This window comes from Anaerobacterium chartisolvens (genome assembly GCF_003337415.1).
Taxonomy (GTDB): Bacteria; Bacillota; Clostridia; order Acetivibrionales; family DSM-27016; genus Anaerobacterium; species Anaerobacterium chartisolvens.
The window spans coordinates 57,672-115,342 of record NZ_QPJT01000014.1 but is presented as its reverse complement, the minus strand read 5'-3'; the positions used below and the strand labels follow the sequence as shown (position 1 = coordinate 115,342).

34 protein-coding genes and 1 pseudogene (2 of these 35 cut by a window edge) are annotated in these 57,671 nt (G+C 44.4%); all 35 read right to left on the bottom strand.

What is annotated here, in order from left to right:
* Window positions 1–452, bottom strand: partial view of a response regulator gene (locus DFR58_RS12995; protein WP_114298282.1) — the beginning only. 1,147 nt of this gene lie to the left of the window's left edge; only the first 452 of its 1,599 coding nucleotides appear in the window; the start codon lies at window positions 450–452; its stop codon lies off the left edge, out of view.
* A gap of 184 nt (window positions 453–636) precedes the next feature.
* Window positions 637–1,638 (bottom strand): galactofuranose ABC transporter, permease protein YjfF, encoded by a 1,002-nt coding sequence (gene yjfF / locus DFR58_RS12990; protein ID WP_114298281.1) that lies wholly within the window; start codon window positions 1,636–1,638, stop codon window positions 637–639.
* Window positions 1,613–2,665 (bottom strand): ABC transporter permease, encoded by a 1,053-nt coding sequence (locus DFR58_RS12985; RefSeq protein ID WP_114298280.1) that lies wholly within the window; start codon window positions 2,663–2,665, stop codon window positions 1,613–1,615. Before DFR58_RS12985 ends, yjfF begins: the two co-directional genes overlap by 26 nt.
* On the bottom strand, window positions 2,658–4,199 hold the full coding sequence (locus DFR58_RS12980) for a sugar ABC transporter ATP-binding protein (protein WP_114298279.1): 1,542 nt from the start codon (window positions 4,197–4,199) through the stop codon (window positions 2,658–2,660). The genes DFR58_RS12985 and DFR58_RS12980 overlap by 8 nt, the downstream gene beginning before the upstream one ends.
* Before the next feature lie 128 nt (window positions 4,200–4,327).
* The gene (locus DFR58_RS12975) at window positions 4,328–5,374 is read right to left on the bottom strand and encodes an ABC transporter substrate-binding protein (RefSeq protein WP_114298278.1); all 1,047 of its coding nucleotides are present in this window, start codon (window positions 5,372–5,374) and stop codon (window positions 4,328–4,330) included.
* A 524-nt stretch (window positions 5,375–5,898) separates the two neighbouring features.
* A complete protein-coding gene (locus DFR58_RS12970; protein WP_114298277.1) occupies window positions 5,899–6,204 on the bottom strand; it encodes a hypothetical protein in 306 nt (101 codons plus the stop codon).
* A gap of 25 nt (window positions 6,205–6,229) precedes the next feature.
* Window positions 6,230–7,369 (bottom strand): thioredoxin domain-containing protein, encoded by a 1,140-nt coding sequence (locus tag DFR58_RS12965; protein ID WP_114298276.1) that lies wholly within the window; start codon window positions 7,367–7,369, stop codon window positions 6,230–6,232.
* A 274-nt stretch (window positions 7,370–7,643) separates the two neighbouring features.
* The gene (locus DFR58_RS12960) at window positions 7,644–10,268 is read right to left on the bottom strand and encodes a beta-L-arabinofuranosidase domain-containing protein (protein WP_114298275.1); all 2,625 of its coding nucleotides are present in this window, start codon (window positions 10,266–10,268) and stop codon (window positions 7,644–7,646) included.
* Window positions 10,269–10,386: 118 nt separating this feature from the next.
* Entirely contained in the window at window positions 10,387–12,426 is a 2,040-nt protein-coding gene (locus DFR58_RS12955; protein WP_114298274.1) for a carbohydrate-binding protein, read from the bottom strand.
* Between the two features lie 50 nt (window positions 12,427–12,476).
* Window positions 12,477–14,423 carry a carbohydrate-binding protein gene (locus tag DFR58_RS12950; protein ID WP_242987622.1) on the bottom strand — a complete coding sequence of 649 codons (1,947 nt, stop codon included), beginning with the start codon at window positions 14,421–14,423 and terminating at the stop codon, window positions 12,477–12,479.
* A gap of 79 nt (window positions 14,424–14,502) precedes the next feature.
* The gene (locus DFR58_RS12945) at window positions 14,503–17,856 is read right to left on the bottom strand and encodes a carbohydrate-binding protein (protein WP_114298273.1); all 3,354 of its coding nucleotides are present in this window, start codon (window positions 17,854–17,856) and stop codon (window positions 14,503–14,505) included.
* Between the two features lie 513 nt (window positions 17,857–18,369).
* Window positions 18,370–21,258: a carbohydrate-binding protein gene (locus DFR58_RS12935; RefSeq protein ID WP_114298271.1), complete on the bottom strand. Its 2,889-nt coding sequence runs from the start codon at window positions 21,256–21,258 to the stop codon at window positions 18,370–18,372.
* Window positions 21,259–21,565: 307 nt separating this feature from the next.
* Window positions 21,566–23,068, bottom strand: coding sequence for a carbohydrate-binding protein (locus DFR58_RS12930; RefSeq protein ID WP_114298270.1), 1,503 nt, complete (start codon window positions 23,066–23,068; stop codon window positions 21,566–21,568).
* 66 nt (window positions 23,069–23,134) lie between these two features.
* On the bottom strand, window positions 23,135–24,778 hold the full coding sequence (locus tag DFR58_RS12925; protein WP_114298269.1) for an endo-1,4-beta-xylanase: 1,644 nt from the start codon (window positions 24,776–24,778) through the stop codon (window positions 23,135–23,137).
* Window positions 24,779–24,897: 119 nt separating this feature from the next.
* Entirely contained in the window at window positions 24,898–27,603 is a 2,706-nt protein-coding gene (locus DFR58_RS22390) for a carbohydrate-binding protein (protein ID WP_242987619.1), read from the bottom strand.
* 79 nt (window positions 27,604–27,682) lie between these two features.
* Complete coding sequence (locus tag DFR58_RS12915; RefSeq protein WP_114298268.1) at window positions 27,683–29,860, bottom strand: family 43 glycosylhydrolase; 2,178 nt, start codon at window positions 29,858–29,860, stop codon at window positions 27,683–27,685.
* A gap of 84 nt (window positions 29,861–29,944) precedes the next feature.
* Entirely contained in the window at window positions 29,945–31,429 is a 1,485-nt protein-coding gene (locus DFR58_RS12910) for a carbohydrate-binding protein (protein ID WP_479722743.1), read from the bottom strand.
* A gap of 417 nt (window positions 31,430–31,846) precedes the next feature.
* Window positions 31,847–31,990, bottom strand: a complete 144-nt coding sequence (locus tag DFR58_RS22175) for a hypothetical protein (RefSeq protein WP_207659229.1) — start codon at window positions 31,988–31,990, stop codon at window positions 31,847–31,849.
* Between the two features lie 918 nt (window positions 31,991–32,908).
* Window positions 32,909–33,796, bottom strand: a complete 888-nt coding sequence (locus DFR58_RS12905; RefSeq protein WP_114298267.1) for a thioredoxin domain-containing protein — start codon at window positions 33,794–33,796, stop codon at window positions 32,909–32,911.
* Window positions 33,797–33,976: 180 nt separating this feature from the next.
* Window positions 33,977–34,411 carry an RbsD/FucU family protein gene (locus DFR58_RS12900; protein ID WP_114298266.1) on the bottom strand — a complete coding sequence of 145 codons (435 nt, stop codon included), beginning with the start codon at window positions 34,409–34,411 and terminating at the stop codon, window positions 33,977–33,979.
* A gap of 31 nt (window positions 34,412–34,442) precedes the next feature.
* Window positions 34,443–35,456, bottom strand: coding sequence for an aldo/keto reductase (locus DFR58_RS12895; RefSeq protein ID WP_114298265.1), 1,014 nt, complete (start codon window positions 35,454–35,456; stop codon window positions 34,443–34,445).
* 94 nt (window positions 35,457–35,550) lie between these two features.
* Window positions 35,551–36,873: a class II D-tagatose-bisphosphate aldolase, non-catalytic subunit gene (locus DFR58_RS12890; protein ID WP_114298264.1), complete on the bottom strand. Its 1,323-nt coding sequence runs from the start codon at window positions 36,871–36,873 to the stop codon at window positions 35,551–35,553.
* 60 nt (window positions 36,874–36,933) lie between these two features.
* Window positions 36,934–37,980, bottom strand: a complete 1,047-nt coding sequence (locus DFR58_RS12885; RefSeq protein ID WP_114298263.1) for a galactitol-1-phosphate 5-dehydrogenase — start codon at window positions 37,978–37,980, stop codon at window positions 36,934–36,936.
* A 54-nt stretch (window positions 37,981–38,034) separates the two neighbouring features.
* Entirely contained in the window at window positions 38,035–39,546 is a 1,512-nt protein-coding gene (locus DFR58_RS12880) for a xylulokinase (protein WP_114298262.1), read from the bottom strand.
* A 122-nt stretch (window positions 39,547–39,668) separates the two neighbouring features.
* Window positions 39,669–40,718, bottom strand: coding sequence for a LacI family DNA-binding transcriptional regulator (locus tag DFR58_RS12875; RefSeq protein WP_242987616.1), 1,050 nt, complete (start codon window positions 40,716–40,718; stop codon window positions 39,669–39,671).
* A gap of 209 nt (window positions 40,719–40,927) precedes the next feature.
* Window positions 40,928–41,119, bottom strand: coding sequence for a hypothetical protein (locus tag DFR58_RS12870; protein ID WP_114298261.1), 192 nt, complete (start codon window positions 41,117–41,119; stop codon window positions 40,928–40,930).
* A gap of 172 nt (window positions 41,120–41,291) precedes the next feature.
* Window positions 41,292–42,437 carry a substrate-binding domain-containing protein gene (locus DFR58_RS12865; RefSeq protein ID WP_114298260.1) on the bottom strand — a complete coding sequence of 382 codons (1,146 nt, stop codon included), beginning with the start codon at window positions 42,435–42,437 and terminating at the stop codon, window positions 41,292–41,294.
* Between the two features lie 71 nt (window positions 42,438–42,508).
* Window positions 42,509–43,507, bottom strand: a complete 999-nt coding sequence (locus DFR58_RS12860) for an ABC transporter permease (protein ID WP_114298259.1) — start codon at window positions 43,505–43,507, stop codon at window positions 42,509–42,511.
* A gap of 26 nt (window positions 43,508–43,533) precedes the next feature.
* Window positions 43,534–45,024: a sugar ABC transporter ATP-binding protein gene (locus DFR58_RS12855; protein ID WP_114298258.1), complete on the bottom strand. Its 1,491-nt coding sequence runs from the start codon at window positions 45,022–45,024 to the stop codon at window positions 43,534–43,536.
* A gap of 339 nt (window positions 45,025–45,363) precedes the next feature.
* A complete protein-coding gene (locus tag DFR58_RS12850) occupies window positions 45,364–46,344 on the bottom strand; it encodes a substrate-binding domain-containing protein (RefSeq protein ID WP_114298257.1) in 981 nt (326 codons plus the stop codon).
* Window positions 46,345–46,359: 15 nt separating this feature from the next.
* The gene (locus DFR58_RS12845; protein WP_114298256.1) at window positions 46,360–48,114 is read right to left on the bottom strand and encodes a cache domain-containing sensor histidine kinase; all 1,755 of its coding nucleotides are present in this window, start codon (window positions 48,112–48,114) and stop codon (window positions 46,360–46,362) included.
* Window positions 48,115–48,116: 2 nt separating this feature from the next.
* A complete protein-coding gene (locus tag DFR58_RS12840; RefSeq protein WP_114298255.1) occupies window positions 48,117–49,763 on the bottom strand; it encodes a response regulator in 1,647 nt (548 codons plus the stop codon).
* A gap of 213 nt (window positions 49,764–49,976) precedes the next feature.
* Window positions 49,977–51,884, bottom strand: a pseudogene (locus tag DFR58_RS12835) (carbohydrate-binding protein); the annotation flags it as partial.
* An 89-nt stretch (window positions 51,885–51,973) separates the two neighbouring features.
* Window positions 51,974–55,444, bottom strand: a complete 3,471-nt coding sequence (locus DFR58_RS12830; RefSeq protein WP_114298254.1) for a glycosyl hydrolase family 95 catalytic domain-containing protein — start codon at window positions 55,442–55,444, stop codon at window positions 51,974–51,976.
* Between the two features lie 42 nt (window positions 55,445–55,486).
* Window positions 55,487–57,671, bottom strand: the 3' portion of a protein-coding gene (locus DFR58_RS12825; RefSeq protein ID WP_114298253.1) for a carbohydrate-binding protein. The gene runs 8 nt beyond the window's last position; the window shows 2,185 of its 2,193 coding nt (coding positions 9–2,193); its start codon lies beyond the right edge, outside the window; it ends in the stop codon at window positions 55,487–55,489.

The following is a 57,671-nucleotide window of genomic DNA, read 5'->3' as shown; positions in this document are numbered from 1 at the left end:
AGCTCGTCCCGGAAAAGGGGGGCGTTCTGCTCAAGCTGCTTTTTTATTTTTTCTACATTCTCCCGTTCCTTTTTTTCATTTTGAATCTGACGCATAACCTTGTTCAGCGACTCAATCAGCTCTTCTGAGCCTATGGGCTTCAACAGGTATTCTGATGCTCCGATGCGCATAGCCTCTCTCGCAAAATCGAACTCATTATGCCCGCTGATAATTATGATTTTTATCCATGGCATATTTTTTTTTACAATGCGGCTCAACTGCAATCCATCCATAAATGGCATTTTAATATCCGTAATCAATATGTCCGGCTTCATTTCCTGAATCAGCGGCAGTGCACTCTCGCCATCGGCTGCTTCTCCGCATAAGGTAAAATCAGTATCCTCCCACTTGACGCTGCTGCGAATACCTTCACGGATTGTGATTTCATTATCAACAAGAAACACTTTATACACAGTTCCATCTCTCCCTCGGAATAAGAACAGACACCCCAGCGGCTTCACTGCCAGGCTCTGCCCGTATCTTTAGTAAGGCGGTCTTCATGCATTGCCGCACTGTTATCTTTAATTTAAAAGGTACTCCTGCCTCCATCTCCGATATAATTTTTATTTTCTCTTTACAGTGTACCTCACGTTTTTGCTACAAGGCTGTCTTGACATTGCCCTTTGCTTTTTGTGAGTCTCTTCTCGCCACCAGAAGCCTTTGAATGATAATGAAAACGCAAAGCAGCGCGGCTATTACAATTTTAGTCCACCAAGAATTCAGTGTACCGTCAAACATAATGAGATTTTGAATAATCCCCTGCGTCAATGCTCCAAACAGGCTTCCAATAACATAGCCCACTCCTCCTGTCAGCAATGTTCCTCCTATAACGGCGGAGGCAATAGCGTCAAGCTCCATGCCCTGGCCATGAAGTGAATACCCTGAAAGCATATAGAAGCTGAATACAATTCCCGCGAGTGCAGAGCAAACCCCGCTTAAGGTATAGACCAGCACCTTTGTTCTCGCCACAGGCAATCCCATAAGCATTGCAGAGCTTTCATTCCCTCCAATGGCATACGCCGAACGCCCGAATTTTGTATAATGGGCTATATAAATTGCCAATACAAGCACAACAAGTGCAATGACGGCACCAATTGATATAAAATTATCTCCCCAGAGGTGAACTCTGTAATGTGCAATGTCATTATAGGTTTTATTTGTTATATTAATTGTTTCAATACTAATCCAAGCCGCCGCACCTCTGCCAAAAAATAGACCTGCAAGCGTTACAATGAAAGGCTGCATTTTAAAAAATTGTATAAGGCTTCCCTGTATAAGTCCGTATACCGCTCCTATTAAAACCATAAGCACCATTACGGCATAAGGATTCATTCCCTTGTTTTCTACAAGATGTGCCGATGCCATACACACCAGGCAAAGCACCGAGCCTACCGACAAATCAATGCCGCCTATAACCAGAACAAACGTCATTCCGATAGCCAATATTATAAGGTACGCATTATCTATAAAAAGGTTGAAAAATACTTGCATTGAAAGAAAGGCGGGATATTTTACAGCTCCCGCTGTAAACAGCACAACAAACAATAAAACAGTAATAGCAAGAGGTACATGCTTAGAGCTTAACTGTGGCTTTTTCATTCCTTGCCCCTCCTATTTTTGAAAATATTCCAGATAACTTGTGCCGCAGCTCTTCCGACTGAACAAAGCATATAGCAATTACCACTATAGCCTTGATTAATGGCAGTACCTGTGCCGAAACACCTACAGCATACAAGGTAGTTGTAATGCTCTGAACAATAAGCGCCCCAATCATGCTGGCACCAAGAGAAAATCTTCCCCCAGCCATGGAGGTTCCTCCAATTGCGACGGCAAGGATGGCATCCATTTCTGACATTAAGCCGGCATTATTTGCGTCTGCCGCCCTTATCATTGAGCTGATGATTAAGCCTGCAATACCCGCGCACAGCCCGCTGAAGGCGTATACTAAAAACTTTATTTTTACTACACTGATGCCGGTAAACCTGCTTGCAACGGAGTTTACGCCCACCGATTCAATAAACAGTCCCAATGCCGTTTTCTTTAAGGCAAGTAAAACAATTACCAGCACAACGGCAGCAATAATAATTGAGAAGGGTATGGGTATGCCCGGAGCAAATCCTCCTAAGTATGCATACGGCTTATAATAAACAGTAATAATCTGCCCTCCCGTTATAAGCTGTGCTATTCCTCTTCCCGCAACATACAGTATCAGCGTCGCCACAACAGGCTGTATCCCCAGCTTTCCTACCAAAAAGCCGTTCCATGCACCTGCTAATATGGATACAAATAACGCCGCAATAATTGCAATAATAAACGGATTCTGGACTGTTCCGTCAAAATTCCCTCCAATAAGAGAGCAAACAAGAGCGCCGGATATTGCAGCAGTTGATCCCACCGAAAGATCCACTCCTCCTGTGGCAATTACCAGAGTCATGCCCATTGCTAAAAGCATGAGAGGCGCGGCGCGGTTAATTATATCAATAATCCTTCCGAACAGGTGCCCGTCTTTAAATTCTATACTTAAAAAATCATCTACGAATATAATATTAAAAATTATCATTAACACCAGTATCATCAACGGCCAGAACAGCTTTGATTTTGTTATTAGCTTCAATCTATCATGCATGCTTTTGCCCTCCTGCTATTGTCTGCATTATACAGTTCTGGTTTAAGTCCTCCCCGGATATCTCGGCTATTTTCTGCCTGTCTCTGAATACCGCAATCCTGTCACAGGTCCGAAGCTCTTCATCCAGCTCAGAGGATATAAAAATCACTGCCATTTCCTCTTCTGCCAGCCGTACTACCAGCTTTTGTATTTCTGTTTTTGTTCCGACATCAATTCCCCTTGTCGGCTCATCCAGAATCAGAAGCTCAGGGTCGGTGGCAAGCCATCTTGCCAGAATTACCTTTTGCTGGTTGCCTCCGCTTAAGTTTTTAACAAGCTGGTCGGGTCCGGAGGTCTTTATACTAAGCAGCTCTATGAACTTGTCTGCCAGCTTCTCCCTCTCTTTGGCGGAAATGCATCTTCCCATTCCTCTTTTTGCCTGTAGCGCGATTATTATGTTTTCCTTCACGGTAAGGTCTCCCATAATGCCCTCTCTCTTTCTGTCCTCAGGGCAGAATGCCATTCCATTCTTAATTGCATTCATTGGGGAAGCGACTGCAGACCTTTTGTTTTTGATGTATAGCTCACCCTTGTCTGCCTTATCAACACCAAAAAGAACTCTTGCCGTTTCTGTACGCCCTGAACCAAGAAGGCCTGCGAAGCCAAGAACCTCCCCCTTTCTGACGCTCAGATCAAAGGGACTTATGCCTCCTTGACGGCCTAAGCCTGCGGCCTTTATAAATGCCGCATCATTACATAAGGAGTCCTCTTCACAACCCTTTGCGGATGCCGCATTGCCTTTATTAAAGCTTGTAAGCACATCAAATTCCTTGCCTATCATCTTTGCTATGAGCTGAACCTTGGGCAATTCCGAGGTCTCATATTCTCCTACTAATTCCCCGTTTCTTAAAACGGTTATCCTGTCTGAAATTTCGTATACCTGATCTAAAAAATGCGTGATAAAGATAATTCCTATTCCATCTTCCTTCAGCCTTCTCAGCACTTCAAAAAGCTTATCAATTTCGTCTCTATCCAAGCTGGAAGTCGGCTCATCCAGTATCAGAATTTTTGATGAGACATCCAATGCTCTGGCAATGGCCACCATTTGCTGTATAGCTACCGAATAAGTGTCTAAGCTTTGGGTTACGTCAATTTTTACATTAAGCTTTGAAAGAGCGGCCTGTGCTCTTTTATTGATTTCCTTCCAGTTAATAACGCACCCGCTTACAGGCTCACGGCCGATGAACATATTCTCAGCCACAGAAAGATTTGGGCATAGGTTGATCTCCTGATATACCGTGCTGATTCCAAAAGCTTGTGCTTCTAAAGGTGTTTTGGGAAGTATGCTTTTCCCTTCAAGATAAATTTCTCCGTGATCTATTTTCTCAACCCCGGTTAAAACCTTAATAAGCGTAGACTTTCCCGCGCCGTTTTCTCCCATCAGGCAATGCACTTCCCCTGCACATAGTGTAAAATTAACATCGTGAAGCGCTTTTACGCCCGGAAAAGACTTGCTTATCCCAACCGCTCTAAGGATAGGTTCATTTCCAGCCATCCCTTGACCTCCCCCTTCATTGTTTGAATACGCCCTATTATACAAAACCACTCCCGGAGCCCCTTTTAGGGGCCCCAATACGGAGCGGCTCTTAAAAATCATATCTTTAAATTTCTATTATTAGTATCTTAGTATTGGCGGCTTGGCAATATCTCTGCAGCCTTCTCAGCAGGGAACACTTCTTCCTTGGCATATGTAAGCTTCGGAACCTCCTTGCCCGCTTCAAGGTCCGAAATAGTCTGCACCAGCACAGGGCCGGTAAGAGGCGAGCACTCTGCCACGCAGTTAAGCTTGCCTGCGATCATTGCCTCAAAAGCACCCTTAACACCGTCTATAGATACAATCTTAATATCCACACCAGGGTTTAATCCGGCTGCTTCTATTGCTGAAATGGCACCGAGAGCCATGTCGTCATTGTGCGCATATATAAGGTCAATCTTGCCCTTATCTGATTTAAGCCACGACTCCATAACCTCCTGTCCCTTTGCACGGGTGAAATCTCCCGTTTGAGACTTAATAGTCTTGAACTTGGTGCCCTCCATGGTATCAACCCATGCCTGGCCGCGATCTATTGCAGCACCGGAGCCAACCGTTCCTTCCAACTGATACACGTTTACAGTATCCTTACCTTTAAATCCGAGCTTTTCTTCATTATTCTTAACCCATTCTGCAAGGTTCTTGCCTTCCTCATAGAAGTTTTCCCCTACTCTTGTTATCCAGAGATCATCCTTTCCGTCTGCTGTTTTAACAGATCTGTCAACAAGGATTAGAGGAATTTTTGCATCGGCAACCTCCTTAAGAACGGTATCCCAGCCCGTTTCAACCACAGGGGCCAATGCGATATAATCTACCTTCTGAGCAATAAATGATCTTATAGCCTTAATCTGGTTTTCCTGTTTCTGCAGGGCATCGGAGAATTTTAATTCAAATCCGGCTTCTTCACAGGCGTCTTTGATAGACTTGGTATTGGCGGTACGCCATTCACTTTCAGCACCAATTTGGGAAAAGCCTACAACAACCTTCTTGCCGCTTCCATTTTTCTGATCTTTTACCTCAGCTTTTGTAGCTTCCGCTTCATTTCCTCCCGAAGGCTTTGCGTTGCCTCCGCACGCAGCCAACGAAAGCAGCATTGTTAAAGCCAGTGCCACTGCAGTAAATTTTGAAAGCATTTTCATATTCTCTCCTCCTCAAAATTAGAAAATTAGTAGTGCCTGCTTGCAGCTCTTTTTTTAGCAAAAAGCTGTTTACATGCGTCATTCAAATTATAGGATGTAGCAGGACCTAACTCAATGTAATTCCTTTTGGTATTGGTACAATAATTTCATAAGTTTTTACTGAATTTAAAACAGCAGTTCTTTCTTGTGTCAATTTTTTATTCAAATAAGTTAAATTTTTTTTGAAAATATAGTATTTTTATGCATATCAGGAAATGTTAAAGAATTGTATGGCCATATTTCTTGCCGAGCACTGCCATTTCCTTGAGATGTTTTGGGGATTAAGGAAACGGCAATGCTCATCAAGCTTTACTACTTATATGAATTGAGAAAGGGGCGATTTTAAAGGATTAAAATATGTTCATCAATTATGTAATACTATTTTACCTTAATTCTACCTATTTATAAATAGAATATTTCTTTGAGTTATGTCGTTTTTTTTTGTAAATACCCTCACAATACAAAAACCTCCCGCCTCCAATACTTTATAAATCCAGCCTGAGTGTTGCCACATCCTCACTTAAACGCAAAAGCGCTCTGATATCCGGCGGAACATCTCCCCAGAATATTTGCCTGTTGCCATCTGCAAGCATTTTATTAAAGTATTCTTCAATTTTCAGCAGCAGCTTCTTTACTGCAAAGGATCTATGAATGATACATGGCTCACAATCATTAAACAATTCTATGCTTTTTTCTATTACCTTTTCTTCATTTAAGGGCAGGGAGCTCAGTCTGCACTCCAGCCTGGTTGTGCCGTCCTTGCCTATAAATATTATTTTTTTGGGCTGCATATGGCTTACACCTCTATATTTAAGATTAGAAGAACAAAAATATAATAACTCCCAGCACAAAAAGCAGCAGTATGTTTATAATTTTTATAATATGAAGCCTTTCCCTTATTGCGTCCGATACATCAAAAACCTCTCTCCCCTTATATACTGCCAATGTAAGTATTAAAAGGGGCAATATCAGCCCGAGGTTATATATAATAAGATAGCTCAGTGCCTGTGAGCCAAGATCCGGGGCGGTTTGAAAAATTGTTATTATGACAGCTAAGTATATCTGGCCTGTACACAAAAACTCCCCCAGCGAAATAGCAGCACCAAGAAAAAAGCTTATGAAGAGCGCGCTGTCCAGACGTGAAAATCCCGATACCCTTTTAATTATGCCATGATTGAATTTCCTGAGCCTTTCGGGAAGCTGGAGCTTTATGCTGCCGTACCTTTCAGCCTTAGCCGCAAGAAAATCCTGCATGTTCATAATGATTAAAATCACCAGCGTCACTGCAAGCAATGCCTTTATTACTCCACTTAAGGCAGCGAAATTAAAGAATGACAAAAAACGGAAGAGTGCTGTTCCCAGCAAAAGATACATTAAAAATTTGCCCAAAGCAAAGCACACCCCGATTTTCAGTATTTTTACCCGCTTTACTGTTAAAAGGGACAGGAAAAAGAGCAGCATAGACATTGAGCATGGATTTATTCCGTTAACCAGCCCCGCAAATAGCACGCTTGCCCATTTAAGCCCCTTAAATCTCTCCAGCTCCTTTTGGTAACCGCCGGCGCCGGAGCTTTGAATTTCAAGGGTTTTAGCTGTCGGGGAGGTTATTTCCGTTTCAAGCCCCCTCCTTATTGTCTCTACATCAGCAAAATACTTGTCTCCTATGAAAATGATGGGAATGATACCGTCATCCTCCTCCGGGACTCCATAAGCCTGAATGTAATCGTTCATAAGGCTTTTATTTCTCAAATCGGATATATCGTATTTTCTAAGTTCAAGATTTTCATGCATTTCGCCGTATTTTTCAAGAAGCTCCGATACCCCGTCACATGAAGCACAGGTGGGGCTGTAAAAGTAAACTGCTACAATCTTATCCCCATTTGCTGCTAAAGTCCCATAGCCGGACATCAATATTGCAAGCAGCAGTATTAAAGGAATAAACAATGGTCTTCTCATTTTTTACCCCCATTCGAGCTTGTTTCCCGTCAAAGTCCTTTTTATCCCGCAGGACAAGCATATTTTCACAATCTATATATGTAGCGATAAAGATTTTACATGGAGGATATAACTTGATGTAAGCAATTATATCCTCTATGTTTGTAAAATCTTTATCGCATCCTATATAATATCATATCACACAGCTTTGTTTACGTCGGCAGGCAGGCTTTAGCAAATTCCGGCCGGAAAAGGCACACCAGCGTGTGCATCTTGTCCGGCCGTTTGGATTATTTTAAGGAGTTAATGGAAGCTCTTCTATAAGTCCAAGCAAATATTGCTTTAAAATTGCAAAATCCACTGACGTTACGGAATTATCACCGTTCAAATCGGCCGCCTGTAGATTTATATCCACCTGCATTCCCATCAAATACTGCTTTAGCAGTGCAAAATCAGTTGTATTAATACTTCCGTCATCGTTGACATCTCCATATTTTTGCTCGCTGCCACCCGTATAAACTTTAACCGAAGCATCGTCTACATACAAATTAATTCCGCTGTCAGGCCCCTCAAAATATATACTCAGCTCGCTTAAGCCTCCGTCAACATCCAAGGTATATTTACCCGTAAGCTCAACCCAGGAGCTGTTGCTTGCTGTGGAAGAAGCGATATTGGTATAGGAGGTTCCGCTGTCATCGGTTTTTTTGATAGTCATTATAACGGGAGCACTTGCGGCATTATCCAGCCTTACCCACCCGGAACAGGTATAAGTCTCGCCGTTTTTTACTCTGGACGTCATGTTATAAATAGGTCCGTTCCATGACGAGGTTCTGCCGGTATGCAGAACACTATAAGTTCCTGAATGCTTCTGGGCATTTGATACGGCAATTGAGCCCGCGCCATTAACGGCCCATCCCGTAGTGTTTCCTGACTCGAAGCCGGTATTGGCAATTAAATTATCTGTAGGCTGATCGCCCTGATATGTACCAAGCTTAAAGTAAATACCATATCTGTCGGTATACCTTTTATAATGAGGAGTGAATTTCAAATTATTATCCTCATCGGTATTTCTCAAGACAAATTCCAGCTTTCCCGGTATCCGAACCAGATTATTCTTAATATTGCCAACCCAGCCGTCTATACTTGGGCTTGCCGCCGTATTTATATTTATAGTTTCTTTAATGGATACATTTCTGGTGGCTTTTAACACCGAAACCCCATGAGACTGGGTTGTCATGCTCTGAGTCCCAAGCCCGGCACTTAATACAAGCGGGCCGTATGTGAAGGCTACCGCATTTCGGTTGTCAGTCAGTCTTGATACCTTTACTTCGGCAGGCATGGTAAGCTCTACTGTATCCCCTGCCTTCCAAACCCTGCTGACATCAAGATACCCGTTTACTTTAGCAACGTTAACCGCAGTGCCATTAACCTTGACTATGGCATTTTGGCCTGCAGCAATCCACGAGGGTGATCTGAATTTAACCTTCATCGCGGAAGCAGGAGCGCTGTTAATGGTAAAGGTTACGGTATCAGATAAAGGTATATCGGCCTGCTGGGTTAATGAAAGCCCCTTTTCACTCCAGTTCAGCGTCGAGCTTAAGTACATGTTTACATACAGATCCGATCCGTTGTTAAAATAAATGCTGTCATTAAGCTTTGTAAAGTTTTCCATTCCCGTTCCCGTACAGCACCAGAAATGATTGAATTGCGAGCTGAATACCTTGAAGTACCCCGTACCCATTGCCTTAAAGTATGTAGCCATTCCAGTTTCAGGATTCTGAGAGGCCATGATTTCATTTATGTATGCATTCTCATAGTAGTCGGCATATTTGACATCGCCGGTTGCTCTGAACAGCTCTCGGGAAAGCTTCAGCATATTATACGAATTGCAGGTTTCATTGTTTACATTGTCCCGGTATGCATCGAGCTTCCCTGCGGCTCTGAAATGCTCATCCTGACTGTTACCTCCCGTTACATAGGTATGGTCTCTGAGTACGATAGTCCAGAACTGCTGTGCCGCAGTCAAATAAGAGGCCTCACTCGTTCCTAATGTGCTGTAGCGGTTCAAGGCTCCGATGAATTTTGGAATTGTAGTGTTGGCATGTCTGCCCGGTAAATTGTTGTTTCCAGCCGCTATGGTATTAAAAAGCGCCGTTTCGTCAAATTTATGCGCCGCGGTCAAATGATTGCTGTTGCCCGTCAGCTTATAAAGCTCATAAAGGCAGTCATTCATGCCCCCATACTCCACGCCCAATACTCTTGCCTGTGTGGATGAATTCCATGAGTTTGCCCTGTTGTAAATCCAATTCCCCAGATTGCTTGCCACTGTCAATGCCGCGGGATTCCCTTGCAGCTTGTAAATGTCAATAAGTCCCGTCATAATCTTATGCATTGTATACCATGGCACCCAGCTTGAACCGGAGACCTTTCCTTCGACAACGTCAAATTGAGTTGATGAGGTTGCAAATAAATATCCGTTGCCGTTTTTATTCTGGCAAGCCTGCAGCTCTGATATAATCAAATCAATACGGTTTTTTAAATCCGCGTTTACCGTACTGTCAGACTTGGTGTTTTTATAAGCCTGAGCAAGTGCCGTCATATAATGACCCATTGTGTGCCCCTGAATCAGGGTGTTGTTCTCCCAGCCGCCATAATTACTGTAGGACGTTGACAGCCCTGCCGCTTTTTTAAACCCAGCCAGCAAACGGTTGGGGTCAATTGATCTTAAATACTCTACATCTTTGTTAAGAGCATTTACATAATAAGGATCTGTTATTTTCACCTGCTCCATATCAAACTGCTTTATCAGTTCAACGCTTGCCGAATTCACCGATAAAGGTGTCTGAGCAATAAATATAAAGGAAAATGATAGCAGACCTATTAGATACATGCTTACTGTCTTTTTAAATTTGTAAGTCATAATATAGCCTCCCTTAATAATCTTCTCTTAGTTTAATCAAACGACAGCCTGCTTTGATGCACCTGCATAAGTCTATAAGCCACGTCGTCATCTTGTCAGGCTGTCATTACATCTTATCCTAAAACCCCGTTATAATCCCTAGCAGGTATTGCTTGAGCAGCAGCATATCAACCGTGTTAACCGCTCCATTACCGTCTAAGTCTGCACATGCTGGATCAGAAAGCACCTCCATCTCCAGAATGTGCTTTTTCATAAGCAGGAAGTCTACTGAGTCTATTTTGCCATCTGAATTCAAATCTCCCAGAGTTACCGTGCCAGGGCCGTCTTTCTCGGCAAATGAGAAGCAGTCTAAATTAACTGAGCCTTTGAATACCAGATATACATCCTTTATCCCTGTAACCTTGTCTATGGCGCAGCTCTGATCCTGATACTCATTCCAGCCCCCCGTAGATGCCACAGGCAAGGTGCCTATAAGCGTGCCCGTCGAGCTTCCCAGCCTCACATCAATGCTGGTGGTTCCTGCGGCTGCAACCTTGGCCTTAAAGGATGACGCTCCGCTTCCAAAGTCTACCTTTCCGTATATAGCATAATTGCCATTCTCTACATAAGCAAGACTCTTTCCTCCGTCGGGAGTGTCGGCTATCTGAATACTTGAGGAGCTTAAGCCGCTGTAGCTCTCTGCTTCTATCCGTGAAAAGGCGGATTGTGTAAACTGAAACCAGTTAAGGTTGAACAGATACCCGCTTCCCCCCGTGAATTTAAGGTACAGATCGTGCTTTCCGCTTGCTCCGCTGATATTGCAGCTTACGTCAACCCAATTCTGGAAGCCGCCTGTTGTACCAACAGGGCATGTCCCAACCAGAGGCCCGTTAATGCTGTCAAGCCTTATCTCTATATTTCCTCCCTGAGTGCTGGTAGCTGCCCTTGCCTGAAAAGCTAATGCTCCGTTCCCGAAATCAATATTTTTGTATACGGTATAATCCCCGTTTTCAATATACCCAACATCCAGGCCGCCTTCGGTGCAGGTTTCGGTTTGGACTCCCGATTGATTATTGTAGCTTTCCGCTTCAATCTTGGTAAAGGCTGATCTGCGATCAGGAGGCGTTGTAATTCCTCCGTCTAAGGCAGCACCGTCAAACGGGACAACAATAACCTTGCTGCCGTGCCTGTCGTTGCCTAAGTCCTTGTCCTTTGCAACATCTATCGCTGAAAGCAGCATCGCAACCACATGGCCGTCCTCCATATATACATTGGGACGCTCCAGCTTGTTCCAACGGTTAACCGTACCATCGGTATAGCGTAAAAAATTCGCGGTAGGGTCGTAGGCATACCCTGAATCCAGCTTCCAATTGCTTATACCGTCCTCTGAAGTGAGGTGGTATGCTTTACGCGTATCCCACTTGTTGGCAACAATATGATACAGGCCGCCGCTATACCACATAACGGGATCTTCCATGTTGACCGTCGGGCAGCCGGGCGTTTTAGCATAAATATTGGTACCTTGAATAACGTAAGGCCCAAGAACGTTATCGGAAATACCTATTACGGCATCTCTTTCAATCAAGCCATAACGCCCGTCGGGACGAAGCATAATGTACACATTTGATGCGGTATAAAGCGATGAGTACGAGTTTTGAGCTATTGATACGCTGCCCAGCTTTGACCATGGCCCATCCAGAGAATTGGAGACAAAAATGTCGGCCGGACGCCTGGTTTCACTGACAAGTATAGCATACCGCCCATCCTTCAGTTGGAACGGAACTACATTATGACCCTTGCCGCCCTGATCGTTGGGCCAGCACAGCCCCTTATCGGTATAAGGCCCATATAGGTTGGAGCTTGTGGCATGAACGGCCACCGAGCCGAACCATCCGTTATGGCCGGCAGACTGGTTCCAGCGGCTGGCAAACATGTGATACGTGCCGTCAGGCCCCTTAATTATTCCCCCATCCCAGTAACAATACCTCGACATGGTTTTGTCTTCCAGACCGTTTGACTGATCGCGGGGGCCCACCTCCGGGGCACCCCAGCAGGAAGAGGACAAAGCCTCTATAATGGGCATCGGCTTAAAATAATCCATAAACGACGCGGCAGATGCCGTCATTTGAAATACCATTAACATAACCAATCCTATAAAAATCGCTGAACCCTTTTTCATAATTAACCATTCCCTTCTTAAAGAATAATTAAAGCTCATAGCAATATGCTTTATCCGGGAAATTCTGATATAATTCCCAACAGATATTGTTTAAGCAGAGAAAAGTCCAGTGAATTGACCCCACCGTTGCCGTCCAGATCAGCCGGTGTCAGGTCTTCAAGGAGTTCCAGTCCCAAAATGTGCTTTTTCATCAGGGTGAAATCTATGGAGTCTATTTTCCCATCGGAATTTAAGTCGCCCAGCAGCTTTTCAGGAATGCTTCCCTTGCTGAATGTGAACCAGTTGACGTTGAACAGGTATCCGCTTCCGCCCGTATATTTCAGGTATAGATCATGCTCGCCGCTTGCGCCGCTGACATCACACCTTACATCGACCCAAGTCTGCCAATCGCCTGTTCCGGGAACTGTACAGGTTCCTACTACAGGGCCGGTGATGCTGTCAAGCCTAATCTCTATCTTGCCTCCGCTGGTAGCACTGGACACTCTGGCCTGAAAGCCTGTCGCCCCGCTGCCGAAATCAATTTTTTTATAGGCGGTGTAATCGCCGTTTTCTGTGTATCCTACTGCCTCTCCGCCTTCGGAGCAGCTTACGCTCTGGATTCCAGACTGAACGTCATAGCTTTCTCCCTCAATCTTTTCAAAAGCCGATTTTGGCTCGGCGGGTACATTTCCGCCAAACTTCCACCAGTTGAGATTCAGCAGAGAGCCGCTTCCGCCGGTAAATTTCAGATACAGATCATGTACCCCGGACGCACCGCTTATGTCGCAGGATTTAGTAGTCCAGGTCTGCCAGCCTCCCGTACCCGAAACGGCACAGGTTCCGATTAGCTTCCCTGTCGGACTGTCAAGCCGAAGCTCAATATTCCCTCCGCTGGTTGCCGAGGATACTCTTGCATCAAAGGATGTGGCACCTGAACCGAAATCAACTCCCTTTACCTTTATATAGTCACCGTTGTCGATATTGCATACATTCATTCCGCCCTCACTGCATTTTTCCGTTTTAACGCCTGAGCTCCAGCAAATTGTTTCACCCTCGTTTTTAACATACGGGTCCAGATTGCCGATCTGTGCGGGGCCGTTTTTAGTCATGGGAATGCTTGGAATGGTGCCGTCGGCATTGTAGTTGAACTGTTCAACGCATACCGAACGGTGGTAGCTGCCTCCCCCCGGCAACTCGCCCGTATGATAAAACATGTATGAATTCCCTTTATAATCAATCACTCCGGGATGGTTGGTATAGCTGTTTTTAGAATTCATTATAACGCCTTTATAGGACCATGGCCCGGTAGGGCTTGTGCTTGTGGCGTAGCGGATGTCTTCGCCTCCCGAGCCCATTCCCGCATATACCATGTAGTATAAGTTATTACGCTTGTAAAACCACGGGCCCTCTATAAAGCTCGTCGGTTTGGGAGATGCCTCAACAATACCGCCCGAATAAGAAATCATATCCTGATTTAATTTCACATGGTAAAGGCTTCCGTTTCCCCAATATAGGTATGCCTGTCCGTTATTGTCTATGTATACCGTCGGGTCAATGTCCCGCGCCCCGTGATTCGTTATCAGAGGCTTTCCAAGAGCATCTGTATAAGGCCCCGTCAGGCTGTCCGACACCGCTACACCGATTACTCGCGCGCCCCCGGCATTTTTTCTGGTCATGGGAACGTAGAAATAAAACTTCCCGTTCCTTTGGATAACCTGTCCTGCCCATGCATCGCCTTGAGCCCAGCTAAATGTGTTGTAAGACAACGGCGACCCGTGATCTGTCCAGTTCACCATGTCTTTTGAGGAATAGCATCTCCAGTCGTTCATAGTATAAAAGTTGTTTACTATTGTATCCTCATCATGTGTGGTAAAAACGTAGCAAGTGTCATCATACACCATTGGTGCAGGATCAGCGGTATAAAGAGTCTGTACCATCGGGTTATCGGCATAACACATTGCCGGAAGAAATAGAGAAACAATAAACAAAAAAGCTATTGCCTTACATAATTTTTTCATAAACCTACCTCCAATTATTTTTTTCTTGATATTTAAATTTCCTTAAGCCTTTAGATATAATATTTGATATTTTACCTGTTTATAATGTACCTTTTCCGGGAAACTCACTTATAATTTCCAGTAAATATTGCTTGAGCAAGGAAAAGTCCAGTGAATTGACTCCCCCGCTTCCGTCTAAGTCAGCCGGTGTCAGGTCTTCAAGGAGTTCCAGCCCCAAAATGTGCTTTTTCATCAGGGTGAAGTCTATAGAATCTATTTTTCCATCGAAATTCAAATCACCCAGCAGCTTTTCCGGGATAATTTCTTTCCCGAATATAAACCCGCTGATATTAAACAGGTACCCGCTTTCCCCGATATATTTCAGGTACAGGTCATGCTCACCGTTTGCACCGCTGACATCACACCTTACATCAATCCAATTCTGCCAATCTTCTGTTCCGGGAACGGTACAGGTGCCTATCACAGGCCCGGAAATGCCATCAAGCCTGAGCTCTATCTTACCTCCGCCGGTGGCACTGGATACTCTGGCCTGAAAGCTTGTGGCACCGCTTTCAAAATCAATTTTTTTGTAAACAGTGTAATCCCCGTTTTCTATGTACCCTACAGCCTCACCCCCTTCTGAGTTGCTTACGTTCTGGATTCCCGACTGAGCGTTGTAGCTCTCCGCTCTAATGTGCGAAAATGCCGTCCGTGACTTGATTATATCTGAAATAACCGCCACAGCGTCTACAACCAGAGTTCCGCTCACAACCTTCAGGCTGACGGTATGCTTTCCATAATCAAGCCCGCGGAGTGTAAATGTCTGGTAAAATTCCCCGGACGACATTGTACCTGCCGAGCTGTTGACAACCTTCCCGTCTACTGTCACCTCCAGCTTTGCCGATCCGTCGTTAGGGCCTAGAATATCCAGCCCGTTGCCGATAAATGTATACTGAAGCACAGCACCGGCTCTCTGGCTGGTGGAAAGGGAACGCTGGTAATTGTACATGGATTTGCCGTTTGCATGGGCCCACGCGCCTTCGTAAACAAGCTTGGCAGCCGGGGCAGCCGACAGATCATGCATCTCAAGATTGTCGAGCAGCTCCGAATAATAAGGTGGAAAGCCGTCAACCTTTTCAACCTTCAGGTTATCAAAGCGGGTATAATAATAACCGCTTCCCAGATCTATACGTCCGGAAAGTCTTGGCTTCGAATCGGTATAGTCGGCAAGGACAACGCCATCCAGATATGAAGTAACCTTGTTGCCGGCAACCTGAATTGCGATGTTATGCCATGCGTTATAGGCGGTAATAAAATTGTTTATTTTTACTCCGCCCGAACCACTCACTACATTTCCGCTTGCTACGGATTTGCCGTCAACCCACATTGACCATCCGCCGTCAAACCAGAATTTCAGGAAATACGGCGTACCGTTCATATAGTGTGAATTGCCGCCTCCCTGCTGCCGGGCTCCTATAGCGGCATAATTGTCGCCCCCCTCGGTGCTGTTGTGCTCAAAAGAAACGTCAACACTGGCTTTATAGTTCAGCCATCTGTTATCCCCAATGCCCGTTATCGGGCTTCCGTTATTCCACGTGCCTCCCAGCCCCATAGCGGATCGATCAACCTGCTGGCGCAGAACATAATTGTCTGATCCGTCAGGAAGATATGCCTCAAATGCACCGTTTCGGTCGCTGGTATATCGCGGAATTATACTTTTGGAGCCGCCTCGGGAATTTATATAGCTCTCGGTTCCCGTAATTTTCCCTCCTGCTCCGATTACAGGAACGGTTTTTCGGGAGTAATCAAAATCGTCGGCATATAGTATATTGTCGCCCGTATCCTGCACAGAACCGGTTATATCGGTGTCAAGCACGGTACGTTCGCCCTCTGTCGGCAGCGGTGCTTTAAACTCCCCGTTCCCGTTGTTGTCCAAAGTGGTAACCGTCACAATAGAGTAAGGCTTTACATTTATTGTGTAACTACCGTTATTTGCGGCAAGCTTACCAAGATATTTCATATAGCTGCTGTTAAAGGCCGCTCCCTTATCGGCCGCACGGGTTTCCCATACTTCAAGGGAGGGTGTGCCCGCATATCTCATGTTTACCGTTTTGAGCGTATAGGTTTTAGAATACTCACTATCATTGATGAAAACGGTTGAAAAGTTGAGCTTGTCGGGAGAGGCCATTGTCATATAGCTTGGTGTGCCGTTCCGTCCGTTAATGGGGTTGGTGCCTGTCGCGCCGGTATAGCTGGACTGAGGCACCGCCCTCCAGATACCTGCGGTATTGCTTTGGTTTTCCCAGCCGGTATTGGCAAACCAGCTAAAGTGGCGCAGAATAACAAGTCCCCCGTCATAGTGCATCCATCCCGACCAGGGATCACGCGCGCTGATTAATTCCTTAAAGCAATATTGTCCTCCCTCATAGAAGGAACCAATAGCCGGTTGGTAGATAAAATGCGTCCGCCGTGAATTGACAAATCCCTTTATAATAGTGTTTCCCATTTCAAGCGGGCCGTTTATGCCCCCTATGCCTGTGCCCGCCACCGTAGGATCCTTCATATTATTGTTGGGACGGAAGGAGGTGTTGCTAAAGGTAGCCTGTGCCTCACTGTTCCATACCTCTTTGTCAAATTGATCGGCAAGCTGCTTGAAATTGCCCGCGCTGTTATCATCAGTGTTGTAGTGATATGCGGCGACCGTCACTGCATCACGAAGGGAGGAATCGTTCACCATGCTGCCGCCGAAGGAGCCTAAACCGGCTTCATCGGAAATCACAACCTTAATGCTGTTATAAAGAGCCTTCTCAGTTGAGTCGTTAAAGCCTGTGCTATCTGTTTTAACCCTGTTTGCAAAGGCTTTGGTCCACGTCAAATCCGGCCCCTGCTCGTTGACTCCGGGATTCACATAATCTACCATATAGCCGTATTGGCGGTAAGCGGCCAGAATGGTTTTCTTATACCACGCATAAACCTTGTCATTGTTGTTTACCCAGCCGGGAGCATTCCAGCGCAGGATGCTCACCTTAATATCAGGGTTCACTCTTTTTGCATCGGCCGCAAGCTCAAATCCTGGGTGTCTCCTGACATTTGCAGCTTCGTTTTCCAGACGCATAGTGGACGGATCGGGCCCTGTGGAGTTGTTGCGGTCGTTTCCCATCTCAATTTTCACTTGAGTCATAACAGGACGCGTTCCTCCAAACAGTATCTTGAGCAATTCCGCATATTTCTCCGGATGCTCGGATTTATAATCCATCAGAAGCGCGCTGGAGCTGTTTCCGCTCAGCACGCCGAAGCCCTTGAAGGTAAGGCCGTTGACGTTGCCGCTTTTAATATTGTTTCCATCCAGTGTAATGCTGGCATCCGCCGCTGTAACTCTATTCAGAGGCGTAATTTGAAACAACGTAGTAGCTAAGGCGATAAGTAGAAGAATTGACAATATATTTCTTCTCATTTTTTTCCTCCTTTTACGTTTTATGCAGAACTGCTTTGATCACAGCATTCATCGTCTACGCCCAAATTGGTTATTCACCCGTCATTTAACCTCATACTTGCATGAGGCTGCCTATATCCCAGACATCCCCGTTACTCAAGCTCTGATTAAGCCGGGATATGCCAATCTGGCCTGCCTGTCAGGTTCTTTACGCCTCATCTGGAAAACGGGCTATAATTTCCAGTAAATATTGTTTGAGCAGCATTAAATCAAGTGTGTTAACTATTCCATTAGAGTCTATTTTTCCGTCTAAATTCAAATTTACGTGCGGCAGCTAGATGGTTGCTGTTACCTGTTAGCTTATACAATTCATAAAGGCAATCATTCATTCCGCCATACTTGCTGTAGCTTGTATACAATTCTGCTGTTTGTTTATACCAGGCTAGCAAACGATTAAGGTGAATCGATTGCAAATAAGCTATTTCTTTGTTGAAGGCATTTACTAAATAGGGTTCTGTAAAGGGTACACTATTATTAGCCTAAATAAGGCAGCTCCGATATAATGCCCAAAAGGTATTGCTTAAAAACGGCAAAGTCACGTGAATCAATTACTCCGTCACCATTCAGATCTCCCGCTTTCAGATCATTGTCTACCGGAAAATCCTCAATAGTTCCAAGAATGTACATTTTCATCAGGGCATAATCGGTTGTATTAACGCTTCCGTCCCCGTTTAAATCTCCTACAAGGACAGGCTTCACACTCTCTTTAATAAACTGGAACCAATTGACGTTGAACAGGTATCCGCTTCCTCCCGTAAATTTAAGATACAGATCATGTGTTCCGCTGGCTCCGCTGATATTGCACTTTGCATCGGCCCACGTCTGCCAGCCTCCTGTACCGGTGACCGCACATGTGCCTACTAAAGGCCCGTTAATACTGTCAAGTCTGATTTCAATATTGCCTCCGCTGGCTCCGCTGGCTACTCTGGCTTGAAAGCCGGTAGTGTTGCTGCCAAAGTTAATACCCTTGTAAACAGCGTAATCCCCATTCTCGATATATCCTATATTCTGTCCGCCTTCACTGCAGGTTTCGGTTTGGATACCCGACTGGGAGGTGTAGCTCTCCGCTTCGATCTGTGAGGCTGATCCGCTCACTCTGATGAGTGCCGCTGATTCACCTATCTTAGTGCCTGATGAATTTACTACACACAGCTTGTACGTTCCGGCCGCTTGGGGAGCACAAATGGTTGTGGCAGTTCCTGATGCCTTAGTCATGGAAGGCCCTTCAGCAAAGCTCGTCGTTCCCGCGGGAGCAAACCATACTGTGTTCGCCGCGCTGCCGCTGCTCCTTATGCTTATATCCTCTCCCCCTCTTGCAAAGCAGCTCGCCGGGAATACATAGTCCTGCACCGAAAGCAAGCTTTGGGGTATAATGTTTCGGTATTCTTCCTGAATTCCGGAATTTAAGCATACATTGTACTGTGCCAGAGGCCATACGTTGTCCGGAACTGCAATCGGCGTGTCTATGGTACTATTTGGGGGATTTTTACCCATTTTATTTACCGTTGCATATGTTCTTAGTATTGTCAGATGATGTTTGTCACCATAATCCTCACAGTTAATTGTATACGTTACGTTCGGACTAATATCAAGTACATTGTCATTTTCAATTATGTAAGCAGTTCCTTCATCGTTATGTAAACCATATGTAGGTCCGGTGGCGTTCGAAGGAACTCCCTTAACATAGTTCTCATTAATGTTCGTCCCCGGCATCTGACCTATGGTGTATATTCCACCGCTGTCATGGAGCCTGGTCAAAGGATCGATAATACGGTTATAGCTTATGGTATTATTTTTACAGGTAGTGGAGTCCTTAAATTCTTTCCATCCCCACCCTAAGTGGATACCATTATAGGCTGTCGATTGGACGTGGTTATGAGTTATACTGACTGTATCCGCAAAGTATGCCGTTATGGCTGCGCATCCCCCGAACCCGGGCGCAGTGCTAATATCGTACAACATATTATTGGAGATTGTAATATTTTTGCATACGCCTTCTACGCCCGTAGGATATTTTGCACGGCTTCCTCCGTTTCCGATGTAAACATGCTGCGGATGGCCTATCGTCATACCGCTTGATGTGATGTCGGTTATATAGTTGCCGATGAGAGTTGAATTTATGACATCGTTTACCATAGTAATTCCGTCATTACCGCTATGCTTCACTACATTATCAATAAAATTGATGGAGTCACTGCTGCTTACGTTGATCATGCCGGGCAATGTGTCAACAAGGTCATACTTGGTTTTGTGCCAATTGTCATTATAAAATGCTATAAATGCTTGTGAAGCCTGACATGTCGATTTGCCGCGTGAGCCTGCGACATTAACAAGTCCGTAATCGGTATTTGCAAAGGTAATTCCCTGGAAGGTTATATTCTTAACCCTGTTTGTTGTTGAGGTTCCTGCTATATCTATAAGCTTCTCTACCACAGGAGCTTCGACATTGGCAGTAGCCATATTTTCACCCGATCGCGGATAATAGTAAAGCGTTTTTGTGGTTTTGTTAAAGTAGAATTGCCCCGGAGAATTTAAAAATTCAAAGGCATTATAAATAGTATGAGTCCCGCTTGCCGAAAAGGCAGCCCCCCAGCCCGGCGTCTGCGCTATCGCTCCATACGGCTGCTGCAGAAGGAGTACCCTGTAATTTCCCGAGGTAATAACATCTCTAGTACAAACTATGTTTTCATTCCATGTTGTACCGTTTACTATCTCAAGATCGTCTTTGTTTTCGGCAATAGTCGGTACATCCGATGCGTTGTACTGAACTCCGTCACTTTTACTTCCGCCCGTCCAGGCCCAATCGGCCTGGCCCTGCGTTACAGAATAAGTACCGTATCCTCCTCTGGCTGTGACTCTTTTGCTGGTCATAGAGGCTCTGCGGTCATTCACATAAAGATTCCTCAGCTTGGTGGAGCGGTTTAAGGAAGCCTTATATATATTGCCGCTGTGCTGAGTCCAACCCGTAACCTTTGTTGCACCATTTAAAACAGGTTTTTCCCCCTCATATGCCTGATAAAATATTCTGTATCCGTTTGACCCGGAATCCTGCGTTCCAAAGGTAATGGTGCTTGTTATGCGATAGTCTCCACCCCTCAGATAAACATAAATATCACCCGTCATGCTTTTGTTTATAGTACGCACAACATCACGGGCCTTGGTAATTGTTTGAAACGGAGCGTCAATTGTCCCCGGGTTGCTGTCGCTTCCCGCAGGAGATACGTAATAGGTTGCCTGAGCCGACGGCACTGCGGCATGAACCTTAGGTGCTGAAACTGCAACATTAAAAATACTGATTAACACAATAGCAAAAGAAATAATCAGCGCCATGTGCCTTTTTAACTCATTTCTTTTAAATAACATACTTATTTCCTCCTATATTGTACTGCAATAAGGATATACAGCATACTGTTCTCTAAGAAAGCATCTCCTTTAGAAATGGTAACCCGCAGTGCAGAGCTTAAGAAATTTTGGATATAAATTTATGGAAAATGCCGCGTTGGTTTAAAAAATACCTTTAAGGTTTAAGCCCCAATACCCAAAGAGTATTGGGGCTGTCTCACCACTAGCTTTTCTCACCGGCAGTCTAAAAATCCCTCCGGCAGCCGCTTTCTTACTGTAAAATCCTTATCCGCTTGTACATATCCAAATAATAAACTTATTTTGTTAATTAGTAAGGCAATTTTGGAATAAGACCTAACAGGTATTGTTTAAAAATGGAGAAATCAACAGAATTTATTACACCGTCACTGTTCAAATCTCCGGCCTTAAGGTCGTTTTCCACTGGGAAATCCTCAATGGAGCCAATAAGGTACATTTTCATCAGAGCATAATCCGTTGTATTAACGCTGCCGTCTCCATTGAGATCCCCGACAAGCACGTCAGGCGTGCCCCCCTTGGTAAATTGGAACCAGTTAACATTAAACAGATATCCGCTTCCTCCGGTATATTTCAGATATAAGTCATGCTTTCCGCTTACTCCGCTGACATTGCACTGTACATCTACCCAATTCTGCCAGCCACCGGTTCCTGCAACTGCACAAGTCCCTATCACGGGGCCGGTGATGCTGTCAAGCCGGATTTCAATATTCCCTCCGCTGGTATCGCTCGCCACTCTGGCCTTAAAGCCTGTCGCACCGCTTTCAAAATCAATGTTGCTGTAAACGGTATAATCTCCGTTTTCTATATATCCTACGCACTCTCCGCCTTCGGAGCAGCTTCCGTCCTGAATTCCAGACTGGCTGTTATAGCTTTCTCCCTCAATCTTTTCAAAGGCTGATCTTGGTTCAGGAGGAGTAACAGGCCCATAATCCGTAAACCCTCTTGCACATGCCATCTGGGCAAAATTCCACAGGCTGGGCTTCCATACGGTCCAGTCATGCCCGTTGCCCTGAAGTAGCCATTCAGTGTAGGAAATATTGTTGCTTTTGCAGTAGTCCCTTACTCTATTGTTATTTGATATAAGGAAATCCGACGTACCACAGGAAAGGAACAGTAATTTTAAATTTGCCCTGACCTTGGCTCCCCCGTCAGGGAACAGTTGTCCAACCTGTTTGGTAATCGGCGATGACGAAAAGCCTCCGACATAGTTAAATTTATCAGCATTGGGCAGTCCTATATTCAGCGATTGTGCACCGCCCTGTGAAAGTCCGGCAACCGCCCTGTGCTTAGCGTCATTATAGACAGAATATTTTGATTCAATGTAAGGCACAAGGCTATTAATCAAATCCTTTGTGAAGTTTTCCCATCCATCGGATATGCCATTTCCTGTTGCATTTCCATTCGGTAATACACAGATAAACGGTTGAATTTTACCGGCAGCAATGAGATTGTCAAGTATAACATGGGGAACACCGCTGTTGTACCACTCATCTTCGTTTCCACCAATGCCGTGAAGTAAATACAGCACGCTGTATTTGTTGCTTGCAGAGTATCCTGGAGGCAGATAAATTCTGGCCCTCCTCTGGCTGTTTGTCGCCGACGACTGATAAGTGATGTAGCTCACCTGTCCATGAGGAATATTGTTCTGAACCCTGTCATACCCTGATGGTGGTGCAGCCGGAAGCGCATCCGCCGCTATAGAGCTCAAAGGCATCGACAACAGCACTGTAAGTGCGAGAAAAAGCAATGCTGTCTTCCTGCTTATTTTATTTATCAAGCTTTCTCGTTTCATTTTATACCTCTCCTTTCGTTATTGCGGGCATTTATCTGCCCTGACTATTTAAGTAGAATACTTTTTTTAGTTGGAATGAGGTAATTTTGTAATAAGCCCCAGAAGATATTGTTTGAAAACAGCGAAATCAACGGAATTTATTACACCGTCACCGTTCAAGTCTCCGGCTGCAAGGTCATTTTCCACTGGGAAATCATCAATAGAGCCAATAAGGTACATTTTCATCAGGGCATAGTCCGTTGTATTAACGCTGCCATCACCGTTGAGATCTCCTACAAGGACAGGAGGAGTCACACCTCCTTTGGCAAATTGGAACCAATTAACGTTAAACAAGTACCCGCTTCCCCCGGTATATTTCAGATACAAATCATGTTGACCGCTGGCGCCACTCACATCACACTGTACATCTACCCAATTCTGCCAGTCGCCAGTTCCCGGAACTGCACAGGTCCCCACCACAGGCCCTGTAATGCTGTCAAGCCGGATTTCAATATTACCTCCGCTTGTGGCACTGGCTACTCTGGCCTTAAAACTTCCCGCACCACTGCCAAAATCTATTTTCTGATATGCAGTATAATCCCCGTTTTCTATATATCCTACACATTCTCCGCCTTCAGAGCAGCTTCCTTTCTGAACTCCCGACTGAGAGTTATAGCTTTCCCCTTCTATTTTCGTATAGGCATCCCTTGGGTCCACAGGCCCTACAGGCTCATCGGGAACATTGGCCATGTACTGCTTAAGCCATGTGAGTGCCGGCCTTTCCGTTCCGTTGCTCATCAGCAGATGAGAATTTGGTATCCATGTTTGACCTTGTACATAGCCCCAAAATGTAATTGCTTTTACTGCAGAATGCTCATACATAACGGGGAACAGCTCCTGCATCTTGTTTTTCTGTGTAGTGTCATTGGCAATATCCAGATCAAATTCCGAAATATATATCGGAACCCCTGTAGCAGCAAGCCTGTCCAGTCTTGACTTTAAGCTTGAGGCACTTGTACTGTCCAGTCCGTGAGCCTGACAGCCGACACCGTCAATGAGGTTTCTGGCCTTTAATATGTTGACTACCGGAATATAGCTGTCAAGACAAGACCATTGATTAAGAACATTATAGTCGTTGATCAGAAGCTTGGCATTCGGGAAATACTGGCGCGCCTTTTCAAATGACCATACTATCCAGTCCCATCCGGTTCCATACAGTCCGTTGTCGCCTCCGATGTCATTCTTAAAGGGAAATGGGGCATGTCCCGGCATTGCTTCGTTTACAACATCAATATATTCTATGTCGGGGAAATTCTGTGCGACCGCTTTATACCAGTTTTCTATTGCTGTTCTTCTGGCTGTGCCTGAGAGATTGTTTAACCAGTTGGGATACTGTGAGCCCCATATTAATGTATGGAACTTGAAAGGAATTTTATTTGTTTTGCAGTAATTGTACATCGCTTTAGCTGCTCCGAAAGAGTAATTACCCTGCTGGGGTTCGCACGGTCCCCATTTTGTGGAGTTTTCGGGTGTGAGCTGGTTCCAGTAATCGGCATACTTGGTTGGCGCATTTGAGCCCGCCCATATGTTTCCGACCCATTTGGCCTTCCCTGTAGCCATCGCTGCGCTTGCTGTAAGAGGGAAGCTGCTGCTTATAATGCAAACAGCCAGAAAAACTGCCGTCAGAACACTTACTATCCTGACCTTACCACTTTTTTTCTTGTTTAACATACATCATAACCTCCATTATTTTTTTTATAATCCTATGGATTTAAAATCCATATTATTATTAAACGGAAATGCGGCATTCCTTCATCTCATATTGCCTTATGATCCTCGGCTATGCCATCTTACCATCCGAGAACCTGAATCATTTTTTCGGCATACCTCTTGCCCAAAGTCACTGTTGAATCATGCCCAAAGTGAAGACGATACGTTGTGTCGGAAGAATCCACAAGCAGACCGTCTGCTGAAACCACATAGCAATTCTTAATTAAGGAGGGCAGCTTATTTACCTGAGTATTGTGACCTGCACAGGGTCCGCTGTAAAGCAGCTCTCCCGCGAGAAAAGGAATATCTCCCAGATTCAAATCCTTTTTAAGATCGTTCACAAGCGTGCTTACCTTGCCCGGCCAGCTTGTATCTCCGCTGTTTGATTCTCCCTGATGGAATATAATGCCTTCGATAACTCCTCCCTTTTGCTGTGCAAGCTTTGCGCGGTTGACAATCCAATTATATTTGCTGCCTCCGTTCTTCATAAAGGTCTCTATCTTTTCACCGCTTATAGCGCATGGTATCAGTCCGATAGTATCGCCCTCCGGCACCTTCTGTATCATGGTCTTGCCAAACCAGTCCCCCGGTCCTATTGCATCAAGCCATGAAGCGTGCAGAGGCGGACATGCCACATCCCACTGGTCTGTTACCCTTCCAAGTGAAGCATTGTTATCATAGCCCAGCACAAGCACACGGGGATCCTCTCCCTTGTCAGAAGCCTGAGATTTGGCATATCCCGCCATATTGGACTGCCCCAGCAATAAGAAGCAATGGAACTTTTCCTCAGGATCTTCTGGCTCTTCGGGTGTCGATTCTCCTGGGAAAACACTTATTATACCCAGTAAATATTGCCTCATTAATGCATAGTCAACAGAATTTACAACACCGTCTGCGTTTACATCGGCATTCGACAAAGCCCCCCCCGTGAGTGGGACAGCGTCGGTCAGATGAAGCTTTAATGCCGCATAGTCAATTGAGTTGACGTTTCCGTCACCATTTAAGTCTCCCAGCTTTCCGTCAGGGGTTGAGGTTTGTGAGAACTTAAACCAGTCGATATTGAACAGGTACCCGCTTCCTCCGGTATATTTCAGGTATAGGTCATGCTCGCCGCTTACGCCGCTGACATTGCATTTTACATCAGTCCAAACCTGCCAGCCTCCTGTTCCGGGAACTGTACAGCTTCCTACTACAGGTCCGGTGATGCTGTCAAGCCGGATCTCTATCTTACCCCCGCTGGTATCACTGGACGTTCTGGCCTGAAAGCTTCCCGCACCTGTGCCGAAGTCAATCTTTTTATAGACGGTGTAATCGCCGTTTTCTGTGTATCCTACAGCCTCACCGCCTTCGGAGCTGCTTACGCTCTGGATTCCAGACTGAATATCATAGCTCTCTCCTTCAATCCTTTCAAAAGCCGATCTTGGCTGGGAGGGTGCGTTCCCATCAAACTTCCACCAGTTAAGGTTCATCAAAAAGCCGCTTCCGCCGGTAAATTTAAGATACAGGTCATGCACCCCGGACACACCGCTTATGTTGCAGGATTTAGTAGCCCAGGTCTGCCACCCGCCCGTACCCGAAACAGCACAGGTTCCGATCAGCTTGCCTGTCGGGCTGTCAAGCCGAAGCTCAATATTCCCTCCGCTGGTTGCCGAGGACACTCTTGCGTCAAAGGATGTGGCACCTGAACCGAAATCAACTCCCTTTACCTTTATATAGTCGCCGTTTTCAATATTGCATACGTTCATTCCGCCCTCATTGCATTTTTCGGTTCTAACGCCTGAACTCCCACAAACTGTTTCACCCTCTGTTTTGACATACGGGTCCAGATTGCCGATCTGAGGCGCTCCCGTTGTGCTCATATTTATGGTCGGAAATGTGCCGTCGGCGTTATACTTGAACTGCTCGACACATACGGAACGATGGAAGCCTCCGCCTCCCGGCAGCGCACCGTTATGATAAAAGAAGTAGGAATTGCCTTTGTAATCAATTACCCCGGGGTGGTTGGTAAAGCTGCCGCCCTGAGTAGGCATAATCTTACCCCTGTAAGTCCACGGGCCTGTCGGGCCGGTGCTTGTGGAATAAGCTATATGCTCTGATATAGGCCCTCCTGCGAACACCATATAGTATAATCCGTTACGCTTATAAAACCACGGGCCTTCTTCATAGCTAGTCGGTCTTTCGCTGTTACTGCGCGTTCCAAAGCTTGCTGTTGTCAAAGGGATTTTAGAAATACCTCCCGAATAGGAAATCATATTTTCATTCAGCTTCACATAATAAAGATTTGGATTTCCCCAATACATATAAGCCTGACCGTCATCATCTATAAATACCGTGGGATCAATATCCTCCATGCTGTTGTTAATTAAAGGCTTTCCCAAAGGGTCGGTAAACGGGCCATAAGGGCTGTCCGAAACGAGTACACCAATCCCCTTTAAATGGATGGGACAATACAGGTAAAATTTCCCGTTCCGATAAATGCACTGGGCCGCCCAAGCACCGTTACTGCCTGCCCAGCTAAAATTCTTAAGACTTGCTACAGCCCCACGATCAGTCCAATTTACCATATCCGTTGTGGAATAGCATCTCCAGTCGGTCATGGTAAAAAAGTCATTTATCAACGTATCCTCATCATGGCTGGTGTACACATAGCATGTTCCGTCATATATCATAGGAGCAGGGTCTGCCGTATAAAGCGTTTGTACTATGGGATTATCCGCATAGCCCAATGTCGGAAGGAATATAAAAGCCATAAATAAAAAAACCAAAATCTTACACGCCTTTTTCATAAGCTTGCCTCCAAATTACTCTTTATTTGCATTAGACCCCTAGATGTGCGAAATACTTCGCATCTATTTGTAATGCAGCTTATCCCGGAAATTCCGTTATAATTCCCAGCAAATACTGCTTGAGCAGCGAAAAATCCAGTGAGTTGACTGATCCATTGCCGTCTAAGTCGGCCGGTGCCAGATCCTCAAGGGTTTCCAGACCCAAAAGGTGCTTCTTCATTAAGGTGAAATCTATCGAGTCTACCTTTCCATCGGAATTTAAGTCACCCAGCAGCTTTTCAGAAATGCTCCCCTTACTGAATGTAAACCAGTCGATATTGAACAGGTATCCGCTTTCTCCTGTATATTTGAGGTATAAGTCATGCTCGCCGCTTGCCCCGCTGATATCACACTTTACATCAGCCCAAGTCTGCCAATCACCTGTTCCGGGAACCGTACAGGTTCCTACTACAGGGCCTGTGATGCTGTCAAGCCGGAGCTCTATCTTACCTCCGCTGGTGGCACTGGATGCTCTGGCCTGAAAGCTTGCGGCACCACTTCCAAAATCAATTTTTTTGTAAACAGTGTAATCCCCGTTCTCTATGTATCCTACAGCCTCTCCGCCTTCGGAGCTGCTTACGCTCTGGATTCCCGACTGAACGTCATAGCTTTCTCCCTCTATCCTTTCAAAAGCTGACCTTGGCTCGGGTGGAGGAACATCTCCGCCCGGAATATCATTGAATCGGAACCAGTCAACATCCATATAGCCGGTACTTGCGGAGGTATTAAAATTCAAGATGGCATACTGCTCGCCCTGGAAGGTGCCGTGCTGCCAGTCAAAGCCCATAGTTATTGATGTTCCGAGCTGCTGCCAGCTCTTGGCTTCACTATCCTTCCAATAAAACTTGGCCTGTTTGTTGTTAAAATTCATTTCTATCCTGAAATATAGGGTATTTGAGGTTATATTGTTTACAGTTGCTTTTACCGTGTCTTCTTCCGACATTATGATACGCTTTGGATTGCCGGTTACGGCAATATACCCGCGCGGATCACCCAGCATTCCCAATCCGCCTATGTCTCCGGGCTGCATAGCACTGCAGTCAATTTTAATTGTACCCGTGCTTATGGGGCCCTGGCCCTTTTGGGTCAAGCTGTTTCTGGCACGCCAGAAATCAGGGCCGGTAGTAGCTTTCAGCCTTAAGGCAGACCCTGTCAGTGACCATTTTGAATTATCCGGGTTATGGTTCCACATCCATTGAAGCCCTAAAGAGCTTCCGTTAAATTCATCCGAAGTTGCCGGGACCTTAACCGGTTTATTTTGAATGGGTTTGGTGTAGCTGGATTCAACCTGCCCCGTATGTCCAGACCTGCCGAACATTGGCCAGTCATTCTGCCAGGTAATGGGGCAGATTCTCGTCATACGTCCGATTGCGCCGTCATCCTGATGGAGATAGCCCCAGTAAGTTCCGTCGGCCAAATCCACGATACCTCCCTGATGTCCGCCTTTTCCGGCGGTACACAGGGTAATGGTCTCACCATAAGGCCCCCATACGTTTGATGCTCTTGAGCAAACCAGCCTCTGTGCAGGCACGGCGTTAAACAAATAATATTTGCCTTTGGCTTTTATGAGATGCACGCCTTCAACATTATTATAAGAGAGAATTGTTCTCTGAGATCCTGTTGTGGCACTTAAGTTTGAATTTAGCTGTATCATTTTTATGCTGTTTTCCCACGCGCCTCCCCATGCCAGAAATGGGGTGCCGTTATCCTCAATAAATAAACAGGGATCAAAATAACTGCCTCCCAGTGTGTTATACTGCCAAGGCCCTGCTACATCCTGAGCATAGTAAATTCTTGTCCTCTCACCATTAGGAGTTACAACCACATAAAAGGTGCCGTCCTTATAAGCTATCGAAGGAGCAAAGCAGCCGTTGCCGTATTTTGTGCCTCCCTCCAGATTATACGCGTTGCTTCCTGTAAATGATGATATACAATGACCGGCAATCTCCCAGTTAACCATATCCTGAGATTTCAAAATAACCAGCCCCGGAACGTTGGCGAAAGTCGAGGTAGCCAAATAAAAATAATCGCCAACCCTGATCATGCTGGGATCGGGGTAATCAGCATATAACACCGGGTTATTAAATGTGCCGTTTTCATTATCGGACTGCCAGGCATATGCAAATACCGCTTGCGAAAGCAGCAAACACACCATCACCAGAAAAACAAGAACTTTTCTCAATCCAAAAAAGCTTTTGGACTTATGTGTACTTAACATACTAAAACCTCCTCACATGCTTAAATATTTAATGTCTAAAATTTTTAATGAGCAAAATCATATTCCGTTCGCTCGCAATGTGCTTTATCGTGGAAATTCCGTTATAATTCCCAGCAAATACTGCTTGAGCAGCGAAAAATCCAGTGAGTTGACTGATCCGTTGCCGTCTAAGTCAGCCGGTACCAGATCCTCAAGGCTTTCCAGACCCAAAATATGCTTTTTCATCAGGGTGAAATCTATCGAGTCTACCTTTCCATCGAAATTCAAATCTCCCGGCAGCTTTTCAGAAATGCTTTCTTTTCCGAATGTGAACCAGTTTACATTAAACAGGTATCCGCTTTCTCCCGTATATTTCAGGTATAAGGTATGCTCCCCGCTTGCGCCGCTGATATTGCACTTTGCATCGGCCCAATTCTGCCAATCTCCTGTCCCCGCAACTGCACAGGTTCCTACTACAGGACCGGTAATGCTGTCAAGCCTAATCTCTATATTGCCTCCGCCGGTGGCACTGGATACTCTGGCGTGGAAGCTGCCTGCACCACTGCCGAAATCCACTTTTTGGTAAGCCGTATAATCCCCGTTTTCTATATAGCCTACAGCTTCCCCTCCTTCGGAGCAGCTTACGTTCTGGGTCCCCGACTGGGTACTGTAGCTTTCTCCTTCTATCCTCGTATAGGCTGATACCGGCTCAACCGGAATCTCAGTCGTAAGTCCCGCCGCATCTGCCATCTGGAGGAAATTCCACAGTCCGGGCTTCCATACGTTCCAGTCATGGCCTCCTCCCGGGATAAGCCAATAGGTATTATTAATGCCTTTGGAGTCGCAATAGTTGTGTACCCTTTCTCCAAAGCTCAAAAGGCCGTCCGCAGTCCCACATGCAATAAAGAACAATTTCAGCTTCTGCTTTGCGGCAGCTCCCCCATCGGGAAATAATCTCTCATTTGAATAGGTGTTGGGAGCCGAGGAAATTGGCCCTAGATAAGGGAATACGTCCAGATTTGTCAGTCCTATATTGAAGGTTTGCCCTCCTCCCATTGAAAGTCCGGCAAGCGCCCGGTGCTGGCGATCGGTATAAACAGAATAGTTTGATTCGATATAGGGAATGAGACTGTTTATCAAATCCTTTGTGAAATTTTCATAGCCGTCGGATATCCCTGTTCCCGTCGCATTAGTGTTTGGTGATACTATTATCATAGGCTTGATTTTGCCTTCCGCAATGAGGTTGTCGGCAATAATGTTGGCCCTTCCGCCCCAGTCGGCAAACCAATTGCCCTCATCTCCGCCAATACCGTGCAATATATAGGCAACGCTATATTTCTTGCTTGCCGAATAGCCTGCGGGCAGATAAACCTTCGCCGGACGATTGCTGTTTGTTGCTGTGGATCTATAAGAAATATTTACGACCTGTCCCTTCTGGACACCACCCCTGACCTGATCATAGCCTGACTGCGGCATGGTTGGGAGCGCTGCCGCCATCACACTTAGGGGGATTGAAAAAGCTATGGCGAGAATACAAAATGTTGCTGTTATTTTCCTGCCTATTTTATTCATTAAACTTTTTTGTTTCACTTTATTTCTCCCTTCTTTTTGGTTATCTGCCTCTTAAGGAACATAACGGTACACTTAACTTAAATTTGAAATTCATCTTCCAGTCAGTGTTTCAACCATCCTCAATTTTCGTACAAGCACAAAAGCATTACCTGCGTTTGCTATCCTTAAAACTTTTCCTCCTTCCTTTCGCCTTATTACACCCGTTGCAGTCGTCTTTAAAAGGCAGCCTATCTTTATATTCCCCTTAATACAAAAATAAGTAAGCCGCTGACCGTTGAGTACCTTCTGTATGAGAAAAGCACTTTAACCGGTTTAGGATTATAAAATACGCAAAGGTTTACATTTTCGGCAGTTATTCGATTGCATACGAATAATCTGCAAATACGGCAATAATACCTCAAGTGGAGACAGATATATAAATTAATCAATAATTTCTTAACACCTTTCGGTATAGAGCATTACCCCTTCCGGAGCTACCGCCCCTGCCAAAATCTGAAATGCCGATTTAATGAATGCCAGTGCCTGTATTACCCCTCTCACATAAGCAGTAATATGTATACTTAAATCACCTCCCTTCACACATAATTAATGTAAGCCTGTCCGACGTCCAATGGAATCCTCTCCGTTGGTCATCGGATAAATAAAGGTCAGAAACGGCCGCAAAGCTCTGCTCCGGGTATGTGATTTAAAAGATTGTAGTTACGGGAATAAAAACTAAAGAAAAAGTTTGGAATGTTAATATGATTGGATGCTATGAACTGAAAATAAATATGAGCAGCACCCGGCAGAATTACCGGTTATGCCTGGAATTTAAGTGGCATATATAAAATTGATATATTCAGAAAATTGTATGCAAATATGTAAGAAGGAAAAAGCTATTTTGCGGGCTTTCCCTGACCTGGCTTAAAATCGTGTTAAGTTTTCAAAGGCCAATAGTCCATCTATGTTAAGCACATCCTTTCAACCATGCTGTCTCATTTTTCACGGCAGTGTCCTTAATATGATGCAACCTTCTATTTCATCATTTATATATTTTGTTTTGCTAAGAGGTTTTATTGCCCGAGCGATATCCAGTACTCTGTAGAAGACTTTTCTTCCGGCATACAAGACACTTCACACTAACGCACTTTAACAGAATTGGTTCCCCTCTGGTACCGGCGCTTGTACCGGGAATTTGTTATGTTAAAAAGCACTGGTTCCGCATTGTATGCTTCCGTAAGGATTGATGATTCTATATATACGTGACCCTCTGCCGTCGGTCAAAAAAACACCCTCCATATCTTTGCAGGACGAAGTCTTTTTGGCAAGCACGGCCGCGCTGTTATGTGTATTGATATAATTATAAGAAATAATGTTCCCAACAATAAACGATCACTTTTTAGATGTTACATTCCATTCATAACCATCAATACTATAATTATATAACTTTAAAAGATTAGTTTCAATAAAAAGAGCATAAATCTTTAAATTTTTGTAAATTATTTTATAAAAATAAGACTATCCCATAATATGTTTGACAGTATCACCGGCATCGGTAAACAGCCTTTCAACAGAATAATCGCTATTTATTATAAAAAACAGGGGATATTTGCGTTTAGACGCCTCTATCCCCTGCGCATTTGTAAATATATTGAAATATACCTGCTGGGGATCAATTTCAAAGTGTCTGTCATAAGGCTGCCTTGTGTCAAAATCCGGGCGCACGGTAATGACATTTATCTTTTCATACATCGAATCAATATTTTGCCGCACAATTTCTTCAGTTTCCCTGCAGGTTCTGCATCCCGACGACACAAACATAAGCAACGTCTTTCCGCCATTATCTCCCAAGGAAGCACCCGGCTCCGATGCATTTTTCAGAATCATTTCGGCAGCACCGACACTTAAATCCTTTTTCCCGCCCAGCGCGATGATTTCATTTATCAGAGATACATAGCTGTAGCCGGTAATCATAATAATTTTACCGTTCTCATCGGTAAGGAATGCATCAGGCCTCGATTCACTCAAGGAAGCCCTGCGATTAAGCGAATAATTGAAGCTTAAGTCAATTCCCGTCTCAGCTATACTTTCCACAGGTATGCTGTCTTCCCACACCACTGCATAGCTGATATTCTCAACGCTTATTAAATTAATTACCTTTGATATGCAATTCAGCCTTTCCATACAGGCGCTATCAGTGCTGTCAAGATAGAAAAATACTCTGTATTTACCTCCGATATCACCTGCCCTGCTTACCCCTCCCGAGGCATTAAAAAATTTAATCCCTGAAGGAATTACATCTCCGGACTTAAGCTCCAGTCTGTTGAACGGGTGAAAGGCATAAACCGCCAAGCCTATTATCAGAGCAGCCACAGCAGGTACTATCAAAAAAACATATCTTTTCATGCTCCGCCACCGCCTGTGCAATCACAAGGATAAATATTTTCATATGATATATTACTATAATTATATATCTTAAAAATATTAAATTCAACAAAATTCATACATATTTTGTTTTTTTTTGTAAATTGCACATTAGCTTGGCGGCATGGCCGGAGCGACAAAAGGATAAATCCCTTTATATGATTACCTGTCTATGACAACACCCTTTTTCAAAATGATATTTGCATAAAGTGCCGCTTCACTTGTTGCAATTACGGCATATGCGCTTTTTGTTCTTTCATAGAAGGCAAATCTCTCAATATTTTCTATTTTGTTGTTTTCCGGCTCGTGCTTATTGATTATTTCCTTGTAAACGTCCCATATTGGCGTTTCCACCGTATCGCCCGGTACAACCTCCATTAACGCCACCGGCTTTTCCACATAAGGATCGAGCGGGAAAAACTTCAATATTGCATCCAGTACTTCAGGCACACCGTGTCCGTCCAGCCTGATTACCTTTTTCCCAAAGGTGCCTGACGGAAAATTGCCGTCTGCTATTACTATTTCATCACTGTGCCCCATTTCCATAAGTGTTTTCAATAATTCAGGGGTTAAAACAGAAGGAATCCCTTTTAGCATAAAACCTCCAAATCCGCAGTCAGCGGCCTCATTATTTTGTTATTTCTCCGTTCAGATCCCACAAATCCTTCCAGTCCTTTGCTCCATCCCAGAGGAATACCTGTCCCTTTATAAGCCTGCAATTTTTGTCTGAGCCCTCGATTTTTTTCATTTCCTCCTCTGTCAGAGGGTCCTCAACTGCGCAGCGTATATTACTTGCATACTCTTTTCTGTGAATTGAGAAGGGAATTGGGGTTTGTCCTCTCTGTACCGCCCATTTAACACAGATAACGGCGGGATGAACGTTATGAGCCTTAGCTATTTCAACAATTGCCGGGTCCTCAATATCAACATAGTCCTCCGAGGTCTTATCGCGATCTGGTCTGGTTGGAGAACCTATCGGGCAGAAGCCAATGGGCTGTATTCCATGATCGAGAGCAAACTTGAACTGCTCGGGCTGCTGGAAGCATGGATGAAGCTCCATTTCAATTGCTGCCGGCATAACGGTGCAGTACTTGAATAGCTCCTTTAATTTGGGGACAGTCATATTCGACACTCCTATATGCTTTACATAACCTGCCTTCTGCAGTCTTTCCATCTGGTACCAGGTTTCCATATACTGTTCAATTGAAAACGGCCTTGCATTCTTATTGTGATAGTCGGGAGCAGCTCCCTTCGGGTGGAAGTTCCTGAAAGGCCAGTGTACAAAATATAAATCTATATAGTCAAGCTTCAAATCCTTTAAGGATTTTGCACAGGATAACAGTACATCTCCTTTCCCATGCATATCATTCCACACCTTTGAAGTAATAAACAGCTCCTCTCTCGTTATGCCGGACTTCATAATGTCTTCAAAAACTTCTCCTATCAAATGCTCATTACCATAAACAGACGCACAGTCAAACAGCCTGAAGCCAACCTCTGCCGCACCCTTTACCGCAGCAGCGATATCTTCGGCCGAAAATCTGTCGGAGCCGAAGGTACCCATGCCTATACCCGGCATTTTATCTCCTCCGCGCAATATTCTCTGAGGCACCAAGCTTGGATTTACAATATCATTACTCATAAGATACATCTCCTTTTTTTACTTTAATATTTATTTAAATCGCCCGGAATAGTACTTCTTTTGCTGTTGTACCGGGAATAAAGCCCGCTTAAAATTACTGCCGCTTCGCTTCTGTAGCGTATAAATAATCGTCTACACAGTTCACAACTCTGTCCTTTAAAAGGCTCACCGGGTCATTTGATAAATTGCCGCTTCTTACCTTGATGTATTGAACAGGCATATACTGGCTTAACAGAGATAGCGGTATTGGGGCTGTTTCAAGATTTTCCACAAGCCTTTTTATGGAGCTCTGCACATTAGGATCGGGAAGATAATACCTGCACCTGTCTGAGAAGCTGTATTTTCTGGCAAACCTTATCTTTACTCCGCTGCCGTGGTAATGCTTCTTCCAGTTGCCGGGATTTTGAAGCATGGCCTCGTCAAATACATTTACAAGGTTTGAAAGATGAATGTCGGGATTATATCTGAACAATTCCTCTTCAATCATACTGAGAGCAAAAAGTCCTTCTCTCAAGGCAAAGGTCAAAGCAGGCCCGACCTTCAAAATAGCTATTCCATCCTCAACCATTTCCTTTAGTCCCTCTGGAGTCTGATAGTCTGTGGAATGGCCCTCAAAAACAAGGCTGGGGTACTTCTTGAGTGCATTACACAAGTCTTTTGCCGCTTCACGGTTGTATTCATGAATAGTTTCATCCCCGAACTCAACTCCCGGCTGAACTACAACGGCAATTACATTATCCCACGCCTTGTAAAGCCCCAGCTTATGGAAGGCCTGTTTAAAGGTTTCCACCGTTGCTTCAAAGTCATCTACCTTTGTAACCTGAATTCCCTCTTCCTCCTCCTGACTTCCCCCCGGGATAGGCACTTCACTGCCTACCACATATACAGGCTGCAACGCGTTTTTATCCTTTTCAAGAAGTTCTGCATATGCCTCCTCCGCAACCTTGCACAGTATGGCGCCCCTTTCGGCAATAACATGCGTGTCCAGCTTTTCATTGATATTGTCGTCCGCGAGGTGCATACTTGTGTCAATATGGATTTTTGTGAATCCCGCCGACACATACTGCTTCAATAATTCACAGGACTTCTCCATTGCCGTTACGGATTGTTCATTTTTCCATGTAAGAGGCCCAAGATGATCTCCTCCCAGCAATATTTTCTCCTCGGGAAATTGAACCTTCCCGGCGATGCCGTATACAAAAGCTTTGAAATCAGCCGGCTTCATACCGGTGTAGCCTCCAAACTGGTTGACCTGATTTGCGGTAGCCTCTATCAGAACATAGCTCCCCGATTTTAAGGCCCTCTCCATAGCCGCCTCAATAACGTATTCATTTGCGCTGCAAGCCGAATATATTCCTTCCGGTATCCCCTGCTTCTGTTTTGCAACCAATTCCTTCAATGGGTGTAAACCCTCCATTGTTACGTCCTCCCTCCTAAAATAATGTGATCTTTTGCATCGTTAAACCATTCATTTAACTCACTCGTTAACTATCAGCACCTTTCCCTTGACGGTGCCGGGGATCTTGAACATATCAAAAGCATCCTTTATATTGCAAAGCGGAACCTTTTTGAATATAAAGCTGCTGTCAAACTTAAGTGCTCCGGTTGAGAAGTAGTGAGCCGTAAGCGACCACTCCTTGCCGGGGAACGGCGCACTGTACGACATCCACGAGCCGGTAAGCTTGAATTCCTTCCTGTTCATGTTTTCAAAAAGCTTGGGAGTAAACACAAGATCCTTAGTTGGCGTGCCGATAAAGCATACCGAGGACTTATTTCCGGCTATCTCAAAAGCCAGCTTCATTGTTACATCAACACCGGCGGTTTCATAAACAAATCCAAAGCCCTTTTTGCCGGTCAGCTCATCCACCTGCTGGCGGAAGTCCTTATCAAGCGTGTTGACAGTCACATCGGCGCCCAGCCTTTTTGCAAGTGCCAGCCTGTCATTATCAATATCAAAAACAAAAACCCTTTTTGCACCGAAAATCTTAGCCCACTGCGCGGTAAACAAGCCAACCGTTCCTCCCCCGAGAATAGCCACATCCTCTCCCGCACGATAGTCGGCGCAAAGCAAACCATGAATCGCAACAGTAGCGGGCTCAAAAAACGCTCCCTGCTCAAAAGATACACTATCGTCAAACCTGACGACATTTCTCTCCGGCATCTTAACATACTCCGCAAAGCTCCCCTGCTCCCTTGAGCCGATAAAGCTGTAATGCTTGCATAGTGCATAATTGCCCTTCTGGCAGTCATCGCATTTCAAGCACGGAACCAAAGGCACGCCTGCAACTCTGTCCCCAACCTTAACCGAGGTTACTCCTTCACCCACCTCCGCTACTTCCCCTGAAAACTCATGCCCCAGCACTATGGGGAAAAAGTGCGCCCCGTCTCCAAGAACCCTTGGAAGGTCTGAGCCGCATATACCCGTGGCCCTTACCTTTACAACAACCTCTCCCTTTGAAGGCACGGGTGTTGGTATTTCTTCACATCTGATATCATCCTTTGCATGTAATACTCCCGCTTTCATAACTACCTCCTTAAAGCGTTCCCACGCTGTTTAATATTTATAAAACAAATTTCTTTAAACTTTTTGCATTGTGTCCTTAAGCTTTTCATACAGCTCAAGATAAATGCCATAGCTTTTTTCATACACGGAATGGGCCTTCATGTCGGGCTGGTGTGTGCGTGTAATTACAATTGTGTCCTCCACAGCCTGCTCAAAGCTCTTGTACAATCCCGTTCCTACACCTGCCAGAATTGCGGCTCCCAGTGTTGTAGCTGTATCTGAGGTTGGAACCTTAATAGTTTTACCTGTTATGTCGGCCTTAATTTGTGTCCAAAGCCTGCTGTTTGCAGCTCCGCCCATTGCAATCAGTTCGTCTGCCCCTACGCCGATCTCCTCCGCTGTTTTCATGTTGTGCTGCAACGCAAACGCACAGCCCTCCATAACGGCTCTGATCATATGCGCTCTGGTCTTGCTGTAATCCAGGCCGAAAAATACTCCCTTTGCTTTCCTGTCCCACAGAGGAGACCTCTCTCCGGCCATATAAGGTAAAAACAACAGCCCTTCGGAACCCGCGGGTATTTTTTCAGCTTCCTCATCCATAATCTTGAATGGGCTGGAGCCCCTTGCTCTGGCTTCCATTTCCTCAAACGCCCCAAACTCCTGCTTAAACCACTTTATCGCCCCTCCTCCGCCTACCGTTCCTCCCTGCAAAAGCCAAAGATCGGGTACGACATGAAAGCTTAAAATAAGCTTGGGGTGTGCAACCGACGAATCTAAGCATATGCTCATACCACCGGCTTGCCCTCCCTGCTCCTGAGTCTGTCCCACTTTTACAACTCCCGCGCCGAGTGTACCGCAGCATGCGTCAAGCCCTCCGGCAACAACAGGTGTTCCCTTTGCAAGCCCTGTTTGGGCGGCGGACTCAGCCGTCACTTCTCCTATTACATCATGACATTGATAAATTTCAGGAAGCTTTTCCCCGTCAAATCCCAGCTCTTCACAAAAGCCCTCATCCCATTTCCCTTTCTTCATGTCAAAGGAATGTATTCCATACCCTTGAGACAAATCCTGAGATATCTGTCCTGTCAGTTTAAAAGCTATGAAGCTGTTGCTCTGTAAGAACTTATAGGTCGAGCTGTAAACATCGGGCATGTTTTTCTTAAACCACAGTATCTTAGGCGTTGAATAGGTAGGCTCAAACGAATTGCCGCTTAATTCAAAAATTCTGTCAAAGCCTATTCTGTCCACAGTCTCCCTGCATATGTCGGCCGCCCTCGTATCCATCCAGATGGGGGTATTGCTTAGAACCTCACCCTTTTTATTAATGGGTATGGCAGACCAGCTCTGCCCGTCAATGCCTATTCCTGCTATCCGTGCCGCATCTATTCCCGGATAAGCAAGTGTCTCTTTGATTGCCGCACATACAGCTTCCCACCACTCATCCGGGTTTTGCTCTACAAATCCCGGAGCAGGATAGTATACCTTATACTCCTTTGCAGCTTGCGACAGCACTTTGCCTTGAAGGTCAAAAACTGCTACCTTGCAGGCCGATGTTCCAATATCAATTCCTAATAACAGCTTTTCCATATTACTTACCTCATTACGTTATTCTGTATTTTTTAATTTTAAAGCTAAACGTTTAGCTCTATCTTAAAATATATGAGAAGCAAATCCCTTCACTTCCCTTATAGTTTTAACTAATTAATAAATCAATCTCCTATCTTCCTGACGGAATCCTTTAAAATCAATTCGGTCTTAAGGCGTACCATGGATGGAAAGCTTGAACCGTCACCCCGGAGCCTCTTTAAAAGCATATTGGCAGCAACCTCGCCAATCTGCTTAACCGGCTGGATTACTATAGATAACGGCGGCTTTACAACCTTTGCAAGCTGCAGGTTATCAAATCCTATAAAGGATATGTCGTCGGGTATTTTTATATCGCTTTCGTTTATAGCCATTATGGCGCCAAGAGTCATTTCATAGTTTGTCACAAGAACGGCGGTCGGAGGTTCCTTCATTTTTATTAATTCCAGAAGAAGCCTGTACCCGCTTTCTATCTGATAGTCTCCTTTTTTTACAAGCTTATGGTCTACAGTCATGGCATAATCCTCATGCACTCTCTCGTAGCCCCTCAAGCGCTCCTGAGCAGTGTATATATCATCAGGCCCGCATATAATCCCAATTCTTTTATGCCCCAGAATTATCAATTGTTCTACCGCATTATAAGAGGCGTTTAGGTTATCCACCAGTACGGCGTCACAATCCACACCCTTTAGAGCCCTGTCAATCAGCACAACCGGAATATTTCTGCCAATAACCGAATTAATAATTTCCAAATCGCATCCCATTGGCATGGTAACAATTCCGTCCACCATTTTTTTTACCAGAAAATCAAGCTTTTGCTTCTCAAGGCTTTTATCTTCCTTATAGTCGCAGATTATAGTACTATATCCCTTATCAATTAAAATGCTTTCTATATTTGAAAGTATACTGGTAAAAAATATATTCTCAAGGCTTGGGATTAGTAACCCAACTGTCATTGTTTTATTGGTTTTCAGCCCTCTGGCAATCTCGTTAACTTCAAAACCCAGCTCCTTAATCGCTTTATCAATAATGACACGGTTTTCCTTCAGGACATTACCGCCATTGATGTATTTTGAAATTGTCGCTATTGAGAGTCCGGCTTTTCTGGCAACATCCTTCATTGTAACAGAGATTATAATCACCTTCATTCGCGAAACGTTTAGCTCTATATTCATAGTACCAAATCGATATTAAAAAGTCAATTGCTATTTACAGAAAGGGTGCATAAATTATATCTGACACAGCATTTCGGAAAATCGCCATAAGGATTACAATTGAAGCACCTTTTTCACATAACAGCATAATTATCCAAAAAAAAAGGTTAAAAAGAGCCAATATATTATGGCGTTTTATTCCAAATCCAGATTTTTAATAAGCTCCCTATCTATCTTCCCCTCACTTCGAGGGGAAGGAAAAGAAGGTCCATGTAGGACTTGTAAGATGTCTCCTCATTTCTTTCGCTAGCTGCTTTACATGCGCCTGCGTTGTTCTTCTCATTTTCTTCTCCAGCGCCCTTCTTTTTCTTCCCCTCAATATGAGGGGAAGATAGAAGGGGAGTTAAAATTTGTATTTTCATTCATATTACCACAAAATATATTCGTTGCTAACATTTTCGTCACTTAAATTAAATACACCCTTACAGAAAAATTAAAGCCCGATATGAAAACAAGGGTTATGCCTCCCGGGAATAAGCATGTGGGGAGGCATAACCATAATATAATTAGGGAAGATATTGATTTTATCAGCTTTTAGTCGTACAGCAGCATTGCTATATCGGATTGTTCCATATTTTTTGCAGTATAGAACTTGCATCCTGTATCTACATCCTCTACAGCCTCGCCCTTAATAGCCTTTGCTGCAAGCTCAACGGCAAGATAACCGATAGAATACGGATCCTGTGTCACCGACCCAAGGAACCATCCATTTTTTACGGCGGCCTTCTGCGCTTTTCCTGCATCAAAGCCGACAACCGTAATATTTTTGTACTTTCCGTTTGCTCTGTCAAGGTCTTTACCGTCTGTAGTTGCCGCAAGGATTCCGTTTACGGAAGCTTCATTGGAGGCATATGCTGCGATAAGTCCCTTTGTGTTAAGCAGACTTTGTGAAGCATTCTGAGAATCGGTAGCATTTGATGAAGGAGGTATTGTAACAAAAATATTTACAGCAGCTTTGCCGGATGAGGCAGCCTTTTTAAACTTTTCATGGCCTGTAACGGCTACCTGCCCTGCAAACAGCGTCTCACACTTCTTAACCATTTCATTTATAAATCCATTAGTACGTCCTATAATAGATGCAGATGTAGCATCCTGAGACTGAACGCCGATAGTTACGGGTTTATCAGTAGATGCTGCTTTCAACGCCTCCTGAAATGTCGGGTCTTCAAACATGGATACCGCCGCAAGTGCTCCGGCATTTTCATTATTTGTTGACGCGGTAGCAAACAGGGTTCCTTCAGGAGCATCAGGAATACCGGAGTCAAATCCTATGATAGGAATATTCTTGCTTTTGCAATCGTTAAGCTGCTGTGTTACAGAGCTTGTATCAAGCACAGCTAGAGCAAGGGCTGCCGGTTTTTTAGCGATGGCGGAATTAATCATGTCAACCTGAACATTTATGTCGGACTCAGACGGCGGACCGTCAAATGTCATGTCAACATTGTATTTTGCGGCAGCGTCTTCGGCACCTTTCTTTACTGTCTGCCAGAACTGATGCTGAAAGCCTTTTGAGATAACCGCAATATAAGGCTTTGAGGAGCTTCCTCCCGCGGATGTGTCTGCACCGGTTGAAGACGTGTTTCCCGTGGATGACGGCTGTGAGGATCCGCAGCCTGCTATGGATACAGCAAAAACAGAAATCGCTACAGCTAAAGATAATATTTTCTTGATGCCTTTCATAGTAAAAAGTCCTCCTTAAATTTATGTTTTATATTTAAGCATACGCTTAAAATCGTAAAGTAACTAAAAGCTTAATCCTTTTTTACCTGATTTGCTTTTTTATTTCTGTAAATATCCAATAAAACCGCACCTATTACAACAAAACCGGTAAAGAATGTCTGCCATTGGCCCTGCAGGTTCATAGCCATAAGGCCCTGCTTGAGAACACTCATGATAAATACGCCTATTAAGGTTCCCGATACTGTACCGATACCGCCGGACATGGATGTGCCCCCGATTACAACACCCGATATTGCATATAATTCAATTCCATTTCCCGTGCTGGGAATGATTGATGTGTATGCCGCGGCATACATTATTGCCGCCAGGCCTCCAAAAAACCCGTCCAGCGTGTATACCACCATTTTCCATCTATCCACCTTAACACCTGACAATCTTGCAGCCTCTTCATTGGAGCCTATTGCAAAGGTATACCTGCCGATTATTGTTTTGTTTAAAATAATGTAAGCTATTATAAGAAATAATGCCAGCCACACCGCTCCGACAGGAAAACCGCCGGAGGTTTTGTAAAATAAGAACTTAAACCAGCCGTCAGGATCTGTTACTGTAGGGTAACGCATAGTCATAACCTTTGAAATAATAGCTCCCAGACCCATTGTTATGCTCATGGTTCCCAGTGTGGCAATAAACGGAGGCAGCTTTAGCTTTGCTATCATAATGCCATTCATCAGCCCAAAAAAGGTTGAGACAAAGAAAATCAAAGCCAGTGACATTCCTATGGGCCAATGCCAGATATTATACGCAACGCCACCCAGTAAGGCAGAACACATCATTATTGTCCCTGAAGCAAGGTTTATGCCTCCGGTTATTATTACAAAGGTCATGCCCAGTGCAAGGAATCCAATGTAGTATGACGAATCCAGTATATTGACAAGTGTTGCAACTGAAAAAAAGTTGTTGCCAAATATCGAAAAGAATATATAGAGAATGAAAAGCGTACTTAAAGCCAATATCTTTTGAAATCCTGCAGAACCCCCGCTGATAGAAAGCTTGTTATTTCTTTTAAACATAATTGCTACCTCACAATTTTATAGAATCAGTTTCTTTGAGTTGCAAGCGTCATGATTTTTTCCTGAGTTGCTTCGTTAATATTAAGTATGCCTGTCAGCCGTCCCTCACACATTACTGCCACTCTGTCACTCATACGTAAAAGCTCGGGCATTTCGGATGAAATCATTATTATTGATTTCCCTTCACGCACCAGATCGTTCATCAGCTTATATATCTCACTCTTTGCACCTACATCTATGCCCCTTGTCGGTTCATCAAATATCAATATGCCGCAGTTTTTTATAAGCCATTTTGCCAGAACCACCTTTTGCTGATTTCCGCCTGAAAGATTTTTGACAAGCTGATATATTGAAGGCGTTTTTACGTTGATCTTTTTAACATAAGCATTCGTTTCTTTTTCAGCCTTTTTATCATTGACAATAAATATTTTTGAAAACCTTTCAAGGCCGGATAAGCTGGAATTATCCTTGACGCTTAGCCCCAAAGCCAGCCCGAAGCGTTTTCTGTCCTCCGACAGGTAGCCTATGCCGTGGTTAACAGCATCATAGGGGGTCTTAATATTAACCTTTTTTCCATCAATGTAAATCTCACCGCTTGTCATGGGGTCAGCCCCGAATATCAAGCGTGCGGTTTCAGTTCTGCCGGCACCCATAAGTCCTGCAATACCAAGTATTTCACCTTTTTTAAGCTGAAATGCTACATTTTTTACCTGTTTGGAATTAAGATTTTTAACCTCAAGAGAAACAGGGGCATCTTCAGGCACCATGCTCTGTACCTTAGGCTCTTCATAAATGGCGCGGCCTACCATCATTTGAATTATTTCCGGTATGGTTACATCCGCGGTTTTAACAGTATTAACATATTGGCCGTCCCTCATGGTTGTTATTCTATCAGTTATTTTTAGCAATTCTTCAAGCCTGTGAGAGATGTAAACAATTCCAACACCCTGAGCTTTCAGTTGCTTAATGAATTTAAACAGGCTTTCTATTTCCGATTCCGTCAACGCTGCTGTGGGCTCGTCCATTATCAAAACTTCGGATTTAAAAGACAGCGCCTTGGCTATTTCTACCATTTGCTGTTTTGCAACGGTCAAATCCTGTATTTTAGTCTCGGGATCAATGTTAAGATTAAGAGATTCAAGCAGTCTGCTTGCCTCGTTATTTGTCTTTTTACTGTCAAGAAAAGGCCCGGCCTTATGCTCACGGCCTATAAAAATATTCTCTGCAACAGTCAGGTGAGGCAGCATATTCAATTCCTGATGAATAATTCCTATTCCAAGATTCTGAGCTTCCTTAGGACTGTGAATTTCTACATTGCTGCCCTTATACGTTATTGTTCCCCCGTCCTTTTTATACAACCCCGTAAGAACCTTCATCAATGTCGACTTACCCGCTCCATTCTCTCCTACCAGTGCATGCACTTCACCTTTTAAAAGCTCAAAGCTGCAATTGTTCAATGCGTGAACCCCGGGGAAATATTTTTGTATCCCCTCCATGCATACAAGTAATTCATCCATTTTCTCACCTCTATTGCTACGACCTTGTTATGTGCAATTATTATTTTAAGGCAGAACGTTTAGTTTTTGAATGTGAAATCCTATAAGAATATATAGAAATCCTATAATAAATCATAAATTTATATAAATTAGGATACAAACTATCTAAAAAGAATGTAAAATAGTTTCCGGAAGAATAATTTCCCCGGGATGCGTAACCGAGATATAATTTAAGCTAACTAAAATCACAAGCGTCTTCTACAGGCATACATGCTTCTATAGTTAGAGTAGAAATTATTCTGGAGGATATTATTTTACATGCCCCGTTATTCGATATGTAGAGGGCTAAGATGTATAGATTTAATCTGTGAATGGGAATACCAGCTTTTCATTTTCAGGCAGGTACATATTGTCCTTGTCGATTATAGTTAAACCCGTATTGGTCAATTTCGGAACAGACTTGTTATTAATGGCATCAATAGCATACCTTACACCAAGATAGCCCATATTAAAAGGATTTTGAATAACCAGAGCCTCTATTACACCCTTCTCCACATAGCTGATTTCTTCCGGGGTACTGTCCAATCCGATTATCTTTATTTTTCCCGAAAGCTTTTCAGTATCAATTGCACGCGCCACGCCTACCGAACTCTGAGCATTAGTGCATACTATCGCATCTAGGTCTCTATTGTCGTTTATTGCTTTTTTTGTCAGTTCAAAGGCAATGCTTTCATCCGAGTTGCAGTACATATTGGAAACCACATGAACATCAGGGTATTTGTTAAGAGTGTCGAAAACGCCTTTTTCTCTTAAATCGGATGACGCCGCACCCTTCATAAAATTCATAACCGCAATTCTGCACTCTGTGCCTACCCTTTTAATAAGGGTCTCTGCGAGCTTACTTCCGGCATCCACATTATCTGTGCCTATAAAGCCCTTTATCCTGTCTGAATTTAGAGGAGAATCAATAACTATAACGGGTATATTTTGATTGACTGCCTTTTCAGCCGCTCCTGCCAGCTTGTTGTAATCGCCGGCCGCTAAAACTATGGCATTATATTGACCGGAAACAGCCTCTTCAACCAGCTTTATCTGTCCCTCAATATCCTTTTCATTGTCAGGTCCGGCAAACTCCACATGGACATCAAACTCCTTTCCCGCAGCCTCAGCTCCCATTCTGACTACATTAAAGAAGCTTGCGTCTTTCATTTTAACTATAACGCTTATTTTTTTTCTGTTTTCACCTGTTGGTATGGTATTTCGTCCACAGCCTGCAATTAACAGAGCTGAAATAAAAAGAATTAAAGCAAGAGAAATTAACCCTTTCATTTTTCTTAGCATAATTAACCTCCCCACTTAATCATCAATAAGCGGTATAGTAATATTTACCGTAGTTCCTACGTCCAATTCACTGGTTATTTCAATTCCATACTCATTCCCGTAGCACAGCTTTATTCTCTCATTCACATTTTTTAAGCCCACTCCGAAGGAATGCTCACTTTGGGCCTCCTTATCCAATATATCCTTCAGCGCGGAGGGACTTATTCCATACCCGTTGTCCGATACGCTGAAAATTATTCTCTTTTCTTTGGTATACACTCTGATTGTAATTTCCCCCTTTTCCTGCAATTTATTAATTCCATGGTAAATAGCATTTTCAATAATGGGCTGCAATATCAGCTTTATCGTTTTATATCTGAGTACGTCAGGCTCAGCCTCTATAAAAAATTCAAACCTGTCCTTGTACCTTACATTCTGTATTATAAGATAGCTCTTTGCATGTTCAATTTCGTCACCGACTCTTATGAATTCTTTTCCTTTACTGATACTTACACGAAAAAACCGCGCAAGCGCTCCTACCATCGTTGTTACTCCCTCATACTTTCCATTTTCGTTCATCCATATAATAGAGTCTAGTGTATTATAAAGAAAATGTGGATTTATTTGAGCCTGCAAGGCTTTAAATTCACTTTTCCGCTTCTCCTCCTGCTGCAGGATAACCTCATCCATTAGCTGCTTTATCCTCATTACCATTAAATTAAAAGACTTTGAAAGCTTTTTTACCTCATCCTCACCCTTTACATCCAGTTGAATTGAAAAATTCCCGCTTTCGACCAGCTTCATCTGACTTTCAAGTCTTTTTATAGGCTGCGATACCTTTCTGGATATAAATATGGACGCGCCTATTTCAAAAATTACTCCAATTATAATAATCAGCAGCAGATACCGTTCAAAGCTCCTTTTATTTTCCTCCAATTCATCAACATAGCTTATACCAACCATTTTCCACCCTGCGTAGCTGATGTTTTTTACCGTCATAATTCTCTGTTTCCCCTGAAATTTATCGAAATATGAGCCCGGACTTCTGTTTACGGCATCATTTATGTTCTCATTTTTAAGCCCTGTATATATCAACTGCTGCTGGGGGTGGTAAATAATTCTTCCGCTGCTGTCGATAATATATATATATCCTGTCTTACCAAAAGTTACATCCTTGCAAAGCTGTTCGATAACACTGAAATTCATGTCTACCATAATGAGGTAATTCTCAGGCTTTTCGCTGTCGGTATAAGAGGAATTTGCTTTACATAGGGAAACAACCCATGGGCGCCTTCCTTCAAAAATCCGTTGAACGTGAGGCGGCTGAAAAAAATACTCTATGGAATTCTTAAAAGAACTTTTAAACCAATCCTCTTCTTCAACGGAAATGTTTTTGTTTAAAATGCCGGAGGGATAGCTTATAATCATATCTCCGCTTTCTTTATAAACCGCCATAGTCACAATGTCCTTCCGAATTTTAGAGGTCACTTCAAGAAGATTACTTATATTTATTTTACTTTCTGCCGTATCCCCTTCAAAATTGGTTCCGATTGTATCAGATATCTGCACCATTCCCTTAAGATATGCCTCGAGATTTATATTTACCTGGTTCATAATCTGCTGCGTGCTGGAAGCAGCTCTTTCTTCAGCGTTCCGGGAAAACATTGTATAAAGTGCAAAGCTTATAATTAACATCGAAAAAATTATAACTGAGGTAAAGGAAAGCGCGATTACCGACTGTATGCTGTTTAATTTTATTTTTCTGAAAAGACTTAAAGTCTTATGCTTCAAGCTTAAAACTCCTTTTTAGAGACAAATTTATTTCTATATTCTCTTGGAGACATTCCAAAATTTTTTTTAAAAAAATAACTAAAGTAGCTGACATCAGGATAGCCCACGCGCTCGGCAATTTCCGCCGTCTTATATGAACCCTGCAACAGCTCCATTGCGGCGTTGAGCCTTACTCTTACAAGATATTTCAAAAAAGTCTCATCTGTTTCTTTTTTAAATATCATGCTTAAATAGCTTTGGCTTATATGAAGATAATCGGCAACCTTCTGGATACTTAAGCCTTCTTCACCGTAGTTTGCATGGACATAACTTTTAGCCTTATCTAAAAGCATCTGGGTCGTTTTTTGCCTTGAAGTCAAAATATAATTCATAATCTTGATACAAATTTCTCTGAGCCAGTCTTTTATTTCTTTAAATGATCCCAGCTCAAGTATATCCATATATAAGTTTTTCCGTATTCCAAGAATTTCGGAGGTATCTATTTCAAAATCCCGGCATAGCCTGGAGACCGCCGCAGCAAGCTCTACAAAATACAACTGGTACTCCTGAAAAGCAGCCTTTGTTTCAGTAAGAATATTAAATATCTGTCCTATAGCCTCATCTATATCCTTTTCTGTTCCAAATTTGACAGCGGTAATCAAACGGCGCTCCATCCGCTCATCAAAAACTATTGTATTCTTTCTTTTGGGCTCAAGATCCTCAATAAATATTATCCTGCTTTCACCGACAACAAGCTTGTATTCCAATGCCGATAAGGCCGACCTGTAAGAGTCGTTCAGCCTTTGCAGGCTATCGCAGGCACTCCCCACACCTATGGTTACCGTTAACTTGAGGTGCTTCTCAACATTCTGCCGGATCTCCTTCAAAACGGGGTAAACTCTTGTGAAAATCATTTCATTTCTGCAGCCGTCGTCACTGTTTAGAGCAGCATCTAAGCTAAAAATAACAACAAGCTCACTGTCATGGAACAATGCCTCGCCAATAGCATGTTTTTCAATAATCTCTTTGGCAATATTAATTACCGCATACCTCATAAGCTCGGTATCAGTGTCGCTAAAAATTCTTTCATCCTGATTTTTATTATCAATACCAGCAGCGGCTATAACAAAACATTTTCCAATCAGCTTTAAGTTTAAAAACGGTATCTTGCTCTTTATTTCCTTTTCGCCTGCGTTTCCCTGAATAATCAGTGAAAGAAATTTATCCCTGATTATGGGGAGGCTTTCATTAAAATGTTCCTTAAGCTTTATTATATTTTCCCGCTGTTCAATTTCCTGTTCAAGCTTATTCTTAAATTTTAGAAGAAGCTCGTCTATGTCCTTGGGTAAAACAGGCTTTAGTATATAATCCTCCACTCCGAACCTGATAGCCTGCTGTGCATAGTTAAAGTCACCAAAGCCGGTCAGAATTACTATTTTTACGGTAGGATAATTGAGCTGGACATTTTCACAAAGCTCCAGCCCGCTTATTATCGGCATGGATATATCGGTTATAATAAGATCCGGCGTATTCTCTTCAATGATATCCAGAGCCTCTCTTCCGTTCTGAGCCTCACCTATTATTTCAAAGTTATACCTGCTCCATTCTATTTTCCGGACAAGCCCCTCCCTTACTTCTTCCTCATCATCAACAATCAGCAGCTTAAACATTGGATCCCCTCTTTAACATTAATTAATTTATGAAATCGTTTTTGCGCGAAACGCTTAGCCCTAAAATATATAATGCCATGGTTACTGTAAAATGTCCATAATTATAATTATTGCCAGAAAAATCGAGGTTTATGTATAAACCTTGATTTTTCTGGCAATAATAGTCTTTTACTTAATTAAGCTTTAGCTGTAAATCCCGTTCAATTCCGTCATCTACTGAACCGAAATTTGAAAAGCTACACAGAAGTTCGGCTGCGAAGCCCCTGTTATACTTCCTTTAAAAGGATCGGAATCGCGCAGCAGGCCCCAGCGGTACGATCCATTGCTTCTTGCTGTTCCGCCCGTAAAGGCATAGCCTACATTTACACCTGAAGCCGGGAGGTCGCTTGCACATGTTATTTTTACAGAGCTTCCTGAAATTTCGGCCGAGCTGATTGTAATTTTTGAGCCGTTGGCGGTAACCTCAAAGCCCTTTCCGTTTCTCCATTCGGTCTGGCTGCTCTGGTTTGGTGCCGGAAGCGTGCTGTCCCATACCAGAGGGGCTACGGGTACATGAAAGTTTACCGTAATAACCCTGCCGCTCTTTGTTGCACCTGTGGGCTGAAGAGGCTTCCAGTCATGTCCCAGAACCACCCTTTCATAATAAACCTGGCCAAATTTCTCACCCAATTGCTGATACCCGCTTGAAAGCAAATGTACACGATCACTTCCGTAGGTACGCTGGTAATTTGGCCCTATGCATATTATATCCCCCGGATAATCTACTCCGGCTCTCCATTGTGCAGTTGTTGAGAATGCGGTTCCCGTACTTGGGTATGTGTGCTGTTGCACCAAAAACATTGGTATTTTCTGTGTTTGTCCTGTTATAGCCTTTATATCCTGATTGTAGTCGGACCACATTTGGCGTATATTATTTTCATAAGCCATATTCCCGTTATCGTTTTCTCCATGTACCAGAGTAATACCTCCGACTCCATACTTCTTACCGGCAGCCTTTGCCAGCCGGTTGATTGCTGTGACTTCAAATATTGATGCAGCATAAGCGCGGCCGGTATTGCCGGTATCAACCGCTCCCTTTTTGATTTTGTCATAGCCCTGACCGGATTCACCTACAACGGTATGTGCCGTAATATAGTCGGCAGCCCCTTGTGATTTTGCCATAGCAGTTATTTGATTTGCCATAGCTGTATGCGGAGTTTCACCCCATATGTTTTTAGGATAAGCACCCGGAAAGCTTGTTGCAAGGCTGCGTATAGGCTCAACAAGAGGCACCATTCTCAGTGAGCTGTTATTCGCGTCGTAGGGCGGAACCGTTAAGCTGCCTAAAGACAGTTTCAGATTGTTGTACCGCTGGCTTGTAGACAAGAGAGGAGTAGCTCCGACTGAAAGGCTCTGGCCTGTGCCTATGATTCCCGCCCAGTCCCATGGTATATTAAGCTCGTCTGTCGGTTCAGGATCTTCCTTTTGTGCGGGGAATTTATCTATAATGCCCAGCAGGAATTGCTTCATCAGCAAAAGATCAAGCGTGTTGACCGCTTCATTGCCGTCGAGATCGGCACATTTGGAATCTGTAAGCAGCTCCAGCTCCAGAATATGCTTTTTCATCAGCAGGAAATCTACAGAGTCTATTTTCCCGTCGGAATTCAAGTCGCCCAATATGCCTTCCGATCCGCCTCCCTTACTGAAGGTAAACCAGTTAACGTTAAACAGGTATCCGCTTCCCCCTGTATATTTCAGATATAAGTCATGCTTTCCGCTTACTCCGCTGACATCGCACCGTACATCGACCCAATTCTGCCAGTCGCCGGTCCCGGGAACCGCACAAGTGCCTATCACAGAGCCGGTAATGCTGTCAAGCCGGATTTCAATATTCCCTCCGCTGGTAGCACTCGCCACTCTAGCCTTAAAGCCTTTCGCACCGCTTTCAAAATCAAGGTTGGTGTAAACAGTATAGTCCCCGTTTTCTATATACCCTACACACTCTCCGCCTTCGGAGCAGCTTCCGTTCTGGATTCCCGACTGTGTGTCGTAGCTCTCCCCTTCTATCTGCGTAAAGGCCGATATCGTAGTGGATGCCGCACTCGCTTCGAAACCAAGTGATGATAATATAAATACCAGCCCTATTATAATTGCAAGGCTCCTTTTTATCTGCATCTTCATAGTACTTCCCTTCCTTTTAATCAAATTGCCATAATTGGCGTTAATCTGGATTATGCTGGGAATTCAGATATAATTCCCAGCAAATACTGCTTGAGCAGTGAAAAATCCAGTGAATTGACTGCCCCGTTGCCGTCTAAGTCAGCAGGTGCAAGGTCTTCAATTGTCTCAAGCCCTAAAATATGCTTCTTCATCAATGTGAAATCTATAGAATCTACCTTACCATCCGAGTTTAAATCGCCCAAAAGCTTTTCCGGGGTAGTTTCCTTCCCAAAGGTGAACCAGTTGACGTTGAACAGGTATCCGCTTCCTCCCGTAAATTTAAGGTATAAGTTATGCTCACCGCTTACACCGCTCACATCACATTTTACATCAACCCACTCCTGCCAACCTCCGGTTCCGGGAACCGCACAGGTACCTATTAAAGCGCCGGTTATACTGTCAAGCCTTAGCTCTATGTTGCCTCCACTAGTGGCACTGGATACTCTGGCCTGAAAGCTTGAGGCACCGCTGTCGAAATCTATATTTCTGTAAACAGTATAGTCCCCGTCTTCTATGTACCCTAAGCACTCTCCTCCTTCGGAGCAGCTTCCGTTCTGGACTCCCGACTGGCTGCTATAGCTCTCTCCCTCTATCCTTTCAAAGGCCGATTTTGGAACGGGCACCGGCGGATCACCTTCGGATGCGCCCCACAGCTCAAGCTCAGCAATTCTGGCACCGCCTGAGTTATCCTGAGTAGCGGTATTGATATTTAGCCGTACATATCTTGCGGTAAAGGTCGGAACATTTCGATCGCTTATATTTTCAACATTTCCATAGACCGCGTCAACATCGATCCACGTATTGCCGTCATCGCTCCTTTGCAGAGTGAAGTCTCTGGTATTAAACCGTATTGCCTCAGCCACACCTGCGTGCTTCACTACCCAACGGCTTATATCATATTCCTCTCCGAGATCGACCTTCAGCCACTCACCGCTGATACCTCCATTATGGAACCACTTGCTTGCAATTGATCCGTCCAATGCCTTGCCGGGCTCTTCGCCCGCAGCACTCCCCGAAGCAGTCGCCGTCTTGTTCAAGGCCACGTTTGACAGGACAGCTCCGCCGTCTATCAATTCCAAGGAGCCATTCAAATGGTAAATGCCCCCTGCTTCCGTCGGGAAGCTAACAGTGGTATTTCCGTAACGTACATTGCAGGCATTCCCGGAATTCGACTGAATAGTAACATCTTTTAAAGCTCCGCCCGACCAATTCATCTCTGTAATGGTAAAATTGCCACGCGCTCTAAGACCGTTTGCATGTCCGACAGACCATTGTGCGGGCAGCGCAGGCAAAAGCTGAATTTCGTTATTATGGCTTTGCAGCAGCATTTCAGCTACTCCCGAGGTAAACCCGAAATTACCGTCAATCTGGAACGGAGGATGTGCATCCCAAAGATTGTCGTAAAGACGGCCATTCTTTCTGGCTGGCGTAACCATCAGTTTTATAAGATTGTAAGCATGTGCGGCATCCTCCAGCCTGGCCCAGCAATTCAGCTTCCAGCCTTCAGACCACCCTGTTCCAACATCCCCGCGCGCATTCAACGATACAATTGCCGCATTGGCAATAGCAGGAGATGTTCTCTTGCTGATTTCAAATCCGGGGAAGAGATTATACACATGTGAAATATGTCTGTTTTTTTCATTTCTGCTGTCCCAGTCATATGCCCATTCCTGAAGCTGTCCCCAGCTTCCTACAGTATCCGGCTTAATCTGTGAAACCTTAGAGCGGAGAGTTGATCGGAACGAGTTATCAACATTCAGTATTCGCGAGGCCTCAATTACGCCCTTAAAAAGCTCACGGCTGATTCCATTGTCCATAGTCACTCCATAGCTGCACCATCCGCCCTGTCCGCCGCTGGAGCTGGGAGGCGTAAGCTCGGGTGAGGTGCCGGGGCAGATCACCTGATAGCTCTGACCGTTAATGCTCTTTGATTGCATCAGGGTTTGCAGGAAGTCGGCACTGCCCTTGATTACGGGATAAATCTCGCCCAGATATGCCGTATCCTGATTAAAGTTGTATGCATCATACAGCATATTTGAAATCCAGCCCGCTCCCGTGGGCCAGAATCCCCATGCGCCGTCGATAGGCGCAGTACGGTTCCACAGATCGGTATTATGATGCAGCACCCATCCGTTGGATATATTATAATGAACGCGGGCTGTTTCATTTCCGGGGGCCTGAAGTGCTTTGGCCTTCTCTACAAACGGCTTGAAGCACTCTGCCAGATTGGTTGTAAAAGCCGGCCAATAGTTCATCTCATAGTTGATATTCGTGGTTAATTTGCATCCCCATGCAGGGTAACGGAATTTATTCCAGATCCCCTGCAGGTTCATTGGCTGTGAATCACGCGAGGCACTAATCATCAGGTACCGCCCGTATTGGAAAAGCACCTTGACCAGCTTTGGATCATTGGTAGAACCGAATTCAGATATTCTCTGTGCCATTGGCTTGCTATTCTCGCTCCCGCTTCCGCCAAGATCGATATCCACCCTATGGAACAATTCCTGATAATCGGCAACATGATTATTATACAGAGTATTATAGGATTTGGAGGAAGCACTTGTAATATCGGCAGTAGCTTTCCCCTTTTCATCCCCGTTGCACGTTTTATAATTGACGAAATTAGTACGGACAGAGGTAAGAATAATTGCCGAATCGGCATTGGTAACGGTTATTTTATTGTTATTGGCGGCAATGGAGCCGTTTGTATTTATAATTTTTGAGCGGGTTGAAAACCACACCGCATAGGATACACCATTATCGGAGTCTCCATGCCCGTTCATAACTAAAGTATCCGAGCCGGCGGTGGAAACACTGTATTGCCCTGTGAGCGACGAGCTGCAACTGGCGGTAAAGGATATTGATCCGGCTGAGCTGCAGGTTATCCTTGTAACCAAAACCTGATCTGGATAGCTTACAAAGGACTCACGGTGATATTTTTTCCCGTTATAGGTATAATCACAGGAAACAACTCCGGTATTCATATCAAGCTGTCGTGAATAGCCGGACACACCGTTGTGTCCAAACGCCAAATCTAAATTCCCAATTGACTGATACCTTGCTTGTCCCCCTCCTATCATGCTGTTAATAGTGGCATCAGCATTTTTATACTGCCCGGCAAACAGCAAATCCTGAGCTGTCTTCAGAGAGTTTGCAGCACCGGACTTATTATTGTTGCTTGGCCCGCTGCTCCAAAAGGTGCATTCATTTAAGTCAATTCTCTCATTCGGATAATTACCATAGACCATTGCACCTATGCGGCCGTTTCCAAGAGGCAACGCTTTATAAAAGGATTCCTCCAGATCATTGGGGTCGCCGGAAAAATTGGTTCCCGCCATACTGTCATACCATAATTTCAGGTCATTATCAGAAGAAGCGGCAAGCTTCTTAGAATCACCAAACAGCACATTGCCATTTATAGCAATCAATCCTGCCAAAAGAACCGCGCCAATTCTCCTGACAGTATTTTTGTTAAATTTCATTTGCAAAACTCCTTTTTATATCCAAATTTATGCTCCTGCACCTTACCCGGGGAACTTATCTATAATTCCAAGCAGGTATTGCTTGAGCAGCAGCAAATCAAGCGTGTTGACTTCTCCGCTGCCGTCCAAATCCGCACATGCGGGATCGGCAAGCAGCTCCAGCTCCAGAATATGCTTTTTCATCAGCAAGAAATCTACAGAGTTTATCTCTCCATCCGAATTCAAATCTCCCAGAGCTACCGGGTCAGGTCCGACTTCCTCGGCAAATGAGAAGCAGTCAAGATTTACGGAGCCTTTAAACATAATATACACATCCTTTAAGCCTGAAACGTTGTCAATATTACAGCTCTGCTCCTGATATACGTTCCAGCCCCCTGTAGATACCACAGGCAGTGTGCCTATCAAAGTACCGCTAGGACTTCCCAGTCTTATTTCAATAGTGGTGCCTCCCGCAGATGCAACCTTGGCTTTAAACAGCTTAGCGCCGCTTCCGAAATCCACCTTGCCATACAGCGCATAGTTTCCGTTTTCAATATATGCCAAGCTCTTCCCTCCATCAGGTGTATCCGCTATTTCAATGGTTGAAGAGCTCAAGCTGCTGTAGCTCTCTGCTTCTATCCGTGAAAAGGCCGACTGCGTGAATTGGAACCAGTTGACGTTGAACAGGTATCCGCTTCCTCCCGTAAATTTAAGGTATAGATCGTGCTTTCCGCTTGCGCCGCTGATTTTGCAGCTTACGTCAACCCAATTCTGGAAGCCGTCTGTTGTGCCGACAGGGCATGTCCCTACCAGTTTGCCGTCAATGCCTCCAAGCCTCACCTCTATATTGCCCCCCTGAGTGCTGGTAGCCACCCTTGCCTGAAAGCTCAGTGCTCCGCCTCCAAAATCTATATTTTTATATACGGTATAATCTCCGTTTTCAATATACCCAACATTCAATCCGCCCTCGGTACAGGTTTCTGTCTGGACTCCCGACTGTATGTCAAAGTTCTCTGCCTCTATCTTTGCGAAGGCGCTTACCTGGCCGGAATCGGAAATCGGCGAGCTGGAAACCTTAAGCATAACCGTGCCGTGTGCAGGCACAGATGCCGTATATGATCCGTTAAAGCTGCCTTTATCGGCCTTAGCCCATAAATCGCGCACCCAAACACTGCCTGTCAAGCCAACATCAGACCAATTAACCGTTATAGAAGCCGTAGATGAGTTTCTGTTGAGCAATGCAACTGCCTTTGTTGATCCTGCTTTTGTACCAAGCGGCTTGCACCATACCTCGAGGCCGTTGCCGCTTTTAACCCTGCTCCCCTGAATTCCCGCAGCATCCTGATTTACAGCTATTACTTCCTTATTCAGCAAAATATCCTTTGTAGTCTGGGACATAGTCCTTATATCATTTCCGGCGATAAGCGGGGATGCCATTATACTCCACATGCTGAACTGAGTACGATATTCCTCCGTAGTACAGCCGCCGTTTCCGATCTCAAGCATATCAGGATCATTCCATGCCCCCGGGGCTGCCGAATTAGTATACTTGGCATTATCGTCAATTGCGTTTATAATACCACGGAACCAGTCATTCCCATTATCCCATTTATCTGTAATATCACCGCAAGTACGCCACAAATTGCCTGTCGCAGGCATCCAATCCTGATATCCCCACGCACAGATGCTGTATACTATAGGTCTTCCGCAATTAGCAAGTGCAGTCTGCATTTTCTGATAATCAGTTTTCATATTGCTTCCGTTCGGTATATTGCAATTGTCATATTTTAAATAATCAATCCCCCATGAAGCAAACGTATTTGCATCCCTCTGCTCATACCCATGGCTTCCGCTCTGGGGAATGTTCATGCATGTCATGGTTCCGCGGCACCCGTAAATTCCGAGCTTGAGACCCTTGGAATGCACATAGTCCGCCAAAGCCTTTATGCCGTTCGGAAAACGCGTAGGATCTGCGCGGAGGTTTCCGTTGGAATCGCGTGCCGGATTAGCCATCCAGTTATCATCAAGGTTTAAGTACACATAGCCCGCATCCCTCATTCCCGAGCTTACCATTGCATCGGCAATTTGCTTGATCTGGGTCTCGTTGATGTTTCCATGAAAAATGTTCCAGCTATTCCACCCCATTGGCGGTGTTTTAGCAAGGCCGTTATCCAATGCTTCAGCATTCAAGGCCGGCAGAACGAAAATGCCGCACACCATAAATACAAATGTAACTACCCATAATATT

Excerpts from the sequence above, each read along its gene's own strand:
- DFR58_RS12925 (WP_114298269.1), bottom strand. The coding sequence starts at position 24,778 with ATGTTAAACAAGAAAAAAAGTGGTAAGGTCAGGATAGTAAGTGTTCTG.
- DFR58_RS12875 (WP_242987616.1), bottom strand. The coding sequence starts at position 40,718 with ATGAATATAGAGCTAAACGTTTCGCGAATGAAGGTGATTATAATCTCT.
- DFR58_RS22390 (WP_242987619.1), bottom strand. The coding sequence starts at position 27,603 with ATGAAAAAGGCGTGTAAGATTTTGGTTTTTTTATTTATGGCTTTTATA.
- DFR58_RS12890 (WP_114298264.1), bottom strand. The coding sequence starts at position 36,873 with ATGGAGGGTTTACACCCATTGAAGGAATTGGTTGCAAAACAGAAGCAG.
- DFR58_RS12980 (WP_114298279.1), bottom strand. The coding sequence starts at position 4,199 with ATGGCTGGAAATGAACCTATCCTTAGAGCGGTTGGGATAAGCAAGTCT.
- DFR58_RS12935 (WP_114298271.1), bottom strand. The coding sequence starts at position 21,258 with ATGTTATTTAAAAGAAATGAGTTAAAAAGGCACATGGCGCTGATTATT.
- DFR58_RS12895 (WP_114298265.1), bottom strand. The coding sequence starts at position 35,456 with ATGAGTAATGATATTGTAAATCCAAGCTTGGTGCCTCAGAGAATATTG.
- DFR58_RS12905 (WP_114298267.1), bottom strand. The coding sequence starts at position 33,796 with ATGAAAAGATATGTTTTTTTGATAGTACCTGCTGTGGCTGCTCTGATA.
- yjfF (WP_114298281.1), bottom strand. The coding sequence starts at position 1,638 with ATGAAAAAGCCACAGTTAAGCTCTAAGCATGTACCTCTTGCTATTACT.
- DFR58_RS12840 (WP_114298255.1), bottom strand. The coding sequence starts at position 49,763 with ATGTTTAAGCTGCTGATTGTTGATGATGAGGAAGAAGTAAGGGAGGGG.
- DFR58_RS12955 (WP_114298274.1), bottom strand. The coding sequence starts at position 12,426 with ATGAAAAAGGGTTCAGCGATTTTTATAGGATTGGTTATGTTAATGGTA.
- DFR58_RS12975 (WP_114298278.1), bottom strand. The coding sequence starts at position 5,374 with ATGAAAATGCTTTCAAAATTTACTGCAGTGGCACTGGCTTTAACAATG.
- DFR58_RS12870 (WP_114298261.1), bottom strand. The coding sequence starts at position 41,119 with ATGAAAATACAAATTTTAACTCCCCTTCTATCTTCCCCTCATATTGAG.
- DFR58_RS12850 (WP_114298257.1), bottom strand. The coding sequence starts at position 46,344 with ATGCTAAGAAAAATGAAAGGGTTAATTTCTCTTGCTTTAATTCTTTTT.
- DFR58_RS12900 (WP_114298266.1), bottom strand. The coding sequence starts at position 34,411 with ATGCTAAAAGGGATTCCTTCTGTTTTAACCCCTGAATTATTGAAAACA.
- DFR58_RS12880 (WP_114298262.1), bottom strand. The coding sequence starts at position 39,546 with ATGGAAAAGCTGTTATTAGGAATTGATATTGGAACATCGGCCTGCAAG.
- DFR58_RS12970 (WP_114298277.1), bottom strand. The coding sequence starts at position 6,204 with ATGCAGCCCAAAAAAATAATATTTATAGGCAAGGACGGCACAACCAGG.
- DFR58_RS12915 (WP_114298268.1), bottom strand. The coding sequence starts at position 29,860 with ATGTTAAGTACACATAAGTCCAAAAGCTTTTTTGGATTGAGAAAAGTT.
- DFR58_RS12830 (WP_114298254.1), bottom strand. The coding sequence starts at position 55,444 with ATGAAATTTAACAAAAATACTGTCAGGAGAATTGGCGCGGTTCTTTTG.
- DFR58_RS12855 (WP_114298258.1), bottom strand. The coding sequence starts at position 45,024 with ATGGATGAATTACTTGTATGCATGGAGGGGATACAAAAATATTTCCCC.
- DFR58_RS12965 (WP_114298276.1), bottom strand. The coding sequence starts at position 7,369 with ATGAGAAGACCATTGTTTATTCCTTTAATACTGCTGCTTGCAATATTG.
- DFR58_RS12930 (WP_114298270.1), bottom strand. The coding sequence starts at position 23,068 with ATGAAACGAGAAAGCTTGATAAATAAAATAAGCAGGAAGACAGCATTG.
- DFR58_RS12985 (WP_114298280.1), bottom strand. The coding sequence starts at position 2,665 with ATGCATGATAGATTGAAGCTAATAACAAAATCAAAGCTGTTCTGGCCG.
- DFR58_RS12950 (WP_242987622.1), bottom strand. The coding sequence starts at position 14,423 with ATGAAAAAATTATGTAAGGCAATAGCTTTTTTGTTTATTGTTTCTCTA.
- DFR58_RS12860 (WP_114298259.1), bottom strand. The coding sequence starts at position 43,507 with ATGTTTAAAAGAAATAACAAGCTTTCTATCAGCGGGGGTTCTGCAGGA.
- DFR58_RS12960 (WP_114298275.1), bottom strand. The coding sequence starts at position 10,268 with ATGACTTACAAATTTAAAAAGACAGTAAGCATGTATCTAATAGGTCTG.
- DFR58_RS12885 (WP_114298263.1), bottom strand. The coding sequence starts at position 37,980 with ATGAAAGCGGGAGTATTACATGCAAAGGATGATATCAGATGTGAAGAA.
- DFR58_RS12945 (WP_114298273.1), bottom strand. The coding sequence starts at position 17,856 with ATGAGAAGAAATATATTGTCAATTCTTCTACTTATCGCCTTAGCTACT.
- DFR58_RS12865 (WP_114298260.1), bottom strand. The coding sequence starts at position 42,437 with ATGAAAGGCATCAAGAAAATATTATCTTTAGCTGTAGCGATTTCTGTT.